Annotated in this window: 53 protein-coding genes and 2 pseudogenes (2 of these 55 running past the window's edge); 24 read left to right on the top strand and 31 right to left on the bottom strand. The window is 72.0% G+C overall.

What is annotated here, in order from left to right:
* The 4 genes from aspS to P8T65_RS22610 all read left to right on the top strand — a co-directional run.
* Positions 1-1,602: the 3' portion of an aspartate--tRNA ligase gene (aspS, locus tag P8T65_RS22625; RefSeq protein ID WP_230215445.1), read on the top strand. 162 nt of this gene lie to the left of the window's left edge; the window shows 1,602 of its 1,764 coding nt (coding positions 163-1,764); its start codon lies beyond the left edge, outside the window; its stop codon occupies positions 1,600-1,602.
* A gap of 375 nt (positions 1,603-1,977) precedes the next feature.
* On the top strand, positions 1,978-2,979 hold the full coding sequence (locus P8T65_RS22620; protein ID WP_316727113.1) for an intradiol ring-cleavage dioxygenase: 1,002 nt from the start codon (positions 1,978-1,980) through the stop codon (positions 2,977-2,979).
* Between the two features lie 280 nt (positions 2,980-3,259).
* Complete coding sequence (locus P8T65_RS22615) at positions 3,260-3,919, top strand: hypothetical protein (protein WP_316727112.1); 660 nt, start codon at positions 3,260-3,262, stop codon at positions 3,917-3,919.
* A 152-nt stretch (positions 3,920-4,071) separates the two neighbouring features.
* Complete coding sequence (locus P8T65_RS22610) at positions 4,072-4,746, top strand: GPP34 family phosphoprotein (RefSeq protein WP_316727111.1); 675 nt, start codon at positions 4,072-4,074, stop codon at positions 4,744-4,746.
* 3 nt (positions 4,747-4,749) lie between these two features.
* Here the strand turns inward: P8T65_RS22610 and P8T65_RS22605 are convergent, their stop codons facing one another.
* The 3 genes from P8T65_RS22605 to P8T65_RS22595 are packed head-to-tail and all read right to left on the bottom strand — an operon-like array spanning position 4,750 to position 6,302.
* On the bottom strand, positions 4,750-4,881 hold the full coding sequence (locus P8T65_RS22605) for a hypothetical protein (RefSeq protein WP_316727110.1): 132 nt from the start codon (positions 4,879-4,881) through the stop codon (positions 4,750-4,752).
* Positions 4,878-5,606 (bottom strand): hypothetical protein, encoded by a 729-nt coding sequence (locus tag P8T65_RS22600; RefSeq protein ID WP_316727109.1) that lies wholly within the window; start codon positions 5,604-5,606, stop codon positions 4,878-4,880. The genes P8T65_RS22605 and P8T65_RS22600 overlap by 4 nt, the downstream gene beginning before the upstream one ends.
* 36 nt (positions 5,607-5,642) lie before the next feature.
* On the bottom strand, positions 5,643-6,302 hold the full coding sequence (locus P8T65_RS22595; protein WP_316727107.1) for a pathogenesis-related family 1 protein: 660 nt from the start codon (positions 6,300-6,302) through the stop codon (positions 5,643-5,645).
* 353 nt (positions 6,303-6,655) lie between these two features.
* On the opposite strand from P8T65_RS22595, the gene P8T65_RS22590 reads away from it, so the two are divergent.
* From P8T65_RS22590 to P8T65_RS22580, 3 genes are read left to right on the top strand one after another with little or no spacing between them, the layout of a single operon-like run.
* On the top strand, positions 6,656-7,282 hold the full coding sequence (locus P8T65_RS22590) for a DUF4956 domain-containing protein (RefSeq protein WP_316727106.1): 627 nt from the start codon (positions 6,656-6,658) through the stop codon (positions 7,280-7,282).
* Positions 7,279-8,073 carry a polyphosphate polymerase domain-containing protein gene (locus tag P8T65_RS22585; protein ID WP_316727105.1) on the top strand — a complete coding sequence of 265 codons (795 nt, stop codon included), beginning with the start codon at positions 7,279-7,281 and terminating at the stop codon, positions 8,071-8,073. The genes P8T65_RS22590 and P8T65_RS22585 overlap by 4 nt, the downstream gene beginning before the upstream one ends.
* Positions 8,070-9,938, top strand: coding sequence for a carbohydrate-binding domain-containing protein (locus P8T65_RS22580; protein ID WP_316727104.1), 1,869 nt, complete (start codon positions 8,070-8,072; stop codon positions 9,936-9,938). Before P8T65_RS22585 ends, P8T65_RS22580 begins: the two co-directional genes overlap by 4 nt.
* A gap of 153 nt (positions 9,939-10,091) precedes the next feature.
* On the opposite strand, the gene P8T65_RS22575 is transcribed toward P8T65_RS22580, so the two are convergent.
* A complete protein-coding gene (locus P8T65_RS22575) occupies positions 10,092-10,403 on the bottom strand; it encodes a hypothetical protein (RefSeq protein WP_316727103.1) in 312 nt (103 codons plus the stop codon).
* 69 nt (positions 10,404-10,472) lie between these two features.
* Between P8T65_RS22575 and P8T65_RS22570 the strand changes: the two genes are divergently transcribed.
* Positions 10,473-10,673 carry a DUF397 domain-containing protein gene (locus tag P8T65_RS22570; protein ID WP_316727102.1) on the top strand — a complete coding sequence of 67 codons (201 nt, stop codon included), beginning with the start codon at positions 10,473-10,475 and terminating at the stop codon, positions 10,671-10,673.
* Here the strand turns inward: P8T65_RS22570 and P8T65_RS22565 are convergent.
* Positions 10,640-11,491 (bottom strand): CAP domain-containing protein, encoded by an 852-nt coding sequence (locus tag P8T65_RS22565; RefSeq protein WP_316727101.1) that lies wholly within the window; start codon positions 11,489-11,491, stop codon positions 10,640-10,642. The genes P8T65_RS22570 and P8T65_RS22565 overlap by 34 nt on opposite strands.
* A gap of 486 nt (positions 11,492-11,977) precedes the next feature.
* On the opposite strand from P8T65_RS22565, the gene P8T65_RS22560 reads away from it, so the two are divergent.
* Entirely contained in the window at positions 11,978-12,331 is a 354-nt protein-coding gene (locus P8T65_RS22560) for a hypothetical protein (protein WP_316727100.1), read from the top strand.
* Between the two features lie 460 nt (positions 12,332-12,791).
* Positions 12,792-13,097: pseudogene (locus P8T65_RS22555) on the top strand (pectate lyase); the annotation flags it as partial.
* 164 nt (positions 13,098-13,261) lie between these two features.
* On the opposite strand, the gene P8T65_RS22550 reads toward P8T65_RS22555, so the two are convergent.
* The 7 genes from P8T65_RS22550 to P8T65_RS22520 form a co-directional block, all read right to left on the bottom strand.
* Positions 13,262-13,519, bottom strand: coding sequence for a hypothetical protein (locus P8T65_RS22550; RefSeq protein WP_316727099.1), 258 nt, complete (start codon positions 13,517-13,519; stop codon positions 13,262-13,264).
* Positions 13,516-13,863: a hypothetical protein gene (locus tag P8T65_RS22545; RefSeq protein ID WP_316727098.1), complete on the bottom strand. Its 348-nt coding sequence runs from the start codon at positions 13,861-13,863 to the stop codon at positions 13,516-13,518. The genes P8T65_RS22550 and P8T65_RS22545 overlap by 4 nt, the downstream gene beginning before the upstream one ends.
* 119 nt (positions 13,864-13,982) lie before the next feature.
* Positions 13,983-14,930, bottom strand: a complete 948-nt coding sequence (locus P8T65_RS22540) for a helix-turn-helix domain-containing protein (RefSeq protein ID WP_316731671.1) — start codon at positions 14,928-14,930, stop codon at positions 13,983-13,985.
* Positions 14,931-15,064: 134 nt separating this feature from the next.
* On the bottom strand, positions 15,065-15,817 hold the full coding sequence (locus P8T65_RS22535; protein WP_316727097.1) for a hypothetical protein: 753 nt from the start codon (positions 15,815-15,817) through the stop codon (positions 15,065-15,067).
* A 27-nt stretch (positions 15,818-15,844) separates the two neighbouring features.
* Positions 15,845-16,210, bottom strand: a complete 366-nt coding sequence (locus P8T65_RS22530) for a PH domain-containing protein (protein WP_184906220.1) — start codon at positions 16,208-16,210, stop codon at positions 15,845-15,847.
* Between the two features lie 61 nt (positions 16,211-16,271).
* Entirely contained in the window at positions 16,272-17,204 is a 933-nt protein-coding gene (locus tag P8T65_RS22525; protein ID WP_316727096.1) for a hypothetical protein, read from the bottom strand.
* Entirely contained in the window at positions 17,201-17,785 is a 585-nt protein-coding gene (locus P8T65_RS22520) for a DUF6932 family protein (RefSeq protein WP_316727095.1), read from the bottom strand. Before P8T65_RS22520 ends, P8T65_RS22525 begins: the two co-directional genes overlap by 4 nt.
* Positions 17,786-18,017: 232 nt before the next feature.
* Here P8T65_RS22520 and P8T65_RS22515 point away from each other — a divergent pair.
* Positions 18,018-18,116, top strand: a pseudogene (locus tag P8T65_RS22515) (DUF397 domain-containing protein); the annotation flags it as partial.
* 70 nt (positions 18,117-18,186) lie between these two features.
* Here P8T65_RS22515 and metG read toward each other — a convergent pair.
* Together metG and P8T65_RS22505 are read right to left on the bottom strand one after the other, a co-directional pair.
* Positions 18,187-19,803 carry a methionine--tRNA ligase gene (gene metG / locus P8T65_RS22510; protein ID WP_316727094.1) on the bottom strand — a complete coding sequence of 539 codons (1,617 nt, stop codon included), beginning with the start codon at positions 19,801-19,803 and terminating at the stop codon, positions 18,187-18,189.
* A gap of 95 nt (positions 19,804-19,898) precedes the next feature.
* Entirely contained in the window at positions 19,899-22,178 is a 2,280-nt protein-coding gene (locus P8T65_RS22505; RefSeq protein WP_316727093.1) for a VWA domain-containing protein, read from the bottom strand.
* Between the two features lie 253 nt (positions 22,179-22,431).
* On the opposite strand from P8T65_RS22505, the gene P8T65_RS22500 reads away from it, so the two are divergent.
* A complete protein-coding gene (locus P8T65_RS22500; protein WP_316727092.1) occupies positions 22,432-24,504 on the top strand; it encodes a PhoX family protein in 2,073 nt (690 codons plus the stop codon).
* Positions 24,505-24,615: 111 nt separating this feature from the next.
* Here P8T65_RS22500 and P8T65_RS22495 read toward each other — a convergent pair whose 3' ends face one another.
* The 5 genes from P8T65_RS22495 to P8T65_RS22475 form a co-directional block, all read right to left on the bottom strand.
* Complete coding sequence (locus P8T65_RS22495) at positions 24,616-24,831, bottom strand: hypothetical protein (RefSeq protein WP_316727091.1); 216 nt, start codon at positions 24,829-24,831, stop codon at positions 24,616-24,618.
* Between the two features lie 141 nt (positions 24,832-24,972).
* The gene (locus P8T65_RS22490) at positions 24,973-26,964 is read right to left on the bottom strand and encodes an FUSC family protein (protein WP_316727090.1); all 1,992 of its coding nucleotides are present in this window, start codon (positions 26,962-26,964) and stop codon (positions 24,973-24,975) included.
* A gap of 57 nt (positions 26,965-27,021) precedes the next feature.
* Positions 27,022-28,059: an endonuclease/exonuclease/phosphatase family protein gene (locus P8T65_RS22485; protein ID WP_316727089.1), complete on the bottom strand. Its 1,038-nt coding sequence runs from the start codon at positions 28,057-28,059 to the stop codon at positions 27,022-27,024.
* A gap of 227 nt (positions 28,060-28,286) precedes the next feature.
* Entirely contained in the window at positions 28,287-28,742 is a 456-nt protein-coding gene (locus P8T65_RS22480; RefSeq protein ID WP_316727088.1) for a hypothetical protein, read from the bottom strand.
* 192 nt (positions 28,743-28,934) lie between these two features.
* Positions 28,935-29,726 carry an alpha/beta hydrolase gene (locus P8T65_RS22475; RefSeq protein WP_316727087.1) on the bottom strand — a complete coding sequence of 264 codons (792 nt, stop codon included), beginning with the start codon at positions 29,724-29,726 and terminating at the stop codon, positions 28,935-28,937.
* A 117-nt stretch (positions 29,727-29,843) separates the two neighbouring features.
* On the opposite strand from P8T65_RS22475, the gene P8T65_RS22470 reads away from it, so the two are divergent.
* Positions 29,844-31,253 carry a PLP-dependent aminotransferase family protein gene (locus tag P8T65_RS22470; RefSeq protein ID WP_316727086.1) on the top strand — a complete coding sequence of 470 codons (1,410 nt, stop codon included), beginning with the start codon at positions 29,844-29,846 and terminating at the stop codon, positions 31,251-31,253.
* Here P8T65_RS22470 and P8T65_RS22465 read toward each other — a convergent pair.
* Positions 31,168-32,106, bottom strand: a complete 939-nt coding sequence (locus P8T65_RS22465; RefSeq protein WP_316727085.1) for a hypothetical protein — start codon at positions 32,104-32,106, stop codon at positions 31,168-31,170. The genes P8T65_RS22470 and P8T65_RS22465 overlap by 86 nt on opposite strands.
* Before the next feature lie 382 nt (positions 32,107-32,488).
* Between P8T65_RS22465 and P8T65_RS22460 the strand changes: the two genes are divergently transcribed.
* Positions 32,489-32,878, top strand: a complete 390-nt coding sequence (locus P8T65_RS22460) for an SH3 domain-containing protein (protein ID WP_399099730.1) — start codon at positions 32,489-32,491, stop codon at positions 32,876-32,878.
* A gap of 49 nt (positions 32,879-32,927) precedes the next feature.
* Here P8T65_RS22460 and P8T65_RS22455 read toward each other — a convergent pair whose 3' ends face one another.
* Positions 32,928-33,422: a hypothetical protein gene (locus P8T65_RS22455; protein ID WP_316727083.1), complete on the bottom strand. Its 495-nt coding sequence runs from the start codon at positions 33,420-33,422 to the stop codon at positions 32,928-32,930.
* 295 nt (positions 33,423-33,717) lie between these two features.
* Here P8T65_RS22455 and P8T65_RS22450 point away from each other — a divergent pair, with 295 nt between their 5' ends.
* Together P8T65_RS22450 and P8T65_RS22445 are read left to right on the top strand one after the other, a co-directional pair.
* On the top strand, positions 33,718-34,944 hold the full coding sequence (locus P8T65_RS22450) for a PP2C family protein-serine/threonine phosphatase (protein ID WP_316727082.1): 1,227 nt from the start codon (positions 33,718-33,720) through the stop codon (positions 34,942-34,944).
* A gap of 119 nt (positions 34,945-35,063) precedes the next feature.
* The gene (locus P8T65_RS22445; RefSeq protein WP_316731670.1) at positions 35,064-36,290 is read left to right on the top strand and encodes a hypothetical protein; all 1,227 of its coding nucleotides are present in this window, start codon (positions 35,064-35,066) and stop codon (positions 36,288-36,290) included.
* Between the two features lie 331 nt (positions 36,291-36,621).
* Here the strand turns inward: P8T65_RS22445 and P8T65_RS22440 are convergent, their stop codons facing one another.
* The 3 genes from P8T65_RS22440 to P8T65_RS22430 all read right to left on the bottom strand — a co-directional run bounded on the left by P8T65_RS22440 (position 36,622) and on the right by P8T65_RS22430 (position 40,971).
* Positions 36,622-37,959 (bottom strand): HAMP domain-containing sensor histidine kinase, encoded by a 1,338-nt coding sequence (locus P8T65_RS22440; RefSeq protein ID WP_316727081.1) that lies wholly within the window; start codon positions 37,957-37,959, stop codon positions 36,622-36,624.
* Positions 37,960-38,002: 43 nt separating this feature from the next.
* Entirely contained in the window at positions 38,003-38,749 is a 747-nt protein-coding gene (locus P8T65_RS22435) for a response regulator transcription factor (protein WP_316727080.1), read from the bottom strand.
* A gap of 236 nt (positions 38,750-38,985) precedes the next feature.
* On the bottom strand, positions 38,986-40,971 hold the full coding sequence (locus tag P8T65_RS22430; protein ID WP_316727078.1) for an Ig-like domain repeat protein: 1,986 nt from the start codon (positions 40,969-40,971) through the stop codon (positions 38,986-38,988).
* Positions 40,972-41,302: 331 nt separating this feature from the next.
* On the opposite strand from P8T65_RS22430, the gene P8T65_RS22425 reads away from it, so the two are divergent.
* The 3 genes from P8T65_RS22425 (at position 41,303) to P8T65_RS22415 (ending at position 43,943) form a co-directional block, all read left to right on the top strand.
* Positions 41,303-42,073 carry a mechanosensitive ion channel family protein gene (locus P8T65_RS22425; RefSeq protein ID WP_316727077.1) on the top strand — a complete coding sequence of 257 codons (771 nt, stop codon included), beginning with the start codon at positions 41,303-41,305 and terminating at the stop codon, positions 42,071-42,073.
* Between the two features lie 65 nt (positions 42,074-42,138).
* Positions 42,139-42,321 (top strand): hypothetical protein, encoded by a 183-nt coding sequence (locus P8T65_RS22420; RefSeq protein WP_316727076.1) that lies wholly within the window; start codon positions 42,139-42,141, stop codon positions 42,319-42,321.
* A gap of 278 nt (positions 42,322-42,599) precedes the next feature.
* On the top strand, positions 42,600-43,943 hold the full coding sequence (locus P8T65_RS22415) for a helix-turn-helix domain-containing protein (protein ID WP_316731669.1): 1,344 nt from the start codon (positions 42,600-42,602) through the stop codon (positions 43,941-43,943).
* 197 nt (positions 43,944-44,140) lie between these two features.
* On the opposite strand, the gene P8T65_RS22410 is transcribed toward P8T65_RS22415, so the two are convergent.
* Entirely contained in the window at positions 44,141-44,512 is a 372-nt protein-coding gene (locus tag P8T65_RS22410; protein WP_316727075.1) for a hypothetical protein, read from the bottom strand.
* A 159-nt stretch (positions 44,513-44,671) separates the two neighbouring features.
* Positions 44,672-44,980 (bottom strand): Ig-like domain-containing protein, encoded by a 309-nt coding sequence (locus P8T65_RS22405; RefSeq protein ID WP_316727074.1) that lies wholly within the window; start codon positions 44,978-44,980, stop codon positions 44,672-44,674.
* A gap of 362 nt (positions 44,981-45,342) precedes the next feature.
* Between P8T65_RS22405 and P8T65_RS22400 the strand changes: the two genes are divergently transcribed.
* From P8T65_RS22400 to P8T65_RS22390, 3 genes are all read left to right on the top strand, one after another.
* Entirely contained in the window at positions 45,343-45,846 is a 504-nt protein-coding gene (locus P8T65_RS22400; protein WP_215457059.1) for a SigE family RNA polymerase sigma factor, read from the top strand.
* A complete protein-coding gene (locus P8T65_RS22395) occupies positions 45,836-46,810 on the top strand; it encodes a L,D-transpeptidase family protein (protein ID WP_316727073.1) in 975 nt (324 codons plus the stop codon). The genes P8T65_RS22400 and P8T65_RS22395 overlap by 11 nt, the downstream gene beginning before the upstream one ends.
* A 136-nt stretch (positions 46,811-46,946) precedes the next feature.
* Positions 46,947-47,897, top strand: coding sequence for a hypothetical protein (locus tag P8T65_RS22390; RefSeq protein WP_316727072.1), 951 nt, complete (start codon positions 46,947-46,949; stop codon positions 47,895-47,897).
* On the opposite strand, the gene P8T65_RS22385 is transcribed toward P8T65_RS22390, so the two are convergent.
* Complete coding sequence (locus P8T65_RS22385; RefSeq protein WP_316727071.1) at positions 47,872-48,507, bottom strand: TlpA disulfide reductase family protein; 636 nt, start codon at positions 48,505-48,507, stop codon at positions 47,872-47,874. The two genes, P8T65_RS22390 and P8T65_RS22385, sit on opposite strands and share 26 nt — an antisense overlap.
* Before the next feature lie 120 nt (positions 48,508-48,627).
* Between P8T65_RS22385 and P8T65_RS22380 the strand changes: the two genes are divergently transcribed.
* Entirely contained in the window at positions 48,628-49,086 is a 459-nt protein-coding gene (locus P8T65_RS22380) for a hypothetical protein (RefSeq protein ID WP_316727070.1), read from the top strand.
* A 20-nt stretch (positions 49,087-49,106) separates the two neighbouring features.
* Here the strand turns inward: P8T65_RS22380 and P8T65_RS22375 are convergent, their stop codons facing one another.
* Positions 49,107-49,619, bottom strand: coding sequence for a DUF3515 family protein (locus tag P8T65_RS22375; RefSeq protein WP_316727069.1), 513 nt, complete (start codon positions 49,617-49,619; stop codon positions 49,107-49,109).
* A 180-nt stretch (positions 49,620-49,799) separates the two neighbouring features.
* Between P8T65_RS22375 and P8T65_RS22370 the strand changes: the two genes are divergently transcribed.
* On the top strand, positions 49,800-49,970 hold the full coding sequence (locus P8T65_RS22370) for a hypothetical protein (RefSeq protein WP_316727068.1): 171 nt from the start codon (positions 49,800-49,802) through the stop codon (positions 49,968-49,970).
* A 25-nt stretch (positions 49,971-49,995) separates the two neighbouring features.
* Here P8T65_RS22370 and P8T65_RS22365 read toward each other — a convergent pair whose 3' ends face one another.
* From P8T65_RS22365 to P8T65_RS22355, 3 genes are all read right to left on the bottom strand, one after another.
* Complete coding sequence (locus P8T65_RS22365) at positions 49,996-50,706, bottom strand: L,D-transpeptidase family protein (RefSeq protein WP_316731668.1); 711 nt, start codon at positions 50,704-50,706, stop codon at positions 49,996-49,998.
* A gap of 170 nt (positions 50,707-50,876) precedes the next feature.
* Positions 50,877-53,537: an SdrD B-like domain-containing protein gene (locus P8T65_RS22360; RefSeq protein WP_316727067.1), complete on the bottom strand. Its 2,661-nt coding sequence runs from the start codon at positions 53,535-53,537 to the stop codon at positions 50,877-50,879.
* A 679-nt stretch (positions 53,538-54,216) separates the two neighbouring features.
* Positions 54,217-55,821, bottom strand: the 3' portion of a protein-coding gene (locus P8T65_RS22355) for a SpoIIE family protein phosphatase (RefSeq protein WP_316727066.1). The gene runs 1,380 nt beyond the window's last position; the window shows 1,605 of its 2,985 coding nt (coding positions 1,381-2,985); its start codon lies off the right edge, out of view; the stop codon is at positions 54,217-54,219.

The raw sequence follows: 55,821 nt of genomic DNA, 5'->3' as shown, positions 1-55,821 counted from the left end.
GGCACCCCGGCCTACGAGGCGCTGGACAAGATCTCCAAGGAGTCGACCGTCCGGGTCGACGGCAAGGTCGTCTCGCGCGGCACCGAGAACATCAACCCGGACCTGCCTTCCGGCGAGATCGAGGTCGAGGTCGGCGAGGTCGAGCTGCTCGGCGCTGCCGCCCCGCTCCCCTTCACCATCAACACCGAGGACGGGGTCAACGAGGAGCGGCGCCTGGAGTACCGCTTCCTCGACCTGCGCCGCGAGCGCATGCACCGCAACATCATGCTGCGTACGGCCGTGATCAGCGCCATCCGTCACAAGATGACGGCCCTCGGCTTCAACGAGATGGCGACGCCGATCCTGTCCGCCACCTCACCCGAGGGCGCCCGCGACTTCGTCGTGCCGTCGCGCCTCAACCCGGGCAAGTTCTACGCCCTCCCCCAGGCCCCGCAGCAGTTCAAGCAGCTGCTGATGATCTCGGGCTTCGACCGGTACTTCCAGATCGCGCCCTGCTTCCGCGACGAGGACGCGCGCGCGGACCGTTCTCCGGGCGAGTTCTACCAGCTCGACGTGGAGATGTCCTTCGTCGAGCAGGAGGACGTCTTCCAGCCCATCGAGAAGCTCATGACCGAGCTCTTCGAGGAGTTCGGCGGCGGCCGGCACGTCACCTCGCCCTTCCCGCGCATCCCGTTCCGTGAGGCGATGCTCAAGTACGGCTCCGACAAGCCGGACCTGCGGGCACAGCTGGAACTGGTGGACATCACCGATGTCTTCGAGGGCTCGGAGTTCAAGGCGTTCGCCGGCAAGCACGTGCGTGCCCTCGCGGTGCCGGACGTCTCGGCCCAGCCGCGCAAGTTCTTCGACCAGCTCGGCGAGTACGCGATCGAGCAGGGCGCCAAGGGTCTGGCCTGGGTGCGGGTCGCCGAGGACGGTTCGCTGTCCGGCCCGATCGCCAAGTTCCTCACCGAGGAGAACGTCGCCGAGCTGACCAAGCGGCTGTCGCTGGCCGCCGGCCACGCGGTCTTCTTCGGCGCGGGCGAGTTCGAAGAGGTCTCGAAGATCATGGGCGCGGTGCGGGTCGAGGCCGCCAAGCGCGCCGGGCACTTCGAGGAGGGCGTCTTCCGGTTCTGCTGGATCGTCGACTTCCCGATGTACGAGAAGGACGAGGACACCGGGAAGATCGACTTCTCGCACAACCCGTTCTCGATGCCGCAGGGCGGTCTGGAGGCCCTGGAGACCCAGGACCCGCTGGACATCCTCGGCTGGCAGTACGACATCGTCTGCAACGGCGTCGAGCTGTCCTCCGGCGCGATCCGGAACCACGAGCCCGACATCATGCTCAAGGCCTTCGAGATCGCGGGCTACGACCGTGACACCGTCGAGGAGCAGTTCGCCGGCATGCTGCGCGCGTTCCGCTTCGGCGCCCCGCCGCACGGCGGCATCGCGCCGGGCGTCGACCGTATCGTCATGCTCCTCGCCGACGAGCCCAACATCCGCGAGACCATCGCCTTCCCGCTCAACGGCAACGCCCAGGACCTGATGATGGGCGCGCCGACGGAGCTGGAGGAGGCGCGGCTGCGCGAGCTGCACCTGTCGGTGCGCAAGCCGCAGCCGAAGTAGGGCAAGCGAAGTAGGGCAAGCGAAGTAGGGCAAGCGAAGTAGGGCAAGCGAAGTAAGGCAAGCCTTTAGAAGCGCTTTTCCGGAGGAGCCCGGGAGAGGGGTCTGAAATCGTTCGTCGATTTCAGGCCCCTTTCGCGTGTGCGGGGAAAGCGGACTTTGCGTACGGGGTTTCCACATGGAGAGCGAAGACGGGCAACGGCCCGCGGCCATCGGGAGCCGACCGGCGAGACGCGCCGTCCACGCGGCACCTGGCGGACGGAGCGGCAGAGTGAAGGGGCGGTGGATTCCAGCCGCTTTTCCCCAGCCGGAGAAATGCGGGACAAACCACAGCCCCTTCTTATGGCCTTGACAGCCCGGCTCCCTAGTTTCCTGGCCATGACGGGAAATCAGACGGGAAACGAGAAGGCCCAGGGGCCGAGGCACAAGCGGGATCTGACGCGCCGCAAGGTCGTCGTGGCGGGCGCGGGCGCCGTGGCCGCCGTGGGTGTGGGTGGAGCGGTCGTCGCGACCGCGAGCGCGGGCACCACCACGGGCACCGCCAAGGCGAGCGGAAAGCCCCTCGCCTCCTCCGGCGCGAGCGCCGGGGAGGAGTGCTACAAGCTCACGTCGGAGACCACCGAGGGCCCGTACTACATCGACGCGGACAAGCTCCGCCAGGACATCACCGAGGACAAGGAGGGCATCTCCCTCACCCTGCGCCTCAAGGTGATCGACTCCGAGACCTGCGAGCCGATCCGCGACGCGGCCGTCGACATCTGGCACTGCGACGCGCTGGGGCTCTACTCGGGCTACGAGAGCTTCTCCGAGGGCGGCGGCACCGCCCCCACCGACGCGCCCTCGGGAACTCCGACGGACGTACCGTCCGGCACCCCGACCGGGGAGCCCCCGGCCGGCGGTGGGGGCGGGGGCGGCGGGCACGAGGAGCCGACCAGTGACACCCGCTATCTGCGCGGCACCTGGAGGACCGACAAGCAGGGCCGCGTCACCTTCACGACGATCTTCCCCGGCTGGTACCGGGGCCGGTGCGTGCACATCCACACCAAGGTGCACGTCAACGGCGAGTGGACGGACGCCGGTTACGAGGGCGGCACCACCTGCCACACCGGCCAGTTCTTCTTCGACGAGGAGTCCGTCCTCGCCTCCGCCGAGGTCGAGCCGTACGCGACCTCCACGACCGAGCGCACCACCCTCGACGACGACACCATCTACGACGGCAGCGGCACCCAGGGCGGACTGCTGAAGCTGAAGTACCGGAAGAACGACATCGCCAAGGGTGTCGTCGGCTCCCTCACGGTCGGCGTCGACCCGGAGGCCACGAACACCGGCACGGACGACTCCGTCCAGCCGGGAGCGTCGGAGTCCGCCTCGGCGAGCTGACCCCGACCCGCGTACACCGTCGCCGAGCGGCCGACGGGCGTACGGCCCGGCGCACGCGAAGGCCCGGAACCCCCTCCCCCTGGGTTCCGGGCCTTCGCCCTGCGCGCGTCCTCGCGACGGGGCACCCGCTGGGGAAGTCATCAGGGGACGCACAGGTTTCTCGACGGGCGATCACAGCGGGAAGGGGTGTGATGGGACGTACAGGGTGAGGTACCCGTACGGGACGTAGGCCCTGTACGGGACGCAGGCCGTCCACGGGTCCGCGGGACGGAACGTCGGGATGCTGGAGGAGGCCATGAAGCTGGTCGTGCTGGTGGCAGTGCTGCTGATCGTCGGGGCGGTGGTCGTGATCGTCGCGCGGCGGCGGTCCGTGGAGGATCCGAGTCCGTCGGCCGGCCTGGACGCGGAGGCCGAGGCCAACCGCTGGGTCGTCCGGCTGGGCGGCAGCCTGGCCGGTATCGACGTACGGGCCCAGGCGCGCGCGGGCGGCTGCGCGGCCGAGTCCCTGACCGACGCGACCGAACGCCTCCGCACCGCCCGTGCCCAGCTGAGGACGGCCCGGACGTCCGACGAGTACGCGCGGGTCACGCGGACGGCGGTCGAAGGGCTGCGCCATGTGCGGGAGGCCCGTGCGGCGTTGGGGATGGACGCGGGGGCGGGTGGGGGCGGGGGTGCGGGGCCTGCCGGGGGTGCGGGTGCGGGTTCGAACGCGGGGCCAGGGTCGGATCCCGGGTCAGGATCGGGGGCTGGGCCGGGGTCAGGGTCGGGCGCGGGCTCGGGGTCTGGTGGCGGTGGTCAGGGGGAGGGGGTGGGGGATGTGACGGCGGTGGCGTCGGGCCGTGCGGCGATCGGCAGGCCGCTCGACCGGGTCAGCCGGGTCGTGCGAAAGTCCGGCCGGTCCCGCAGCGCCGCGAGCAGGTCGGTCACCGCCTCCTCGTGACCTTCCGGCCGGTCGGGCACCGGCGTCAGGGCGGGTGGCGGCGAGCGTGGCGAGCAGGCCGCCGGTGCGGGGCTCGCACGACATGGTGAGTGGAGTGGGGCCTCGACTCGCTTCTTCGGAACTCCCGGTCGGCCGCACACGTCGTACCGATCATGACCATGTCGATCGACTCCACTCCCGCGCCGGCGCCCGCCCCCACGACCCTCGGGGAGGAGATCCTCCTCCTCTCGCTCGACGACACCACGGGTGAGGCCCGGCTTCCCCTGCGGACGCCCTACGCGATCGCGGCGGCGAGCCTGCTGGAGCGGACCCTGTCGGGTGCGGGCGACCCCGCGGTCGAGGGAGCCGAGGGGGCCGGTCGGCAGGGCGGGGTGGGCCTGCCGGACGACGTCGGGAAGTGGATCCACGAGCACAGCACGGCGGAGTACGAGGCCGCGCTGCGGGGTGTCCTGGACAAGGGACTGATCCGGGAGGAGAAGCGCCGGGTCCTGCTCGTCTTCCGCACGACGCGGTATCCGGAGGCCGACGGCACGGTGGAGTCGGCCCTGCGGGGGCGGCTGGCGGAGGTGGTGCTGGAGGGCGCCGAACCCGATCCCCGGACCGCAGCCCTGATCAGCTTGCTCCACCACGGTGACCTGCACACCCTCGCCTTCCCGGACGCCGACACCGAGGACTCACCGGTACGGCGGCGCATGGCCGACATCGCGGAGCGGCACTGGGCCGACCCCGCCCTGCGCCGGATGGCCGAGACCGCGGCGGCGACGGCGGCGGCGCTCACGGCGGCGACGATGGTGACGACGGTGGTGGTGATCACGGCGGTGACCTGAGGATCACGTGCGCGGGGTGTGGGTGCGTGCACGTGGGGTGGGTGCGTGCGCGGGGGCGGCCGCGCGTCCGTCGTGGTGCTCCGCGCGGATCCCCGCGCCCCTGAAGGGGCTCCGGCTCAGGAGGGTGCCCGTCATTCGGGTTCCTCCTCCGGCGGGGAGGTCAGGGCCTCTTCTTCCAGGAGGCGTTCGGCGATGTCGCCGGCCCAGCTCTGGGCCCAGCGGCGGAGTTCCAGGACGGCGTCGGAGTCGAGGCCGTGGCGAGCGAATTCCCGGTCGTCGAGCCACTCGGTGCCCTCCAGCCGGGCCTGGAGGTCGGCGAGGTCGAACGCGGTGGACGTGGCGGAGGTGTGGCGGCGGGCCAGTTCCTCCAGTTCGACGACGGTCCAGTGGGCGGTGGCCGCGTGCACGGCGATCAGGTCGCGGGCCGTGCCCCGGTCGGCCACGGCCCGGACCTTCGCGCCGACCACGTCCTCCAGGGAGAGGGCGAGGCCGAGCGGAGTCTCCACCGGCGGGTGCCAGAGGGTCTCCTTCAGGAGGTCCAGGACGCGTTCCTCCTCCGTGGTGGGGTCGGTGACGAGGAGGCGGGAGCTGAGCGGGGCCGTCTCCACCGTGCGCACCAGCCAGCCGCGTTCCGCGAGGCCCGCGTGGACCGCGGCCGCGATCTCCTCCATCGGCGCCGCGTGTTCCGTCGCCGCCTCCAGGTCCCGGCCGGGCGGCCGCGCCTCGACCAGCCCGTGCGCCTGCGCCGCGTGATCGCCGGTGAGGGCGAGCCCGTAGGGGGCGCCAACGGCCAGCACGTCGTCGAGGAGCTGCTGGAGCTGTTCGGGGAGGGGTGTGGGTGGGGGCGGGGGTGGGGCCATGGAGGGATTATCACGGCCCCCGCGGTCCTTCCCCGGTCAGTACGGCCGTCGGCCCACCCAGTTCCCCGGCGGGTCGAAGTTGGCCACCACATACGTCCAGCCGTTGCCGCACCTCGCCTTGGCCGCGCCGACCCGGGTCGAGCCACGCCAGACCAGCTGGGTGTAGTGCAGGCACTCCCGGTCGTTGACGCAGGAGTTGGAGGGGTGGTAATAGGCGGACTTCTCGTCGAGCCAGAGGCGGGCCGCGTCCGCCAGCGAGTAGCGGGGGTTCGAGCCTTTGGCCAGGTTCTCGCCGTAGCGGCTGTTCGAGTGGACGAGCGCGCAGTCGGCGACCCGCACCCTCGCCCAGGAGCGGGCCTGCGCGGCGATCGACTCGTCCCAGACCAGCGGGGGGACGCCGACGTCCGCCCGAGCCTGGTTGACGACCGTCAGGAAGCCTTTGATCTCCGGTTTCGGCGCGGTCGGGGTCGCCGCCGCCACCGACCCGGCTCCGGTCACCTCGACGCCGGTCACTCCGCACACCCCGGTCACCCCGGCCATTCCGGCACCGGTCACCCCGGCCCCCGTCGCGGTGAGCGGGGTGATCGTCTCCACGACCGGGGGCCGGGGGCCGACGGCCTGGGCCGCCCCCGGGGTGAGCGCCAGCGTCGCCGCCGCGGTCGCCGCGGCCATCGTCCGCGCCCTGTCCCGTCGCACCACTCGTGCCTCCTTCTGATCCGACTCTTCAAACTCCAACTGCCTTACCGGCGGAGCTACTTGTAGGGCAGGACGGGCGCCGGGCGGGTGCGGACCGGATCACCTGCCACCCCATCGGGGGAATCGGAGCAGGGGTGGGTTTCGGCGTCCATGGGACTCGTCGGGCCCAGGCCATTGCGCCGTGACCTCCGGACGGACGCTCGCCGAGACGGTCCGATCGGAGGGCGCGGGCGGCGACCGAGCGGGCCTCGCAGGGCGGCCGGGTTCACCCCCCGTTGGCCCGTGGAACTTCTCAAGTGCAGATAAGGCGAGGCACAGCGCGCTCAAAGGGTGACCCACGATCGTCCTTTGACATGGACCAGACCCTTCTCGTGGTCGCCGATCTGGCCGCCATCTCCGTGCTGACCTTCGCTGTCTACTTCCCGCGCCACCACCGCCGGGACCTCATCGCCGCCTTCCTCGGCGTCAACGTCGGTGTCCTCGCCGTGGCGATGACGCTCAGCTCGTCGTCGGTCGGCATCGGCCTCGGCATGGGGCTGTTCGGCGTCCTGTCGATCATCCGGCTGCGGTCCGACGAGATCGCCCAGCACGAGATCGCGTACTACTTCTCCGCGCTCGCCCTCGGCCTGCTGGCCGGCCTTCCGGAGCAGGTCAACGTCCTGTCGGCGCTGCTCATGGCGCTGATCGTCGCCACGATGTACGTCGGCGACCATCCGCGGCTGTTCGGCCGCTACCGGCAGCGCAGCCTGCGCCTCGACGCCGCCTACACCGACGAGGACGCCCTGCGCGCCCACCTCGAAGTACTGCTGGGCGGGCGGGTGGTGAACCTCTCCGTGCGGAGCGTCGACCTGGTGAACGACATGACCCTGGTCGACGTCCGGTACCTCGTCACCGGCGAGGGCCCGCGCACACCGCGTGCACCACGCGCACCGCGCGAGGTCGGCGTCCAGGCCGAGCGGGAGCAGGGGGTCCGGGCATGACGGCCCTGGACTCCGTCGCCCCCGTGGTCGGGGCGCTGCCTCCCATCGGCCTCGACGAACTCGTCGACCGCGCCGAGCTGCTGACCCGGCTGGACCGCAAGTACATGCTGCCCCTCACCGACCTGCCCCTCGTGCTCGGCGGGCTGGATGAGGACGTCCAGGTACTCGAGGTCGACGGCGAGCGGCAGTTCGCGTACCGGTCCGTGTACTTCGACACCCCGGACATGGACGGCTACCGGGGCGCCGCCCACCGCCGCCGACGCCGCTTCAAGCTGCGGATACGGACCTACCTGGCGTCCGGGCAGCACTTCCTGGAGGTCAAGACGCGCGGCCCGCGCGGCACCACCGTCAAGCAGCGCGTCCCGTACGCCGGTGAGCTGGGGCGGCTGGGCCCCGAGGCGCGGGCGTACGTCGACGGCGTGCTCCGCGTGGCGGGCATCGACTCCCACGGCTTCCGCCTGGTGCCGGCGCTCACCACCCGCTACCTCCGCACCACCCTCTTCCTGCCGGGCAGCGGCAGCCGGGTCACCGTCGACACCGACCTGACCTGGGCGCTGCCCGACGGCGCCGAGCTGCGCACCCCCGAGCGGACCATCGTCGAGACCAAGGCGGGCCGCGCCGGATCGGGCGCCGACCGGCTGCTGTGGTCGCTCAGGCACCGGCCCTGCCCGGTCTCCAAGTTCGGCACCGGGCTCGCCGCGCTGCGGCCCGACCTGCCCGCCAACCGCTGGCTGCCCGTTCTGCGGCGCCACTTCCCCACCGCACCTGCACTGAACGGGAGCCCCGCATGAACATCCGTATGAACTCGTGGAAGAGCAGGACACGGGGGTTCCGTACGAAGGCGGCCGCAGCGCTCGCCTCCGTGGTCCTCGCGACCGCCGCGCTGGCCGGGTGCTCCTCCGGGAGCGACTCCGAGGCGGCGTCGTCCGACTCGTCGTCGAGCGCGAGCGCGGCGGCGGCCGTGGACGGGACGCGGAACGCGGCGGCCGTCCTCGCCGACAACGAGGACACGCACGCCGAGGACGGTGACACGGAGTACGACGAGTCGGAGGCCGTGGGCATCGAGCTGAAGGGGGACTTGGCCTCCGCCGACGGCAAGGGAGTGGACGTCGACGGCTCCACCGTCACCATCACCTCCAGTGGGACGTACCTGCTCAGCGGGTCCCTGGACGACGGCCAGATCGTGGTCACCGCCCCCGAGGCGACCGTGACGCTGATCCTCGACGGGGTCGACATCTCCAGCTCCTCGGGGTCGGCGATCGCCGCGACCGAGGCGGAGCGGCTCGTGGTCGTCCTCGCGGACGGCAGTGAGAACAAACTGAGCGACACCGACTCCTACGCCGACGACGCCGAGGCGAACGCCGCCCTGTACAGCGCGGGCGACCTGACGATCGGCGGCAGCGGCTCGCTGACCGTGACGGGCAACGGCAACGACGCGATCGCCGGCAAGGACGGCCTGGTCGTCGAGGGCGGGAACATCACCGTCGAGGCCGCCGACGACGGCATCCGGGGCAAGGACTACCTGGTGGTGAACGGCGGCACCGTCACCGTGACGGCGAAGGGCGACGGACTCAAGTCCGACAACGCGGACGAGGAGGACGCCGGTTACATCGCCGTCGCGGGCGGCACGCTCTCCGTCAGCGCGAACGGTGACGCTGTGGACGCCGCCACGGATCTCGTCGTGACCGGCGGCAGGCTCATCGTGAAGAGCGAGGCCTCCGACGACACCTCCGCGCACGGCCTGAAGTCCGGCGTGATCACGGTGTTGGAGGGCGGCACGGTCGACGTCTCCGCCTCCGCCGACGCGCTGCACGGCGACGCGGCCGTCCACCTCAACGGAGCCGACGTCACCCTCGCGGCCGGCGACGACGGCATCCACGCCGAGGGCGACCTCATCATCAGCAAGGGCACGCTGAACATCACCCGCTCCAACGAGGGCCTGGAGGGCAAGGACATCCTCGTCCGGGGCGGCACCTCGAACGTCACCTCCGACGACGACGGCGTCAACGCGTCGGGCAGTGAGGCGACGTCCGAGGAGGAGCAGGGCGGGCAGGGCGGCTTCGGTGGCGGCGGTCCCGGCGGGGGCGGCGGTGGGGAGAACGTCGGCGATTACTCCGCGAAGGTCACCGGCGGCACGCTCGTCCTCAACTCGCAGGGCGACGGCTTCGACTCCAACGGCACCGCCGAGATCACCGGCGGCACGGTCGTCGTCAACGGTCCCGAGATGGGCGGCAACGGAGCGCTCGACGTCAACGGCAGCTTCACCGTCAGTGGCGGCACGTTGCTCGCGGCAGGCAGCGCGGGCATGGTCGTCGCACCGGACGAGGAGTCGGAGCAGGGCTGGCTGTCGGCGACGCTGGACGCGTCGGTCGAGGCGGGCACAACCCTGCACATCGTCGACGCGGACGGGAAGGTCGTGGCGTCGTACGTCACCTCGAAGACCATCCAGAACGTCGTGTACTCGGGCGCCGGGATCGAGAGCGGTGAGGAGTACACCGTCTACTCCGGCGGCTCCACCTCCGGCTCCGACACCGGCGGCCTCGCCGAATCCGGCAAGCTCGGCTCGGCAAAGAAGATCGCCACGGTCACGGCGGGCGAGGCCCCGGAGGGCGGCGGCTTCGGGGGCGGTCCGGGCGGGGGTGGGAACCGGGGCTGAGGGCTGAACGGAGAGGGGAGCCGGAAGTCCGCCATCGCCGCCGGGCCCTGTCGGCCTGGCGGCTACAGCGGTGCTGCCACACGTGACCGCCACTCAGCCGCTCGATGCCGCGATCGCGAGGGCCCGATCACCTCGCAGGGGGCGGACCGGGGCTCAAACGAGGCCCTCACCGGACGGGGCATCGGCGGCCCCTGAGTTCTCCGGGTCCTCCGCGAAGCGTTCCTCCGCGTGAGTGACCGTGCCGGCCCGGTCGAGCCAGGCGCTGACTCGGGTGGGGTCGGAGCATGTGGTGATGCGTTCGCGGACGTCGTCGGTGACGGGAATGCCACGCACCTCCAGGACGCGCAGGACTCCCTTGGCCTCGCCCTCCAGGTAAGCCGTCTCGCGGACTGTCCCACGACCGGGGAAGTAGCTGACGAAGCTCATGATGTCCCGGGCGTGTGCGAGAGCGGAGAAGGCGGCCATGGCGAGGTTGTTCGCCGCGGTCCTCGGGGCGATGATCGCCGGAGCTCGCGCCAGACGAACTTGCCGTCCGTGCGGTGGGGTTCGGCGGTGTGGATCGCCGGCGGCTCGGACGGCGCTTCATGCGTCGAACTCGCCCTGTCCCCTTCCCGCATACTCCTCCGCGAGAGCGACGACCTCGCCCGCATACTCCCCGTCACCCGTCACGGCGTCGCCGCCCTCATACGGCACCTCGGCGGCTACGCCTCTGAGCCGAAGTTCTGGGTCCAGTAGTTGCCCGGTCCCGCCAGGCCGATACCGATCTCCTTGAAGGCGCAGTTGAGGATGTTCGCCTTGTGGCCGGGGCTGTTCATCCAGCCGTCCATGACGCTGTCGGCGGTGCCGTAGCCGGCGGCGACGTTCTCGCCCGCCGTGCTGAAGCGGTAGCCGACGCGGGCGAGGCGGTCGCTCATGGACGAGCCGTCGGAGCCGGTGTGGGACATGTTCTGGTGGTCGGCCATGTCCTGGCTGTGGTCCTGGGCCGCCTTGGTGAGCTTGGCGTCCACGGTCACCGGCGAGCAACCCGCCTTCTCGCGTTCGGCGTTGACCAGGTTCAGCACCTGGGCCGTGGGCCCGGAAGCCGTGTTGCCGGAGGAGGTGGCGGGAGCACGGTCGGCCTGAGTGGCCTTCGGGGCCGGCGGCGGCGTGGTCCTGGCCGGGGTCTTGGCGGCCTCGGGGGTGGACTTGGGCTTCGGGCTCGCGGACTTGGAGGGAGACGCGCTCGCCTTGGCCTTGGAACGGGACGGACTCGGGGAGCTCTCCGGGGTGTCCGGGGTGCTCTCGGTGGAGGGCGTCGCGGACGCGGAGGGGGTGCGCGAGGGCTCGGGAAGATCAGCGTCCGCCTTGTGCCCTCCCCACCACGAGGAGGCCACACTGCTCCAGTCGCCAGGCCCGACACCGCCGACCCAGGCGGCCGCCGGAATGCCCACGGCGCCCGCGGCCACCACGAGAGCGGTGGCGACGGCTATCTTCCGGCGCGTCGACCTGGGCTGCCGCGCCGCCGACCGTTTCGTCTTGCGGCGGTGACTGTTCGTTCGTCTCGTGCGTGACATGCGTGGCCTCACTGAATGGTCCGACTTCGACGCAATCGACCCCTTGGCAGGCCGTGGCCTCTGGTGAGCCCGGTCATTATGGAGACCCCTCACCGCACCGGGCAACGAACACGTGTGCTGGCCTCGGGGTGCGTCGACGACACCCTCGGAGGGGGTGAGGGCGCACCCGTCCCGTGGGTCGCCATGGTGCTCCCCGTGCCCGAACCCGCCCTGGTACCAGGCGGAAAGCCGTTTCTTCCGACAGGATCGGCGCGGGCGTCTTCGGGCCGGACGACCAGGGGGATTCGCCGTCTGTGCGTCAAATGCCGGATGGGGCTTCGAGGGTCGGCATTTGTCGCTTTACTGAAACGGATCGATCGGTTCCATCGTGGGCAATTCGGTCGTGACGCATGTCACCCCGGTTCGAGGCGTGTGCGGGACGGGCGCAGACCGGATGGAGAAGCGGAGATCACACAGACCCCGCAGTGATCCGGTCGTGGAGGAATCATGACGGCAGTCACGCGGACGGGAACGCCCGTGCTGATCGAGAGCGACGGTCTTGAGGTACGCGTCCAGGAGATCGGCGGCGGCATGACCGTCGCCTTCATCAAGCTCCCCAAGGGCACCGACATGGCCCCGGCGCTCAAGGGACTCCCCGGCGACCTGTGCCAGTGCCCCCACTGGGGCCACCTCGTCAGCGGACGGCTGAGGATGCGCACCAAGGACGGCGAAGACTTCTACGAGGCGGGAGAGGCCTACTACTGGGCCCCCGGCCACTCGCCGGAAGCCCTGGAGGACGTCGAGGTCGTCGAGTTCTCCCCGACGAAGGAGTTCATGGAGGTGATGGCGCACATCAAGTAGCGGGTTCTCGACGCCCCGCACGCGCCGCAGGCCTGCACGCCCCGCGCAGGCAGACGTACGGCGGCACCGACACCGCAACCTCGCCTCCCGAGGGGCTCGGCCCCGGATGTCCGGGCGGTGGGGCCATGCGGCATCTGAAGCCTCATCCGTTCTCCACGGCGCGTTGCCCGGCGGCATGGCCGGCAGCTTCCCCACAACGGCCTGTTCCATCTCCATCTCGGCCCAGGGCAACGATGCCTGGGGCAAGGTGGTGACCACGGCCGACACCCGTAGAGCCGCAGGAGACGTAGAGACCCAGGATCCGTATAGCCGTACAACCACGGGGACTTGGCCCCCAACCGGCGGCCGCCGCTCTCCACGGTGGCCGCCAACTCCCCTCCTGATTTCCGAAATCAGGGCGGCGACCTTTCAAGAGGGGGGCTCCACACGAACCACGTGCTCTCCCGGTCCCAGGTCGGGCCCCAAGTACAGCATCGACTCGCGCGCCAAGGCCCAGGTCGTCGCCGAGCGCAACGTCTGGAAGATCCCCGCCGACGCGAAGGTCACAAGGCGGCTGAGCGGCGACGGCACGGGCTCGCTCGCGGGCACCGGCAACATCGTCAACGGCAAGGCCACGGACGTCGTCGCCGCGTACAACGCCGCGAACTCCACGAAGCTCAAGACGACCGTCAACTGGCCCCCGCCCTCACGGCCGGCCTCCAGAACCGCCGTCACCGGCCTCCTGACCGACCTGACGGGCACGACGGGCGCGGGCGTGCTCGCCTAGACAGCCCTCTGTACGTGACGCCGCCCGGTCGCCCTTCTCCGACGGCCGGGCGGCGTCACCGTGCCCGCAGTACGGGGGGACCCTTCGAGCCGACGTACGGATGCGGGACGTAGAGGAGTTCGTGGTCGGGCCGCAGTGGAACCCGCCTGCCGAGCCGCCGTGTCTCAGAACCCCAGATGGGTGATCTGGACGACGTAGACCCGCTCGCTGCGCACGACGACCTGGTACGTGAACATGCCGCCAGGAACGATGATGTCCCCGCCCTTCGGGTCTATCCCGTCGTGCGCCCGGCCGTGGACGTGGAACGCCTCCGCAGCCCTGACCAACTCGTCTGCCCTTTTCTCCACACCTGCGAGGAAGCCGGAAGGCGCCGTGCGGGCTGCTTCCTCGGCGCCGAAGGCGTACTCCCACTTCCAGCTCACGCGCGGACTGCCTTCATGGCCTCGTCCAGGACGACGGTCAGTTCCCGCAGAGCCTCCTGCGCAACGACGGGATCCTCGTGTTCCAGGTCACTCGTCGCACGGGCGTGGCGGGTGGCCAGATCGGGGCGGCGGGCGATCTCGATGTCTCGGGCCCAGACGAGGACCCAGCTTCGTACCGGGCTCAGTGACTGCCACTCGACGGCCTTGGCGAAGGCTTCGTCCTTGGTGCTCTGCATCTCGTCCAGGCGGCCGGGGGCGACGACGGCGAGGGCCGCGCGCAGGGCGTCAGCAGTCTGCTCGGGACGGGGGATCAGCTCGTGCCCATGGTCCGTCTGAGTGCTCATGGTGTCCTCCAGAGGGTGCCCTGGCCAGAGTATCCGCCCGGGAACACGGCGGAGCCGGGTCGCGAACCGGACGGGGTACGAGCACGGTGCGTCTCCCGCGCACGGCAGTCTGCCGCCGTTCACGGCTGAGCCTGGTCGCTGCGGGGCATCGCGCCGGTAGGGATGTCGGGGCTCTCGCCGGGGGTGGCGGAAACCGCGTGCCGGGCCGCGCACCCCTGGCAGAGTTTCGGATCCGGGCCGCGGTAGCCGAGGTCGCAGTCCGTGCAGACGCGGACGCGGTACCGGACCGGCGGTGGTGTCTCGGGGGCCCGGAACGGTGGGAGGGGCGGCAGCCCGTTGGTGAGGCGGTGGGCCAGGAGGGCGGCGGGGCGGCGCAGGGGCTCGTTCGACAGGTCGTCGGTCAGGGCGTGGCGTACGGCGGTGGGCGTGAGGTCGCGCTCCAGCCAGGCGACGACACCGGGGGCGAGGTGTTCGGCGTCGGTGGCGGAGAGGAGCAGGCGGGGATCGTGGCGGCGGAGGCCGGCCAGCACCTCGGTGGCGGTCCGGAGGAGGGTGGGTGAGGTGTACGCGGGCTGCGGTACGGCGGGGAGGGCGCGGCGCGGGGGCTGCTTCCGCTGTCCGGCCGCTCGCCGGGCCGAGGACTCGGCCGGACGTGCGCGTGCGTCGTCGGGCGCGTCCCCTTGGCGACCCGGCTGGTTGCAGGAGACGGTGCGGGTGACGATCCGGCCGTTCTCGGTGCGTTCGCGGGTGCGGCGCAGGTAGCCGTGGGTCTCCAGTTCGCGCAGGGCGGCGGCGATCCGGGCCGGGCTCTCCGGAAAGCGGTCGGCGAGCGTCCTGATGTCGATGCGGGCGCCGGTGGGGAGCGGCTGGATGTGAACGGCGAGTCCGATGGCCAGCGCGGACAGCTCCGGGTGCTGGGCGAGGTGGTTGCCGACCACTGTGAAGCGGGTGGTGTGGCGGGAGTTGTCGTGGATGACGCCACCCGCGTGGGCATTCCGGCGGGGGTGGTTTTTGCCCGTGGTTCGGGTCCGGGCGTGCGGACGCACGCTAGGGTTCTGCGTATCCATCAGGAAGTTGTTGCCTTCCTCGGTGGTCAGGCCCTCGCACTGGGATTGCCGTCCCGGCGGGGGCCGTTGCATGTCTGCGGTTGTGTGGCTGCCGCGATTGTGCGGTGCCGCGATTGTGCGGTGCCGCGCTGAGCCTAGAGCAGGCAACCCGTCCCGAAGCCAGCTGAGTTGGTGATGTTCACTCGCCCGAGTGAGCGTGCGCCGTGGGCGGGAGGGGTGGGGCTTGGTGAGGTTTCTTTTCCCCCTCGTGTTTCTTTGGGAAGAGCGTCGGTGGCACCGGAGTTCAGGCTTCTGGGCTCCGGTGGGAGCGCAGGATGTCGCGTTCCCGGCCGGTCCGGGTGTTGAGAGAGTCTTCGTTGGTCGATGACGATCGTGTCGTCGGCGTCCTGGGCCCGGAGGTGGGCCCCGTAGGCGTCGGTCGCCCGCACCAGAAGAGCGTCCTGGTGGGCCGCGGGCCAGATCTGGAGGAGATAGGACTCCACGACCCCATCCACCACTGTCCGGTCGACAGCCGTGTCCCTGCCCCGGGCATGGACGCGCAACCGGTAGCGGCCCGGCCCTCGCGAGGCCAGTGAGGGCAGGTCCACGGGGTCGTCCATGAGGGGAGCCACCAGCGCTTCTCCGGACAGGGATCGCCAGGAGATCTCGGCGATCTCCTCCCAGTCCGCGGCGGGCTCGGGCTGTACGGCATGCAGTTCGACGCTCACCCGGACGTTGCCGGTGTGGATCCCGGTCGACACCTCGATGGCTCCGCCGACGGCCGACACGAGACCGTTGTGAGACACGTCGAGGTCATCGGCCACGGGCCCCGCCGGATCCGAGATCTGGAAGAGGTGATACTCGGCGTGCACCAGAGCGGTTCGGGCGCCCCGCGCAAGCTGCTCCACTTGTTCCGCTCACTCCTTCCGGTGGTCCTAGCGGGCCACGAACTGCGTGAGGATCGCCTGTACCTCGTAGATGTCCACGCCCTTGGTAAATGTCTTCTCGATCGGTTCGTGGGTGCCGGAGAGCCAGATCTTCAGCTCGGCGTCCAGGTCGAAGTGACCGGCCGTCTCGACCGCGAAGTGCGTGATGCTGCGGTACGGGATCGAGTGGTATTCCACCTTCTTGCCGGTGATCCCCTGCTTGTCGATCAGGATCAGCCGGCGGTCGGTGAACAGGATGGTGTCGCGGATCAGCAGGAACGCGGCGTGAACCTGCTCCCCGTGACCCAGTAGACGTCCGTAGTCCTGCTGGGCCTTGCCGGGATTGACGGTGTGCGCGTTTCCGAACAGTGCCATGCACACAGAGACGCACACCTGGACATACGGGTTGCTTCTTCCCGACGTGTGTAGCCGTTGCCTATGGCTCGAAGGGCAGCGATGTCTGTTCGGCGGCCTGGCCGAGATACGTGTACTCGGCGGATCGAGCGATGCCCAGGGAGTCCAGCTGCTGGCGGAAGCGGACCAGGAAGTGGACGTTGTCTCCGAGGCCGGGCCGCATGCGCAGCAGTTCCTCGGGTTCCTCGAATCGGACCTCGAAGGCGGGTGCGTTCTTGGCTGTGCCCGTCTTGACCTTCACGATGCCGCTTTCGCGCAACTCCGTGATGCGGCCGGAGATGGTGATCTCCTGGTCGAGGTCATTGGTCTCCCGGAGTCGTTTCACATAGCGCCTGCCCCGCTCCGTCAGCCGCGCGCGGCTCATCTGCCCTTCGGCGTCGTACCAGGTCACGCCCAGGTCCAGCTCGTATCGGCCCAGCGCACGTGACACCGCTTCGACCGCGTCGAAGAGCCGCGCCCATGCGCGGATGTCGTGCTCGGCCTCCAAGGCGTCGAGCAGTGTGGTCAGCGTGCCGAGCCCCGTCGAGGCGGCGGATGTGGCGGGGACGTCGATGGCATCGGGATCCGCCGACTCGGTGCGGGAGGTGACGGGACGGGCGTGCACGATGGTGCTGCCGGTGGAGATCCCGGTGAGTTCCAGCTGCACGGGAGTACCCGCCGCGACGGAGACCATGTGCTCCACGGGTTCGAGCAGTGCGTCCCCCCACTGGAAGCGGAGCGCACCACCGTCGGTTTCCGGTCCGGTCAGCCGGAGCTGGAGTTCTTCGTCCAGCCGGGCGTCGGGCGCGTACTCGCGTGCTGCGGCCAGACGGCTCGCCCGGTGCTCCGCCTCGATCTCCTCGTCGTCCCGGTCGTCGGTGCCCAGTTCGTCGAGAAGTCGTGCGGCGCGCTCGGCCTCGGCCGGGTCGTCTCCCAGGAGCGCGCGCCTGCGTTCACGCCAGCTGTCGCCGGTCACAGTCGCACCTCCAGATAGCCGCGTGCCGGGGTGGCACTCTCTTCGGACGGTGAGCGGTTGTCCTGGTCAGGCAGTCGGCAGCGCTGCCACCAGTCGTCCCACACGCCCCGTTGGGTGAAGTATGTCCGTTCCTCCGGGGTGAAGCGTTCCGGCTCGAAGATATGCGCAACGGGCTGGTACCCGATGCGGAGCGGTGAGACGCCGAACTTCTCTCTCATCCTGGCGCGGCTCTGAAATGCGGTTGTCAGCCACTTCGCCCCCCGTTTCCCGCGTACGGCCCGCTCGGCGCGTGTGTCGATCAGGAGCGTGGCGTCGATGTTCCCGGGATCGAGCTTGGTGCTCACGAAGCTGCCGCCGAGCCACAGCCTGTGGATGAGCGAAAGGCCACCGAGCGCAACTGCGTAGGTGTCCTCCAGGGTGAGGAAGGGATCGAGATAGTTGCGGAGGCCGCCCCACAGCTCTGTGCGGGTCGAGGAGTCCTCGAACTCCGGGGCGCTGACCAGCATCGCCTCCGCCTCGTCGAAGGAGACGGAGTACCGGCCCAGTGGAAGAAATCCGTTCGCGGCGAAAGAGGGCGGCACAGGAGGTCCTGTCGGGTGAAAGGGGATTCATCCTGCCGGATCGGCTTCGGGTCTGTTGGTGACTTCGGGAAGTCGGCCCGTTGCCGGGTCCGCCCTGCCGCTGGTCGCGCATTCGTCGCAGCGGAGGGGATCAGGGCCGCGGTAGCCGCGGTCGCAGGCGCGGCAGTTCCGGACCGGGTACAGGACCGCTGGTGGTGACTGCGGGGCGCGGAACGGTGGCAGGGGTGGGAGCACGATCCACGTCCGCGACTCCAAGAACACCGAGGGCCCCCGCCTGGGCTTCGCCCCGGAAGCTTGGACGGACTTCGTGACGTACGCGTCGGGGAGCTGACCCCTCATGGCAGAGCGGGGGCCCGGGAACGGCTGTCGTTCCCGGGCCCCCGCTGTGTGGTGGCTGTGCGCTACGCGGTCGGCTTCTCCTCCAGGCGCGGGAAGAGGATCGCGCCCTTCGTGATCGTGGAGCCGGACGGGAGGATGCCCCACTCGCCCGCGTCCTGGACCTTCTGGTCCGCGAGGGCGCCGAGGGTGGGCTCCGCGCCCAGGGAGTCCCAGAGCTGGGCGGAGGTGTCCGGCATGATCGGGTTGAGCAGGACGGCGACGGCGCGGAGCGACTCGGCGGCCGTGTAGAGGATCGTCGCGAGGCGGGCCTTGCCCTCGTCGCTCGTGTCCTTGGCGACCTTCCACGGCTCCTGCTCCGTGATGTAGCCGTTGACCTGCTTGACGAAGTCGAAGACGGCGAGGATGCCGCCCTGGAAGTCCAGCTCGTCGCCGATCTTCCGGTCGGCCTCGGTGACGGCCTTGGCCAGGCCCTCGTGCAGCGCCCTCTCGGCCTCGCCGTCGGCCGTGGCCTCCGGCAGGGTGCCGCCGAAGTACTTGCCGACCATGGCCGCGACCCGGGAGGCGAGGTTGCCGTAGTCGTTCGCCAGCTCGCTCGTGTAGCGGGCGGAGAAGTCCTCCCAGGAGAACGAGCCGTCCTGGCCGAAGGCGATCGCGCGCAGGAAGTACCAGCGGTAGGCGTCGACACCGAAGTGCGAGGTGAGGTCCTGCGGCTTGATGCCGGTCAGGTTCGACTTCGACATCTTCTCGCCGCCGACCATCAGCCAGCCGTTCGCCGCGATCTTGCCGGGGAGGGGGAGGCCCTGCGCCATCAGCATCGCCGGCCAGATCACCGCGTGGAAGCGGAGGATGTCCTTGCCGACGAGATGGACGTCCGCCGGGAAGGTGGCCTCGAACTTCTCCGGGTTCTCGTTGTAGCCGACCGCCGTCGCGTAGTTGAGCAGCGCGTCGACCCACACGTAGATCACGTGCTTCTCGTCCCACGGGATCGGGATGCCCCAGTCGAAGGTCGAGCGGGAGACCGACAGGTCCTGCAGGCCCTGGCGGACGAAGTTCACGACCTCGTTGCGCGCGGACTCGGGCTGGATGAAGCCGGGGTTCGCCTCGTAGTGGGCGAGGAGTTTGTCGCCGTACTCGCTCAGCTTGAAGAAGTAGTTCTCCTCGCTGAGGATCTCCACGGGCTTCTTGTGGATCGGGCAGAGCTTCTGGCCCGCGAAGTCGCCTTCGCCGTCGAGCAGCTCGCTGGGGAGCTTGTACTCCTCGCAGCCGACGCAGTACGGGCCCTCGTAGCCGCCCTTGTAGATCTCGCCCTTGTCGTACAGGTCCTGCACGAACTCCTGGACGCGGTCGGTGTGCCGCTGCTGCGTGGTGCGGATGAAGTCGTCGTTCGCGATCTCCAGGTGCTCCCAGAGGGGCTTCCACGCCTCCTCGACGAGCTTGTCGCACCACTCCTGCGGAGTCACTCCGTTGGCATCGGCGGTACGCATGATCTTCTGACCGTGCTCGTCCGTGCCGGTGAGGTACCACACCTTCTCGCCACGCTGACGGTGCCAGCGGGTGAGCACGTCGCCTGCGACGGTCGTATAGGCGTGGCCCAGGTGAGGAGCGTCGTTGACGTAATAGATGGGGGTGGAGACGTAGAACGCCTTGCCACCCTGCTTCTCGGTTCCAGTGGCCGCCATGCCGAAATCCTACTGGCCCGGTGAAGATCGACTCACACGCGTTTCGGGTGGCGGACGGGCCCCGGATCGCCCGGGGCCCGTCCGCTTGCCGGTGACTACGGGCGCCAGGTGGACAGGATGCCCTCGTAGACCTCGGCGTCCGTCAGCTCGCGGGGGGTCTCGCCGGCCAGGAAGTGGGACGTGTTGGGCGTCTTCAGCTTCCGGAGGTAGTCGAAGGCCTTGTTCTCCGGGTCGCCGAACGCGACGAACGCGAAGTGGACGGAGGGGTGGCTCTTCGCGGCGTCCGCGAGCGCCTGGTTCGCCGGGGTCTTGGCGTCCGGGGCGCCGTCGGTCTGGAAGACGACGAGGGCGGGGGTGCCGGGGGCCGCCTTCTGGTGCTGGGCGAGGACCTCCTCGACGGCCACGTGGTAGCTGGTACGGCCCATGCGGCCGAGGCCGGCGTGCAGGTCGTCGACCTTGTTGTCGAACGCGTCGAGGGTGAGCTCGCCGGTGCCGTCCAGTTCCGTGGAGAAGAAGACGACGGGGACGGTGGGGGGCTGCTCGGGGTCGAGGTGGGCGGCGAGGGCGAGGGTCTGCTCGCCGAGGGCCTGGGCTGAGCCGTCCTTGTAGTAGCCGCGCATGGAGGCGGACCTGTCGAGGACGAGGTAGACCTTGGCGCGGGTGGTGGTGAGGTTCTGCTTGGCGAGGGCTTCGTGGGCGGCGGTGTAGGCGGTGCGGAGGCCTGCCGGCACGGTGTCGGTCGGCACGGTGTCGGCTTCGCCGTCGGCCGTGCCCGTCTTCCCACCCGCACCACCCGTGCCGCTTTCGTCGTCGGCCGCGGGTGCCGCCTGTGGGGCGACCGCGCCGTCGGTGTCCGCGGCTTCAGGGGTGGCTTCATCGGCCACGACGACGAGGTCAGCGGCCTCGGGGGACTCGGCGGCGACCGGTTCGGGGGTGACTTCCGGTTCCGGGGTCACGGCCGGTTCGTCGGCGATCGGGTCGGGGGTGGTGGCTTCGGGCTCCGGGGTGACTTCCGGCTCAGGGGCCACGGTCGGCTCGGCTGCGGCTTCGGGCTCGGGGGTTGCGGTCGGCTCCGGAGCGGCTTCCGGCTCGGCGGTGGCCGCCGGGGCCGAGGTGGCCTCGGGTTCAGGAGAAGCCTCGGGCTCCGGCGCGGCCTCGGCGGCGGCCTTCGGCTCCGCTGCGGCCTCGGGCTCCTCCGTGGTCTCCGGCTCCGGGGTGGACGCGGGCTCCGCCTCCGCCACGGGCGCGTCCGCAGCCACCTCGGCGGCCTCGGGCGCCGCCGCCGCAGCAGCAGCGGCCTCGGCCTCGGCGGCAGGCTCCGCCTCCGCTTCCTTCGCTGCCACCGGCTCGACGTCGACATCGACATCCGCAGCGGCCTCGGGCTCCGCGTCGGCGGACGCGGCCACGGTCTCGGCGTCCGCCTTCGGCTCCGGGGCGGTGTCCGCCGCCACGGGCTCGGCCTCGACCACCGGTTCGGGCGCGGCTTCGGCGACCGCCTCCGGCGCGGCGGGCTCCTCGTCGGCGGCCTTCGCGTCAGCCGCGGCCGACGCCTCGGGCTCGGCCTCGTCGGCAGTCCCCACCTCGGCCTCGGCGGCAGCGGCGGGCTCCGCGTCAGCGACCGGCGCGACAGCCTCCGCCTCCGCCGCCGCATCCGCTTCATCGGCGGTCTCGGTGACCGGCTTCGGCTCGTCCTCGTCGGCGGCGCCCGCCTCAGCGACAGGCTCCGCCTCGACCACCGACGACGTCTCCGTCTCGGCCTCCACCGCAGCCTCGGCAGGCGCCTCGGTCGCAGCCTCGGCGGGCACCCCGGCCTCGGTCTTCTCCTTGGCGACCGGCTCCGGCTCCGGCTCGGCCACCGTGGGCTCCGCCTTCGTCTCGGCCCGCACCTCAGCCTCGGTCTCAGGCGTGACCTCGGCGGACGCCTCGGCCCGCACCTCAGCCTCAGTCTTCGCCGTGACCTCGACCGGCGTCTCAGCCGACGCCTCAACCTCCGGCGCGACCTCGGCGGACGCCGCAGCCCCCGTCTCCTGAGCCGCTGCCTCGGCACCCGCGCCCGAAGCCTCGGCATCCGCCCCCGCCTCCGGCCTTCTCTCCGCCGGCTCCGTGGTTCGCGGCTGCGGGACCGTCACGTTGTCGAAGGCCGCGGAGACGAGTTCGTCGGCGACTGAGGAGGATGAGGATGAGGTCGGGGTCGCGGGCTCCGTCGCCGGGGCCGGGACCCTCGGCTCGGCGGCCTGCCGCGTCGCGGCCCCCTCGGCCGCCGCCGCGGAGGTGTCCTCCGGGGCGGAATCCCGCTCCGCCTCCTGCGAAGGAACCGTGTCGCGCCCCTTGCGTGAGCGGCTGAACGCATTCCGCAGGAGAGAGAGAATGCCCATGTGCGCAACCCTTCGGGTGAGTTGAAGCCCGTCAATCCCTGGCCAGGACGGACACGTAAGGTTAGCGGCCGGGCGGGGCGATCTTGGGGTGGGGCAGGGGCCTTTCACTATCCCCGCCACCCCGCGCTGTCAACACCGCCTCAACTGCCGCAGGTTCACCCTCTGTTCACCCTGCGTCCCCGTTCTCGAACACACGCCCCCCTAGCGTCGCGCTCACACCAAAAAGGCACATAAGAGCATCGAGGAGCGCGCTGTGCGCAAGCTGCTGCCCATGATCGGCTCGCATCCCGGCGGCCGTTCCGCCCTGACCTGTCGTTTCCGCTGTGGGGATGCCTGCTTCCACGAGGTGCCGAACACCAGCACCAACGAGTACGTGGGCGACGTCATCGCGAGCGCGCTCAGCCGACGCTCGGTGATGAGGGCCGCCGCCGTCGTCTCCGTGGCCGGCGCGGCCGGTACGGCCGTCTCGCTCGGCACCGCCCACCCCGCCACCGCGGCCACCTCGGCGGGCACCGCCGGAGCCGCCGGGGCCAAGACTCGGCCCAAGGCCGCCCGCGGTCTGCGCTACACCTCCGTCGCGCCCAACACCACCGACGCCGTGACCGTCCCGGACGGGTACAAGCAGAACGTCGTCATCCGCTGGGGCGAGCCGATCCTGCGCGGCGCCCCCGCCTTCGACCCGGAGAACCAGACAGGCAAGGCCCAGGCCGGTCAGTTCGGGTACAACTGCGACTTCCTGGCCCTGCTCCCGCTCCCCGGTGAGCGCGGCCGCCAGCTGCTCGTCGCGAACCACGAGTACACCGACGAGGTCCTGATGTTCCGCGGCTACGACGCCGCCAACCCGACACGTAACCAGGTCGAGGTCGCCTGGGCAGCCCACGGGCTGTCCGCCGTCGTGGTCGAGGAGGACCGGCGCACCGGCAGGCTCACCGCCGTGCCCCGCCACCACCTCAACCGCCGGGTCACCGCGACGACCGAGTTCCGGCTCACCGGCCCCGCCGCCGGCTCCGATCTGCTGAAGACCTCCGCCGACCCGACCGGCCGCAAGGTCCTCGGCACCCTCAACAACTGCTCCGGCGGCACCACCCCCTGGGGCACCACGCTGCACGGCGAGGAGAACTTCAACCAGTACTTCGCCAACAGCAGCCGGACGACCGACAAGCGCTACGGCATCGGCACCGGCGCCAGCGAGCGCAAGTGGGAGCGGTTCGACAAGCGGTTCGACGTCGCCCAGGAGCCGAACGAGGTGCACCGTTTCGGGTACGTCGTCGAGTTCGACCCGTACGACCCGTCCTCCACGCCGCGCAAGCACACCGCGCTCGGGCGGTTCAAGCACGAGGCCGCCACCATCCGGCTGACCGCGGACGGTCGTCCCGTCGTCTACTCCGGCGACGACGAGCGCTTCGACTACTTCTACAAGTTCGTCAGCAGCAAGCGCATGCGGAAGGGGTCGAGCCGTGCCGTCCGCGAGCACAACCTCTCGCTGCTGGACGAGGGCACGCTCTACGTCGCCAAGCTGACCGGCGACTCCCCGGCGGTCGAGATCGACGGCACGGGCAAGCTGCCGGGCGACGGTGAGTTCGACGGCTCCGGCGAGTGGATCCCGCTGGCCACCGCCACCGCCGAGGGCGCCGTCTCGCACGTGGACGGCATGACCGCCGACGAGGTCTTCGTCTTCACCCGGCTCGCCGGTGACAAGGTCGGCGCCACCAAGATGGACCGCCCCGAGGACATCGAGCCCAACCCGGTCACCGGCAAGGTCTACGTCGCCCTCACCAACAACTCCAACCGCGGCAAGGCCGGCTTCGCCGCCGCCGACGAGGCCAACCCGCGCAACGCCAACAAGCACGGCCAGGTGCTGGAGCTCACCGAGCGCTGGAACCGGCCCGAGAGCACCAGGTTCGCCTGGCTGCTCTTCCTCGTCGCGGGCGACCCGGACGACCCGGCGACCTACTTCGCCGGTTTCCCGAAGGACGACGTCTCCCCGATCTCCTGCCCGGACAACGTCGCCTTCGACCGGTACGGCAACCTGTGGATCTCCACCGACGGCGCCCAGCTCGGCTCGCACGACGGCCTCTTCGGCGTCGCGACCCGAGGTGAGCGGCGCGGTGAGCTGAAGCAGTTCCTCACGGTGCCGAGCGGTGCCGAGACCTGCGGACCGATCATCCAGGACCGCCGCGTCCTGGTCGCCGTGCAGCACCCGGGCGAGCTGGACGGCGCCACCGTCGAGAACCCGAAGAGCACCTGGCCCGACGGACCCGGCAAGCACGTCCGCCCGGCGGTCGTCGCCGTGTGGCGCGCGGACGGCTGCGACATCGGCGTCTGAGAAACACCGGCGCACACGCGCACACGCGCACACGCGCACACGCGCACATATGGATGCGGGCCGCCCTCCTGTCGGAGAGGGCGGCCCGCACGTCCTCGCGCGGAGCGGGGCTCAGGGAGCCAGGCAGCTGACGCCGGGGGCGGCGGCCGGGTCCAGCAGGGCGGCGGGTTCGAGGAGCGCGGCCGGGTCGGCCAGCTCCGCCATGGCGGCCGGGGTCTCGGTGACGCAGGTGACGGTGGCAACCGGGTCCGGGATCGCGTGGGCGGCCGGGGCCATGGCGCCGGCTAGGGCGAGGGTTCCGAGCAGGACGGTCGCGGTGCGACGCATGAAAAATCCCCTTATAGGTAGGGCGTTTGAACAGGATTGATCATGACTGCTTTCCGGCTGCGCATTCGCCCTCCGTCACTCGTGCGGGGATGACGTAACGATTCGGCGTCCTGCGCCGGGTTGACCTGGAAAGACCGTGGCTCAGCGGGGCGAGGCGATCGTCCGGGCCGCCGCCACCTCCTGGCGGAGCGGCTCCAGCACGCTGTCCGGCGGTCCGCCGAGCTCGGAGCGCACCGCGTAGAGGGTCTCGGTCCTCCGTAGGCCGTCCGCCAACTCCCTTAGCTGAAGGGCGACTTGGTCGACCTCGGCGGCGGACGGCGGTGCGGCGCCCTGCTTGGTCCGGACCCGGGCGGCCGTCGTCGCGTCCACGATCCGCTCCACCGCCACGACCAGCGGCCACCAGGCGGCGGCCCGCCGACCGACGGGCGGCGGTTCGGTCAGGGCCCGCTGGAACTCCGTACGGATCGTGGAGAGGTTGCGGTAGAGGCGGCGGCGGGTCCGGGCCCGGTCGGTGGGGTCCGCCGGGGACTGACCGAAGGCGCGTTCGACGTACGCGGCCGTGTCGGCGACGGCGTCCGCGAGCCGGTCGCCCACCCGGGCGTGCCAGCTCTCCGGCCAGAGCAGATAGCCGGCGACGAGGGCGATCGCGCAGCCCATGAGAGAGTCGACGAGACGCGGGACGAGCAGATCGGTGCCCTGGTGGTTGAGGGTGTCGGAGAGCAGCAGGATCACCGGGGTGATGGCCGCCGTCTGGTAGCCGTAGCCCCGGGGCGTGAAGACCGGGATGAGTGGTGCGAGGAGCAGCATCACCGGCACGTCCCACCAGCCCCGCGGCACCTGGGTGAGGACCCCGGCCGCGACCACCAGCCCGACGACCGTGCCGAGCGCCCGCAGCAGCGCCCGGGAGAACACCGACCCGAAGTCCGGCTTCAGGACGAACGTGATGGTCAGCGCCACCCAGTACGAGCGTGGCACGGGCACCAGCGAGACCAGGGCCTGGGCGATGCCGATGCACAGCGCGAGACGCAGCCCGTAGCGCCAGGAAGTGCCGGACAGGGCGACGTTCCGGGCGACCCGGACGGCGCGCACGCCCAGCGGCGCGGGGCGGCCCGCCCGGTCGCCGGCCTTTCGCAGCGCGTCCGGCGACTTCTCGGCGGCGACGTCGGCGGCGTGCCGCAGCGCCTGGTCGACCGCCCGTCCCGTCGCACTGCCGGGCTCCGGCAGCCGCAACCCGAGCGGCCCCGAGTACCCCGTCCCGACGGCCTCGGCGAGGTGCCGTACGGCCACCGGGATCTCGGCGGGCAGCGGTCGACCGGACAGCCGTACCGCCGGGGCGGCCTCCACCAGCGGGGTGATCGCGTTCAACTGGGCCAGCAGACGCACGAGTTCGGGACTGCGGCCGTGGTGCCGGGCGCGGCGGGCGAGGACCAGGTCGTAGGACTGGTTGAGGGACTGGGTGACCAGGACCCGCGCGTCGTCGTAGGAGTTTTTGTCGGCGCCCGGGGGGCCCGCCGAACCCGGGGTGGCGTCGGCGGCGTCCGGTGTCATGGTGGCGAGGAGGTCCGCGACCTTGCGGTAGGTGTCGGCGACGGCGGTCCGTTCCGGCACGCCCGCCCGGAGGGGCCAGGCGAGCAGGGCCAGCGCGAGGACCAGGAAGCCGCCGCCGGTCATCAGCAGCGGGGCCAGCCACCACTGGCCCGGCATCGGCAGCCCCGCCCCGATCACCGAGTTGAGCAGCAGCAGGAGCCCCGACACGGAGGCCACGGCGCCGATCGACGAGATCATCCCGGAGACGAGCGCGACCCCGGTGAGGACCCCTACGGTCACCCAGCCCTGCCCGAACACCAGCGACCCGAGCGTGATGCCCACGGCGGCGAACAGCTGCGGGACCGCGATGTTCAGCAGCCGCATCCGGTACGCGGCCGCCGTGTCGCTGATGACGCCCGAGAGGGCGCCCATCGAGGCGAGCGCGCCGTACTCGGGCCGGCCCGCGGCGAGGCCGAGCGCCAGCGGGAGCGTCAGCGCGATCGCCGCGCGCGCGACGGCCGGCCGGTTGACCGGCGCGGGCTGCGGCCGGAGGTTCCGCACCAGCCAGTCGGGCGGCGTGAGGCCGATGGGGAGCGTGCGGGCCATGCGCCCATTATGGCCGGGGTGATCGGGGGTTTCCGGGTGTGTTCGTGCCCCTTCGGCTCACCCGCGCCGGTGCAGCGAGAGGTCCACGACGACGGCGTTGTGGTCGGTGCCGGACAGCTTCCGGAAGCGGACCTCACGGGCGGAGAAGTCCTCCTCGGAGACGAGGACGTGGTCGATCTGCGCGCCGAACCTCGGGGTCGTCCGGGAGGGCCACGTCGCCTGGCGGTCCTGTCCGGTCAGCCGGGCGGCGTCGTTCATCCCCGTGTCGAGGATCGCGCGGAAGGCCGCGTGGTCCTGGGAGGCGTTGAAGTCCCCGGCCACGATGGTGGGCGTCCGGGGGTCCTTCGCCGCGTACGCGCGCAGCGCGCCGAGCTCCCGCCGCCAGGTGTCCAGCTGTCCCGGCAGCGGCGGCATCGGGTGCGCCAGCTGAAGCCGGACGGGGCGGCCGTCGACGTCGGCGACGGCACCCGGCATGCCCATCGAGCCGGGGATCGCGTCGGCGGACTTCAGGGGGTACCGGCTGAGGATGACGGAGCCGGTGGAGCCGTAGCCCTCGACGGACTGCCGGTGCGGGTAGTCGGGGGTCCGGCCGCTGAGGTCGCCGAGCTTGTCGCGCAGCTCGGCCGAACAGGTGAGCTCGCACTCCTCGACGAAGACGATGTCGGGGCGCTCGCGGCGTACGGCCCTGACGAGGGCGTCGGTGCCACGGCCGAACTGCACGTTCGACGCCATCACCCGCACCTCGGCGAGCACCGGCCCGGTCGGCTCGCTCGCCTTGCCGTACGGCTCGATGTACCAGGCCAGCGCGCCGAGGAGCACCACGCCCCAGGTCAGGCCGATCCAGCGGCGGGCGAGGAGGGCGAGGAGGAGGGCGAGGCCGGTGGGGGCGAGCAGCCAGGGCAGGAACGCGAGGAGTTGGGGGACCGGGGTGAAGGCGTCGATGTCGGCGGCGCGGGAGCCGACGACGAGGGTGACGCCCAGGAGCAGCAGGGTGGCGAGGAAGGCCTTGCCGCCGTGCCGCTTGCGCGGGCGCGGCCCGGCCGGCGGCGCGGGTTCCGGGGCGGGGTCCGGCCGTTCGATGGTCGCGCTCTCCACGGCCGGTGCCTTTCGCTGTTCTTGGCGGGTCCTTTTAAGGACGGGTGGGGTGGGGGGAAGGTTGCGCCGGGGGTGGGATCGGGGTGCGGTGCGTGGGCGGGTGCGGGTGGGTGGGTGGGGCTTCTCGCGCAGTTCCCCGCGCCCCTGAAGGGCGAAGCCGGGGCTGCGCCCGGCTTCGCCCTTCAGCCGTAAGTCGTTGTCCTCCCGAGCTCTCAGGCACCCGGCGTTCAGCCTGAGTGCGTGAAGTCCGGCGACGTCGCCAGGGACCAGATCACGAAGACCGCGATGCCGATGCAGACGACCGACCAGACGGGCGCGTACGGCAGGAACATGAAGTACTCGATGGCGAACAGCGAGGTCAGGGCGATCCCTGCCGCGCGGGCCCAGTCGTGGCCCTGGACCACGCCCCACCCGGTGCCCAGGACGCAGAGTCCGATCACCAGATGGATCCAGCCCCAGGTGGTGAGGCTGAACTCGAAGACGTAGCTGCCGATGTTCGCGTAGACGTCGTCCGTGGCGATCCCGGCGATGCCGTTGAGGATGCCCATGACGCCGATGACCATCATCAGGACACCGGCGAAGACCATCCCGCCGTGGGCCCACTCCGAGCGGGCGCCCCGGTGGGACATCGTCGTTTCCTGCGTCGTGGCGTTCGAGCGAGGTGCGGTGCTGTGCTGGGCCATGAGGGCCTCCTCCGACGGATGGACAGCTCACCCGCATGCTCACGCGGCAGGGAGGGGGCCGCACGTGGTGTAGGCCGAATGGGTGAAAGGGGGCGATGGGGGTGTGGGAGGGCCGGGACAGGGAACCCGGCGCGGCTCGGTCCAGGCGGGTCAGCCCGGGAGGGGCGGCCCGGGAGGGGCGGCCCGGGAGGGTCAGTCCAGGCGGGCCAGGAAAGCCCCCAGTGCCTTGTTGAACTCCTCGGGGCGTTCCAGGTTCGGCAGGTGGGCGGCGCCCTCGACGACGTGGAGGGTGGAGTCGGGGAGGGCGGCGTGCATGGCCTCGGCGTCGGAGACCGGGGTGTAGTCGTCGTCGGCGCCCACGACGACCAGCGCCGGGACGGTGACGCGGGTCAGCAGCTCGCGGTAGTCGGGGCGCTCGGCCCGCCCGCGCAGGGCCGCCGCGGCGCCCTCGGGATCGGTGGCCGTCATCATGCGGCGCACCTGGGCCGCGACCTCCGCGTCGGCGTACGGCGCGACCATCCTGAACAGCACCTCGTCGGCGTACCCCGCCATGCCCTCGCGCAGCAGCCGGTCGGCCATGGTGTTCCGGGTCCGTCTGCCCTCCTCGGTCTCGGCGGCCGGGAAGGTGTCGGCGAGGAGCAGGCCGCGGACCCGGTGCGGGAACAGGCGGTAGCACTCCATCGCGATCTGGCCGCCCATGGAGAGGCCCCCGAGGACGAACTCCGGGACCCCGAGTTCGTCCAGGAGTGCCGCGATGTCCTCGGCGAAGGTGGAGAGCGGGGTGACGCCCGGGACGACGGGGGACCGGCCGTAGCCGCGCAGATCGGGGGCGATGACGCGGCGCGAGGTGGAGAACTCGCTGATCTGCGGGTGCCACATCGTGCGGTCGAAGGGGTGGCCGTGGATGAGGACGAGGGGGAGGCGGGCAGGCCGACCCGCGAGAGCGGGTTCCCCTTTGTCCTCGTATGCGAGGAAGGTGGTCATGGCATCGACCCTAGGACGCCCCAACTCCTCGGTGCAATAAGATCTTTGCCCTCGGTGCAATGTGATGGCCGAGGCCCGCGGCGGGACGTAGGGGCAGGCGAGGGGGAGGGGTGGACCGTGGTCGACTACCGGCGTATCGCCGATCGCATCGCGGACGACATCGCCACCGGGCGGCTGCAGCCCGGTGACCGGCTGCCGCCGCAGCGGGTGTTCGCGCGGCGGCGGGGGATCGCCGGGTCGACCGCCGGGCGGGTGTACGCGGAACTGGTGCGCCGCGGGCTGGTGGTGGGGGAGGTCGGGCGCGGGACGTTCGTGCGGGCGGCTCCTACGGCACCGGACGGGCGGGCGCTGGCGGAGTCGGCGGGCTCGGCACCGGTGAACCTGGAGCTCAACTACCCCTCCGCGCCCGGCCAGTCGGAGCTGCTGGCCACCGGGCTGGCGCCGCTGCTGCGGCCGGACGTGCTGACGGACGCGCTGGGCACCGCCCCCGCGACCGGTACGGCCGCCGCGCGCGAGGCGGCGGCCGGGTTGCTCGCCACGGCCGGCTGGCGCCCGGACCCGGGCCGGTTCCTCTTCGCCGGGAACGCCCGCCAGGCCATCGCCGCGGCCCTCGCCCACCTCGTACGGCCCGGGAGGCGCGTCGGCGTCGAGTCCCTCACGTATCCGCTGGTCAAGGAGATCGCCGGGCGGCTGGGGATCACCCTGGTGCCGCTCGCGACGGACGGGGAGGGGCTCCGGCCGGAGGCCGTGGCCGCCGCGCACCGGGCGGCGCCGCTGTCGGCGGTGTACGTCCAGCCGACGCTGCACAACCCGACGTCCGTGACGATGGGGGCGGGGCGCCGGGCCGAACTCGCGGGTGTGGTGCGGGAGTTGGACCTGCCGGTGATCGAGGACCGGATCTGGTCGTTCCTGGCGAGCGGGGCGCCGGGTGGGGAACTGGGTGAGGTGGCCGTCGGCGATGTGGGCGGGCTGCCGCCGTTGGCCGCGTACGCGCCGGAGCGGGTGTTCGTCGTGGACGGGCTGTCCAAGCGGGTGGCGCCGGGGCTGACGGTCGGGTTCCTGGTGGTGCCGGAGGGCCGGGTCGCGGGCGCGGCGGACGCGCTGCGGTCGGGCGGCTGGACGGCGGGGCGGTTCGCGTTGGAGGCGGCGGTGCGCTGGATCGGGGACGGCACGGTCGCGCGGCTGGTCGCGGCGAAGCGGGCCGACGCGGCGGCACGGCAGCGCCTGGTCGCCGAGCACCTCGCGGGGTTCGCCGTACGGGGGGACGCGCGGGCCTACTACGCGTGGTGGGAGCTGCCCGAGCCCTGGCGGGCGGACACGTTCCGCGCGGCGGCGGCCGCACGGGGCGTGGCGGTCACCCCGGGGCCGGCGTTCCGTGTCGCGGGGGTGCGGCGCGGGTCGGGGGTGCTCGCGGGCCAGGCCGCGGCCGCCGCCGACTGCGTCAGGCTCGGGCTCGCGTCGGTTCCTCCGCCGGTACTGGCGGGGGCGCTGCGGACGCTCGGCGATGTCGCACGAGGTGGCCCGTGAGCCAGGCGGCGGCGGCCACGGTCGTGCCGAGCAGCACCAGCCCCCAGGTCACCGTGCGCAGGGTGGCCGTGAGCGCGTCGTAGACGGCACCCGCGGCCGCCGGGGAGACGTCCGGCGGCAGGTCGGCGAGCGTGAGGTGGCGGCCGAGGGCCACGGCCACACCGAGCAGCGCGCCGCCGAGCGCCGCGCCGAGACCCGTCGCACAGACGGCCCGACGGCGCTGCGTGGCGACGAGCACGCCACCGGCGGCCAGTGCGAGCGCACCGACCGGAAGCCAGAACGCGGCGATTTCCAGCACGCGATACCCCTTTCGAAGCTGGACCAGTTCGGTGGCCGACAGGACCTCGACCTCGGTGCGCGCGACCGGGATGCGATGGGCGAACGGCACGTGGTCGCGCACGAGTTGACGTTTGACCCGCTCGCCGACCGGCGCGAGGTCGAGCGTCACCCCCCGCGGCCCGCCGACGCCGGGCCCGCCCGCGCCCGCGCCGTCCGCGTCCTCGGCGCGCACCGCCTTCAGGATCGCGTCGTGCGCCGCCCGGTTCAACATGTGCCAGGCCGTGCGGAACGCCTCGGTCTGGGTGAAGGAGTGCGCCGCGTCGTGGGTGAACTCCCGTACCGGCTGCCGCAGCGGCGGCCCGACCCGGACCTCGCGCAGGATCCCGGCGGCGACCGCGTCCGCCAGCGCCTCCCGTACGGCCGGGTCGGTCGCCAGCGGTGCCATGACCGCCTCGTAGCGCGTCCGGTCCGCGAGCTCGTACGTCGCCCACGCGGACAGCGCGCCCACCGGCGTGAGCAGGCAGGCGAGCGCGGTCAGTACGGCCGACAGGGCGCCGCGGACTCGGTGGGACACCCCTCCAGGCAAGACCCCCGCCCACGACCTCGCGAGCGCTCCCGACGGACGTGACTGCGAATGGCCCCGCAGGACAAGCCGAACGGGGTGAGGAATGGGGAGCCGACCGAGGCGGGAACGGGGAGGGGTGGCCCCGATGGCGGCATGGGTGGGGCGGGTGCCTCTCCGGTGGAGCGCTCACTCGAACGGGTGTTACCTGGAGGAAGAGTGACAGGGGGTGGCGAAGGGGGTGTCGAGGAGGCCAGGCATGCGTAGTGATCCGCGTACTCCGAATTCGTCCGCTTCCCCCTGTTCCCCGAGTTCCCCGAGTTCCCCGAGTTCCCCGGGCACTTCGGCCCTGCGGGCGCTCGTCGCGGCCGGTGTCACCGGTGGTGTGCTCGCGGTGACGGCACTCGGGACCACGGCGGCGGCCGCGTCCGACGGCTCCGTCCGTGGCACGGTCGTCTCGGGCGGTGACCTCAACCTCCGCGCACAGCCGACCACGGACTCCCGGGTCGTCGGCTCCCTCGCGCCCGGCAGCCGGGCCGTCGTCGACTGCGAGGTCCGGGGCCAGAAGGTGTTCGGCGACCCGCACTGGTACTGGCTCGGGGACGTCCGCGGCTGGGCGAGCGCGGTGTACGTCGACACGCACGGCCGCTCGGTGCCGAACTGCACGGATCCGTGCCCGAGCTGGAAGGACTGCGATCCCTGCCAGGACGGGCACGGTTCCGGGTCCGTCTCGTTCACGTGGGCGTTCACTGCCTCCGGCACCTGGGAGTGGGAGGAGGAGTGAGCGGGCCGACGCATCGCTCGCGCCGACCGGACCGGTCAGCGCCGGCGGGTCAGCGCAGGCGGTGGCCGGTCGCGTCCTCGTGGGTGTAGTAGCGGTAGAAGGTCACCGCGAAGACCGCCGCCGCGATACCGAGGGACATGAGCGTCGAGCGCACCACGGTGTGCTGGGTGGCCTGGCTGTAGAGGAAGCCGAAGGCGCAGCCCGCGAAGGCGGCCCAGAGGAGGGCGTGCGGTTCGCGGCGCAGCCGGGGTGCCACGGTCTGTACGGCGATGTAGAGCGCCGCGAACACGAACGCGGCCACGAAGCCGAAGAGGACGTTCCAGCCGGTGATGGGGCCGGCGTCACGGTTCATCGCCGCGGCCCAGTAGCCGTAGACGAGGCCGAGGACCACGGGCAGGATCAGGTTCGTGAGCCGGTGCGTGCGCTCACTGAAGACATCGGGCGAGGCCGGCGCCGCCGACCTGGCCGGTGCCGGGGGGCCGCCCTGGGCCGAGGGTCCGCCCGGGATCCCCGGGCGTCCCGGAGTGGGTGCCGTCTGAGCCATGGGAGCACTCCTCTCTCGCCTCCCCCGTCAGTCTCCGCCCCGTCTTCCAGAGCACACCTGGGGAGGGGCGCTGGCAAGTCGGGGGTGGGGGTTTTGTTACGGGGGGTGGGGAGACCTGGGCAGGGGCGCTGTGGGGGCGCCTGACAGCTCGGGGGAGCTCGTGGGCGGGCGGCTGCGGCTTCGTGGGGGCTGATCGCGCAGTTCCCCGTACCCCTGGACGGCCTGCGGCCGTCATGGGGCACGGCCGTGGTGGGCCGGGATGCGGGGGGCGGGGGGGCGTGTTTCGCTGTGGGGCATGCGGATGCGGATGCCGGTGCCGCTCGGGCGCCGGGAGCCGGACCCCGTCGCGCGGCAGCAGCCGCTGCGGATCCACGGGCGGAACGTCGCCTGGCTGCCGCCGCTGGTCGTGCTGCTCGCCGTACCGGTGGTCGACTGGTTCACCAGCGGCGACTTCCGGGTCATCTCCTGGCTGGTGCTCGTGCCGGGCACGGCCGCCGCGGTCTGCCGGGTGTGGACGACCGCGCTGTTCGCGGCGCTCGCGACGCTCATGTACATCGTGGGCGACAGCTCCTGGTCCCACCAGGAGCCCACCGGTCTGCCGGACTTCGTCCTCGTCACCCTGGGCGGCATCCTGTCCGTGCTGGTCTGCGCGGTGCGGCTGCGCGGACAGGAGCGGATGCTGCACATGCGGGCCGTCGTCGACACCACCCGCCGTATCCTGCTGCGCCAGCTCCCGCCGGACGTCGGCGGCCTCGACCACGCCGAGATCTACCTCGCCGCCGACAGCGAGGCCCGGGTCGGCGGCGACTTCTACGACATCCAGCCCAGCCCCCACGGCACGCGCGTCGTCATCGGCGACGTCCAGGGCAAGGGGCTCGCGGCGGTCGAGGCGGCCTCCGTGCTGCTCGGCACGTTCCGCGAGGCCGCGTACCACGAGGCCGAGCCGGTCACCGTGGCCGAGCGGTTGGAGACCCGGATGGTCCGCCATGTGCGCTACTGCGCGCACGTCGGCCGCGACGACGCCGAGCGCTTCGCCACCGCCGTCCTGCTGGACTTCCCCGAACTGCGCAGCGAGCGCACCGACTGGGGCCCGGACCTCACGGGGCTCGACGCGCTCACCGTGGACGTCGTCAACTTCGGCCACGAACCGCCGCTGCTGCTCTCCCCCCACGGCGTGCGCTTCCTTCCGCTGCCGGACGGACTTCCGCTGGGGCTGGGCGAGTTGGCCCCGCCGGAGACCCGGACGGCCACGGTGCGGCTCGCCGCCGACGAGACGTTGCTCCTGGTCACGGACGGGGTGACGGAGGCGCGCGACGGGCGCGGGGTCTTCTTCCCGCTCCGCGAGTACCTCTCCCGTGCCCTCGCCGCCGGGGCGCCCGTGCTTCCCCCGGAATCCCTGGTCCGCCTCGTCCGGGACGGTGTCCTCGCCCACACCGGCGGCTTCCTCGACGACGACACGACGATCTTCGCGGTGCGGCGGGCGTCGGCGCCGGTGCGGCGGGCGCCGGGCGCACCGAAGTGAGCGATGCTCCGCCGGTTCACGCGGGGCTCCCGCCTCCGCTTTCGTCCCGCTCCTTTCCCCCTTTGCACGCGCAGCGGTTACCGTGCTGGCTGGTGCACGTGATCGACGGGGAGGGAACGATGCCGGGAACGGTGCTGCTGCTCGCGGCCTCGCCCATGGGCAAGGGGTGCCTGGTGGACGCGGCCTCCGTGCTCCCCGTACTGGCGGCCGTCACACCCGAGGTGCTGTCCGGCACGGCCACGGCGAACGTAGTGGAGCTGGCCGATCCGCTGGAGCCCCAGGCCGTTCTGACACGGTTGCGCGCGGCGGCCACCGCGCCCGGCCCGCTCACCGTGTACCTCGCAGGGCAGCTGCAACTCGACCGCAAGCAGCGGCTCGTGCATCTGGCGCTGGCGCGAACGACTCCGGCGACGGTGCGGTACACCGCGTTCCCCTGGCACTGGATCGTGGAGGAGCTGCGACTGCGGACGCCCGGGTCCACCACGCTGTTCGTCGATCTGCACGCCGACGCGGAGGTGTGGCAGCGGCTGGCCGGGCGGCCGTTGGCGCTCGGGCCGGGGGTGAGCGTGTACGGGCGGGTCGCGCCGCCGGTCGGTGGGGTGCGGCGGGGGGTGGCCGTGCCGGCGTACATGAGGGCGTTGGCGACGATACTGCGGAGCGGGCAGCGGCCGGAGCCGGCGGTCCTGCACGAGCAGGTGCTCGCCAGGACGGGGGGGTACGGCGACCTGGTGCTCTCCTACGACGCGACGGGCGCCCGGGCGGGCGGCGCGTTCGGCGCTGCCGCACCCGCCGCCCCCGCACCCGCCGCCCCTGCCCGTCCCCAGGGGGCTGTGCCCCCGGTCCCGGCCGGCCGCCCCGAGCTCTCGCCCGCGCCCGTGACCCCGGCGGCCGGGGAGGCTGCGGACGTCGGGGAGGCCGGCGTCGATCCGCACGATGCCATCAGCGCGGCCGTCGGGGCGGGACGGCACGGTGAGGCCGACGCTCTCGCCGCTCGGTGGGAGCAGGGGGCCCTGCGGGAGTTCGGGGACGGGTCGGAGGAGGTGCTGCACTGGCGGGAGGTGCGGGCCGATCTCGCCATGTTCGCGGGGGACCCGGCGGGCAGCTGCGCCGCCTGGATGGGGGTCGCCCGGGCGCGGCTCGCTGCGGGTCGGGCGGCCCAGGACCCGGTGGTGGAGTCCGCGGTCGACCGCGCGCACCATCAGTGGAGCCTGATCACGGACACCGCGCGTGCCCACCAACTCGGCGTCGAGTTCGTGGAGTTGCGCGGCAGGGTCCCCGGACGCCGCGCCGGGGCCGTGGAGCACGCCCGGCAGCACCTGGCCGAACTGCGGCGGCAGCCCGCGTAGGTGGGGGCCCGAGGGTGGGGTCCAAGTGAGGTCGGCCCAGCACGTACCCGGTTGAGCCGAGCCGGTCGATGAGCCGTCGTTCCGTTCGTCGTAGATCGATGAGCCGTCGATCAGGGCGCATACCGAGCCGACCTCGGAGGGGGAGTTGTACGAGGTCGCACCGTGCGTACACGGTGCGGCACCGCACGCCGATCACTTAAGCGCTCGTCGCTCCGAAACGGATCGGAGCCACATCAGAGATCGATCATAAACTCCCCAGCCGTTGGCAAAGTCCACCGCCGGCCACCACCCTTGGGTGAGAGCCCGTCGGAGGGGCCCCGGGCCGGGCGCCTCACGACGGCGCCGGGATGCGGACCCTGAACCAGGCGCCCCGGTGCGAGGGTTCGGACGGTTCCAGGGTGACCACGCCCCCGTGGGCCGCCGCGATCGCCGCCACGATGCTGAGGCCGAGTCCGCTGCCCGCGGCCCGGGTCTCCTCGCCGCGTACGAAGGGGTCGAAGAGCCGGGCGCGGAGTTCGTCGGGGATGCCCGGGCCGTCGTCCAGCACCTCGATGACCCGGTGGCCGTCCTCCGTCCCGAGCCCCAGAGTGGTCGTCGTCCCCGGTGGCGTGTGCACGCGGGCGTTGGCCAGGAGGTTGGCGACCAGTTGGTGCAGTCGCAAGGGGTCGCCGGTGACCGTGTGGTCGCCGGGGGCCAGCAGCAGCCGTACGGGACGGTCGGGGTGGCAGTCGCGGGCGGCGCAGACCGCGTCGCGGCACAGCTGGGCCAGATCCACGCAGGTCAGCCGGAGCGGCTGGCCGAAGTCCAGGCGGGTCAGCAGCACCAGCTCGTCGATGAGCGTGCTCATGCGGCCGACCTCGGTGGTGATCCGGCCGAGTGCCTCCTGCCGCATCGCTTCGTGCCCGGCGTCGCCGAGCCGGGCGAGTTCGGCGTAACCGGAGATCGTGGTCAGGGGGTTGCGCAGTTCGTGCCCGGCGGCCGCCATGAACTCGCGCAGCCGCCGCTCGGTGTCCTGCCGTTCCCTGACCTCGCGGCGACCGAGGCGGCGGGCGCCGATCAGGACGGTGGCCAGGAGGGGGAGGGCGGCGGCCGTCTCGACCTGGAGCAGGCGCTCGACGGCCCGGCGGTCGGCGGCGGTGGATCTCGCGGTGACGACGTACCCGCCCTGGTGGTCCCGGCCCACCTCCGCCGTGCGCACCACCTTCGCCCGATAACTCTCCCCGAACGCGGAGGGCGCCGACCGGGTGGCGTACGCCTTCAGCCGGTCGGCGGTGAGCACCGGAAACGCGGGCAGATCGTCGCCCCCGGGGTGACGCGCGACGACCCGCCCGCGCATATCGAGCACGAGCACGAGCCCGTTCTTGTCGAGGGCCGGGGTCGGACTCGGGGCGATCGCGCCGTCGAAGGCGCTGGCTCTTGCTATTTCCTGGTCGGTGCGGGCCGTGAGGTGCTGGGCGAGGGTGTGGGCGGAGAGGGCGGCGACGGCGCCCAGGGTCGCGATCGTGGCGATCAGCCAGAAGCCGACGGTGCGTCGGCCGGTGCGGTGGGGGCGGATCGGCTGCTCGACGGGCGGGAGCGGGCGGCCGGGGAGGGGCCGGGAGCATGCGTCACCCGGCGCGAGCAGCCCGACCGCCCGGATGCTCTCCCCCAGCCCGGTGAACCCACTCATGGCCACAACCCGCCCGTGGCCGGCCCGGAAACGGTGGTCTCGTTCAGTTGGCGCACAGTTGGTAGCCCACTCCTCTGACCGTTCGTATGAGGGACTGACCCGGCTCGCCCAGTTTGCGGCGCAGGTAGTAGATGTACGTGTCGACGACGCCGGACCCCTCGTCACGGTGGTTCCAGACCCGTTCCTGGATCTGGCGCCGGGACAGGACGCGCCCGGGGTTCTCCATGAGGTAGCGCAGCAGGGCGAACTCGGTGGTGGTGAGGTCGACGGGGTGGCCGTCGGCCCAGACCTGGTGGGCGTCGGCGTCCAGTTGGACCGCGCCGGCGCGAAGGCGGTTGCGGTTGCCGTCGGGCGCGGAGTGGCCGCCGCCGGCCCGGCGCAACAGGGCGCGGACCCGGGCGGCGATCTCCTTCAGTTCGAACGGCTTGGTGACGAAGTCGTCCCCGCCCATGTCCAGCCCGCGCACCCGGTCGTCGACCCCGCCGAGCCCGGTGAGGAACAGCACAGGGACCGCGTTGCCCCGGTCGCGCAGGTTCCGGCACACGTCGAAACCGCTCAGGTCGGGCAGGTTGACGTCGAGGAGGATCAGATCGGGGTCGTAACGGGTGACGGCCTGCAGGGCCTGGCGGCCGGTGGCCGCGGAGGTCACCTGATAGCCGAGGAACTCCAGCGCCATCGTCAGCATGGAGCGGATCCCCTCCTCGTCGTCGACGAGGAGGAGCCGCGCGGTCGGGGCGGCCGAAGCCGCTGGTGAGGGTGTGGAGGGAGCGGAGGGCACAGGCGTGGTCATGTCCTGTTCCTTTGTGACCGTGGCCTCGATCGAGGTCTCAAGATTCGAACAGGGCCGTATCGTCACACGTACCGGCAGGTAAGGGAGACCGCTTTGGCCATCATTCGGAACGGCTCGTTCCTGGCGGACGGTCCGCCGTCGCGAGGCCGTCGAGGCGTGACACACCTGTGGCCCGCGACGTCCGACGTCACGGGCCACAGGTGCGAAGGGCGCCCGGGCGGGGGCGCCCCCGTGGGCTAGCTCGTGTAGATGAAGTACTTCCAGGCCCCGTACGTCGTGGTGTTGACGTTGTCGCCGGACGTCGTGTCGTGGTACTCCGAGCGGAAGCGCAGGCGGACGTTCGTGGTCGGCGTGCCGGTGAGGGTCACGTCGGACTTGCCCGCGGTGCCGAGGGGGAAGTACTCGCTGCCCCAGTCCCGCCAGGCGCCGTCGTAGTGGAACTGCAGCTGGAGGCGCTGCTTGCGGTCCGGGTAGTACGACATCGTGGTCTTCAGGACCGGGTCCTTGGACTTGCGGATGTAGTGGTACTTCTGGCCCCAGGCCGTCCGGGTCGTGTAGTGGCCCGAGATCGACGACGAGATGGCGACCTTGGTGTAGACGGTGTTGGTGACCGTCCTCGCCTTGTAGCGCGCGTCGCCCGCGAACTTCACCGAGAGCTTGGTGTCCCGCTTGAGGTCGACGGTGACCGACAGGTTGCCGCTGGAGTTCACCGTCCCCGACTTCACCAGCTTGTTCGGCTTGTCCGAGCCGTACGGGTCGGCCCAGATCTCGACCTTGCGGTTCTTGTAGGTCGTGCCGAGGTGCGCCGTGAACTTCACGTCCGCGCCGTAGGCGTAGGTCTTGCGGTTCTTGTCCAGCGTCAGCGCGGGCGTCGCCCGGGAGACCTCGACGGAGCGGGAGGCGGATGCGGCGGTGTGCTGCGCGTCGCCCGCGTACGACACCTTGTAGGTGACCTTGCCTCCGGCCGGCGGGGTGTCCGTGAAGGAGAACTTGCCGCCCGTGCCCAGCGTCTTGGTGCCGAGCGACTTGCCCTTCGGGGACTCGATGTCGGTCCGGGTGACCGTGAGCGGGGTGCCGGCGGGCAGCGGCAGCGTGGCCGTCAGGGTGCCGGAGACCGTGAGCGGCTTGGCACGGGTGGCCGTCGCCGGGGCGCTGACCGTCAGGGTCGGCTTGGACTTGGTGGGGTCGTCGTAGACGCGGAGGCTGTACTCGCCGTCGTAGTTCCCCGTCAGCGCGAACAGCCTGCTGCCGCCCGGCTCCCAGGCGAGCCCGCCGTCGGCGAGGTCGTCGGAGCCGCTGATCGTGTCGGTGTCCGGCAGCTCGTACTCCCGCACGGGCGTCGTCGTACCCGGCGTGAACACGTAGATGTCCGGGTCGTACGGGGAGCTGGTCCCGGCGGCGAGGGTCCCGTCCGGGGCGATCGCCACCGAGTTCGGGTGGTGCTCCGTCGTGTACGAGCCGACCTGCGCGAGGTCGGACGTCTGCCACACCTTGTGCTGGTTGCCGGCCTCGGCGGTGATCAGTCGGCTGCCGTCGGGCGTGAAGGCGAGGTCGTTGGTCTTGCCGGACTCGCCCGGACCGCCGACGCGCGCGGTACGCACGGCCGTGGTGCCGGAGACGTCGAACACGGCGAGGTTGAACCAGTAGACCTCTGGGGAGGCCGCGGCCACCACGTCCGGGTCGGCCGGGGACACGGCGAGGCGGGGCGCGCCCGTCCAGTCCGTGTCGGCGTCCTGGCCGAGCGCCACCACGGGCTGCTCACCGGAGACGTCCAGCGAACCGATGTCCCCGTGCTCCTTGTCGCCGTACCCGAACCAGACCTTGCCCCCCGCGACGGCGAGGTGGGTCGGCTTGGTGCCGTCGCCGGTCGCGTACCGCCCGGCCTCGGTCATGCCGACGGCGTCGATGGCCACGATCGCGTCGGCGCCGGGCACGGCCGCGTAGAGGGTGCCCGAGTCGGCGGACAGAGCCAGGCCCGTCACCCCGGGCAGGGAGGCGACGGTGCCGAGGACGGTGCCCGAGTAGGTTGTGGCGACGACCTTGCCGCTGTACGGGTCGCTGACGAAGACCCGCTGGTGGGCGCCGTCCACGAGGAAGTCGCCCGCCGACTTGACCGGCACGATCTTGCTGCTGTCGGCCGCTGCGGGCGCGCCCGTGCCGACCGTGAGCGCGGCCGAACTGAACAGGACTGCCAGCGCGGTGGCAGCCGGAAGAGTGCGCATACGCACAGGTTTCGAACCCCCCGGAACGAAAGAAATGGGCGCGTCGCCGGAGGCCTTCGCGCGGGGCCGGTGTGTTCGACCTGTGCCGCGCGTGTGAATCCTGTGACGCGTGAGCGAAGAGTAAGTCATGCCACTGACAAGAGCGTCACAGGGGGTGGCCGGGAACTCAATGGATTTACGGGGCGGACCTCCACTCCGGCGCACGCGCCCTCCACGCACCCCGCGCGCGGTCACCCGAACGGCCCTGAGGTGCGCCGTCACCCGGTCGGCCCACTGCTATCCACAAGGGGAGGGGACGTATCCGACGTACCCGCGAAGGGAAGAACCACCCATGGTCAGCCTGTCCGTCGACCTGTCCGTCGACTTCGCCCGGGGCTTGAACGACGCCTGGTCCAAGGTCGCGCAGTTCGTACCGCAACTCGTCGCCTTCCTCGTCATCCTGATCGTCGGCTGGTTCGTCGCGAAACTGGTCTCCCGCGCCGTCGACCGCCTCCTGCGCAAGGTCGGCTCCGAGCGCCTCTCCGAACGTGCCGGAACGTCACGGCTGCTGCGGGACTCCTCGTACGACCTGACCGGCATCCTCCGCCGGATCGTGTACTACGCGCTGATGCTGATGACCCTGCAGTTCGCGCTGGGTGTCTTCGGCCCCAACCCGGTGAGCGCGCTGATCGACGACATCGTGGGCTGGCTGCCGCGCGCGGTCGTCGCCGTGGTCCTCGTGGTCGTCGCGATGGCCGTCGCCGGCGCGGTGCGCGGGATCGTCGGGGGCGCGCTCGCCTCCCTCTCCTACGGCCGCGCCCTCGCGACCGCCGTCTGGGCCTGCGTCGTCGGCCTCGGCGTCATCGCGGCGCTCGGCCAGGCCGGTATCGCCCAGGACGTCACCCGGCCGGTTCTCTACGCCGCGCTCGGCACGGTCGCCGGCATCCTCGTCGTCGGTGTCGGCGGCGGCCTGATCGGGCCGATGCGGCAGCGCTGGGAGCGGATGCTGACGACGGTGGAGCGGGAGACCGTGCAGGCGCGGGGCAGTGTGGCGGCGTACCGGGCGGGCCGCGAGAGCGTCCCGGCGAGCCGCGAGGGCGAGCCGGCCACCGTCGACAGGTGACGGGCGGGGAGACCGCCGGCGGGTGAGCTGCAGGTGACCGCCGGTGTGTCGCCGTACGCACGCGGGTGCCCGCGCCCCTGGAGGGGCGCGGGCACCCGTGCGTCCGCGCGGGAGCAGCCCGCGGCGTTCGGGTCGAAGGCCCGGAGCCCTCTGCGGACAGGTACGCGAAGGCGGTGAAGTGCAAGCTGGGCATGGTCGTCCCCCTGCCCAGCCCCCTCGGCTTCGACCTGGACACCGCCGAGTTCTGAGCCGACGGGCAGGTGGTGCGCGCCGTCAGCGGGGGAGAGCGTTGGCCGCTGTCATCAGGGCGGTGATCGCGAGCAGCGCGGCCGCGGCGGCGCGGGCATGGCGGGTGAGCAGGTCTCGGATCACGGCGACCTCCCTGCGGCTGACCGGGTGGGTTAAGCACGCTTAACGCGTCGCTTAACGTAAGGCTTTGGCCTACCGACGGCAAGAGGCTGTTCGGGAGTTGGGTGAAGCGGCCGATGTAAGCGGAGTTACTGGCATGCTTTACGTCATGGCAGGTATGGCCGAGCGTGACGACCCCGAGGTCATCGGGCGCAGAGTGCAACAACTGCGGACGGAACGCGGCCTCACACAGCGGCAGTTGGCGGAACCGGCGTACACCCCGGCATACATCTCGACCCTGGAGGCCGGCCGGGTACGCGCCTCGGAACCCGCGCTGCGGCATATCGCCGAACGGCTCGGCGTCGGCTACGACGAACTGGCCACCGGCCGCCCCGCGGGCTTCGCCACCGAGCTGCGGCTCCGGCTGACCGGCGCCCAGCGCACGCTCGCCAGCGGTGCCGGGGAGGCCGCCGCCGAGGGTTTCACGGCCGTCCTCGCCGAGGCGGAGGAGTACGGCCTGGTCACCGAGCAGGCCGACGCGCTGCTCGGCCTCGGTGAATGCGCCCTGGAGACCGGTGACCTGGAGACCGCCCAGCTGCGGTTCGAGCAGGTCGAGCAGCGGCTCGGCGACGCCCCGCTGCCGGCCCGGGTCCCCGCCCTGCGCGGCCGCGCGACCGCCCACTACCTCGCCGGTGAACTGCGCTACGCCTGCTACCTGTACGAGTCCACGCTCGACGAGCTGAACCGCAACGGCATGCACGACCCCGACGCCCTGCTCCTCCTCTACACCGGCGTCATCGCCCCCTACATGGACATGGGCGCCCACGCCCGCGCGGCCCAGGCCGCCGAGCTGGCCCTCGCGCTCGCCCCGCAGTCCGGCGACCCGGCCCTCGTCGCCCGTATGCACCGCTCGGTCGCCCGGACGATGATCGCCGAAGGGCGGATCGCCGAGGCCGACGCCTCCCTCGCCAAGGCCTCCGAGCTCTACCGGCAACTCCAGATCCGCACCGAGCTGGCCAACTGCCACTGGATGCGCGGTTACCTCCACGCGCAGAACGGCGACTACGTCCGCGCCGAGGAGGAACTGCGCGAGGCCCGCCGGATGCTCTCCGCCAAGCGCGCCGCGCTCTACACCAGCCAGGTCGCCGTCGAACTCGCCGACGTCCTGCACCGCAGGGGCAAGTCCGAGGAGGCCGCGGAACTGCTCCATGAGGTCCTCAGCGACCTCAGCTCCGAGCGCGGCGCCCTGCACTCCGCCGCCGCGCACCGTCTCCTCGGCATCATCGCCGAGGACGGGCGGGACGCGGACGCCGCCGAGGAGCACTACGTACGGGCGCTGAGCCTGCTGGAGCGGGCCGGTGCCGCCGGTGACCTGGCCGACCTGTGCCGATTGCTGGGCGACCTGTACCGCCGCACCGGCCGCGTGGAGGCCGCCCTCGACGCCTACCGCACGGGCCTCGGCCACCGCACGGCCCCCGGTACCACGACACTCGGCCCCGCGCCCGCACAGCCGCCTCTTTGACGAATCCGGTCCAGACGGCGACGGCACGTACAAGGGGCCTGGCCCCGGTCCTGGACGCCGGGTCGGTGCGGCGGGTGGCCGAGCCGGTCCCGGAGATCGGGTGGTTCATGAATCGGGATCGGTATGGGGATCGGGAACGGGAACGGGGGGGGAGCGTGTCGTGCGGAGGGGCGGTCGCCCCCCTCCGCACGGTCGGGTCAGCGCAGGTGCAGCTGGGAGTAGACGCCGCCCTTGGTGTCGAGGACGGTCACACCGCGCAGGAACTCCCGCCCGGCGTCCACCGTGGGCAGGTCGGAGATGGCGTACCAGACTCCCCAGCCCGGCATGCCGGGCAGCTCGTCCTCCTCCGTGATCCAGAACTCGAATCCCGGCGCGACGACGAGGTGTTCACCGGGCTGGAGGATGCGCGGAGTCGGTGCCTTCCTGGCCGCCGCGGTGGCGGCGGCCTCCGCCTCCGCGGCCGCCGTGCCGACGCCGTGCGCCGCCTCCCCCCGCGAGGCGGCGTACGACGTCGTCGACGCCCCCGCCGGCAGCGTGGTCAGCGCTGCGACGGCGACGAGTGTGTGCATCCGTGTCATGGTCATGAACGGACGCCCCCCAAAGGTGTGTTGGTCCAGGTGCTTGGTCTGACACTCCTGAAACCCGTGAGGCGCACGGGACGGATGACACCGACGGAACACTTTTTCTCCGGCCCCTCCGACTTCTCTCCGACTTCTCTCCGACCTCGCTCAGCGGTCGGGCGCGCTCGCGGCGATCTGCGAGCGGCCGACGGTGAAGTGCCGGGTGAGGGCCGTGCCGACCTTGACGGTGACCTTGGTGCCGGGCTGCCAGGAGGCGCGCGGACGGAAGTCGACGCGCTGCCCGTCGGCGAGGGCCGGGTCCTCGGCCCACTTCCAGGAGCCCTCGGCGCCGTCGCCCAGGACGGTGACCTTCAACTGGCCTTCCACGGCCGCGCGTTCGGTCGAGGGGACCGGGCGGGCGAAGGTGACCGCTATCGGTATGCCGACGCCCAGGGGCTGCCCCTCCGCGATGTTCACCCGCACACCGTCGAAGGCCGGCGGGCTGGCGCGAACCTCCGCGTCCGCCCGGGCAAGGGCTCTGGGTATCTCGCTCGGCCCCTCGACCCGTACTCCCTCCCCGCTCCCCGAACAACCCGTGAGTGTGACGGCGCACGCGACCGCGCACGCGGCCGTCGTGACGATCATGCGCACCGGACGCCGGCGCGGTCCCGTCCCGACGCCCCGGCTCCCCCTGGCACTGCTCCCCGTGGTCATGGTCTCCCCCAGTCGCTGACGGCGATGTGTTTCGATGGGCTGCGGCGTACGTTCGAGACCTGTACGCACGACGGGGGCGACCGGGTTGCATGGCGATGCACGGGACTTCGGACAACGGCGGGGGCATGACCGAGGAAGAGTTCGACGCGTTCTACGCCACCGCGTTCCCCCGACTGACCGGCCAGCTCTACGCCTTCACCGGGGACCACGGCGAGGCGCAGGACGTGGTGCAGGAGGCCTTCGTACGGGCCTGGGACCGACGGCGGGACTTCCTCGCCGAGGGGGCGCCCGAGGCGTGGATCAGGACCGTGGCGATGCGGCTCGCGGTGAGCCGGTGGCGCCGGGCGCGCCGCTGGCTGGAGCTGGTGCGCCGCGAGCCGCCCCCGGAGCACGCGCCGGGCCCCGATCCCGAGCGGGCGGTGCTGGTCGAGGCGTTGCGCAGGATTCCGGAGGCCCAGCGGATGGCAGTGGTTCTGCACCATCTGTGCGACTTGAGTGTCGAGGAGGTAGCCTCCGAGACCGGCGCCCCGGTGGGCACGGTCAAGGCCCGGCTGTCCCGTGGCCGGGCGGCGCTGGCGCGCGAACTGGCCCCCGGCGAGGGTGCGAAGGAGGACGGCCGTGTCCGATGAACTCACCGTCCGACTGCGCGAGTTGGCCGAGTCCGCCGAGCACCTGCCGCCGGGGTCCGGCGCCGAGGTACGCGCCACCGCCGGACGGCGTCGTCGACGGCGCCGTACGACCGCAGCGGTCGCGGGCGGTTGTGCGGCGGCGGGCCTGGCCGCCGTCCTCATCCTGAACGCCGTCTCGCACGGCACCGAGCAGCGCCCGTCGGCCACCGCGAGCATCCCGCCGAGCGCGACGGCCGAGGTGGCCGAGGTGGCCGAGGCGGCCGACGCCACGGTGGACCTCTCCCGCCGCGTCATCACCGTCGACGGCCGCGAACTGCCCATCTCGGCGGGCAGACCGGCGACACCGACCCCGACCGGCCTGATGACCGTCACCGCCAAGGCCGACATCAAGGTCGTGAGCTACTCGACGCCCGGCCCCGGCGACGAGTCCGGCGAGAAGCTGGCGTGGGTCCTGGAACTGTCCCCGGTGGCGACGGGTGCCACGGGCGAGTCGAACGGCGGTGAAACGACCGATGGGCCCGCCGCCGGCGTCACACCGGACGTGACCGACGTGACCCCCGGGACCGATGGGACTGACGGGACAGACAGAGCCGCTGGGACCGACGCGACCGACGGGACCGACGAGGCCGCCACGGCAGACCCGACCGACCGGACCGACCCGAGCGGACCGACCGACCCGAGCGAACCCGCCGCCGGAACCGGCGCCGAGAAGCGGACGAGCGACGCTCCCACACGGGGCCCGGCCACCGGCGTGCTCTGGATCGCCGCCCTCTCCGCCGACGAGAAGGCCCCCGGCAACCAGGACACCAACCCCGGCTGGATCGGCCTGCGCACCACGGACGCCCGTTGGCTGTACGGCCGCCTCACCGAGGGCGCGATCGTGGAGATCCGGGGCACGACCTCGCCCCCGCCCTCGATGGCTCCCACTCCCTCCGCCTCTCCCACGTTCACGTCCCTCGGGTGACCGGGCGGCCCCGTACCTGAGGGGCCCCTGCCGCTGTCCGGGGGACCACCTCACCCGTACGGCCGCGAGCGCTGGTGGGCGGGCCCGAGCGGTGTTGGCGTGGAACGGCAACGTCGTGCTCTCGGGAGGCTCCGCCATGCGTCGTCCGTTCCGTGTTCTCGCCCGGGTCATGGCCCTCGGGATGCTCGCTGGGACGACGGCCTGTGTCGTGGACGACCCCGGGCACCCCCGCGGCTTCCCCGAGGCCGCCTCCGTCGAGGAGACCACCACCTCCGCCTCGCCCACCGCCCCGGCGGCCCCCGCTCTCACCGACGCACGGGCCCGCAGCGCCCTGCTGCGCCAGGACGATCTCGGTGACACCTGGTCCGGCACCCAGGGCGCGGCGACCTGGCGGGACGGCCTCCTCAAGGGCCGCACCGACCGCCCCGAGTGCCAGGCACTCCTCGACGCGGTCTACGCCGAGGACGTCCTCGGCGAGCCCAGGGGCGGCACGGCCGTCACCGGCTTCGACGACTACGAGTACGGCGCCCAACTGCGCTACCAGGTCGGCGCGTACGACAAGGCCGACGTCGACGCTCGCCTCCGCCGCCTGGGCCAACTCGTCGGCAGCTGCCAGGAGTTCGCCATCGCCGGTGTCCAGGGCCGGGAGTACGGCGCCGAGGTCAGCCCCGTCGACCTGCCGGGCGACCTCGGTGACGCCCGCCAGGGCCTGCGGCTGATCGTCAGCGGTGACCTGGAGGGCGAGGAGACCGCGCTCACCCTCGACCTCGCGACCGTACGCGTCGGCGACACCGCCGCCCTGCTCACCCACGGCGGCCTCTACGGCATCGACGACACCGCCACCACCGAGGCGGCGCAGGCCGGCATCAAACGCCTCCAGAGCCTCCTGAACGAACATGCGGCGAAGAAGGACGAGAAGAAGGCAGAGAAGAAGGGGAAGAAGGACCCGAAGCCGAAGAAGGACACCGAGCAGCGGGAGCAGTCCACGGACGCCGAACAGGGCTCCTCGGACGAGGCCCGGGGCCGGTCCACCGCCCGCACCGAAGTCCTCGCCGCCTCCCCTACCCCTCCTCCAGCATCGGCGTGACCACGCTCCGCACGTCCTCCTCCGTCACCGTGCTCTGCACCGCCCCGGCGATCCGGCCCGCGCGGTCGACGAAGAGGGTGAAGGGGAGGATCCGCGGGTTCACGAGACCGTTCGGCAGCTTCAGGAACTGCTTGCCGCCGGGGTCGTGCAGGCTCGGGTAGGACAGGGCGAGGTCCCGCTGGAAGGCGAGCGCGTTCGGCCGGGACACGTCCATGCTGACGCCCAGAACCTGGACGTCCCGCCCCTTCAACTCCCGCTGCGCACGGTCGAGATCGGGTGACTCGACCCGGCAGGGCCCGCAGGTGGAGGCCCAGGCGTTCACGACGACGACCTGACCCCGGTAGTCGGAGAGCCGGACGGATCCGCCGTCGACGCTGTCGCCGGCGAAGTCGGGCGCGGCGGGCCGCTCGCCGACGGGGATGCTCTTGAACAGCCCGCCCCCACCTGCCAGTCGGGCGTTCCCCGACTGCCCTGACCGCCCCGACTGCCCGGCACCTCCGGCCCGTTCGCCCTGTTCCACGTCGGTCGGCAGCGGCTTCGGCGTGGCACAGCCCGTCATCGCGAGCCCGGCCACGACCACGCACAGGACCGCACGGGGTTTCGTCTTCATCGCCGTACAGCTTAGGCAACTCCCCCGGGGAGCCTGCCGATCGGCCCCGCGGAGGCGGCTGGGACACTGCTGTGGTCACCGGTTGACCGCCGGTGACGTACGGGGATGCGAGGAGCGCAGATGATCACGCCTTGGCGCAGAGCGGTGGAGTACGCGGCCGTGGTGACCCTTCCCTCATGGCTGTGGGGGCTGGTCGTGCTGAACGTGGGGACCGGAGGGGACACATCGCCCGACGACGCCGCTCTCGGGCTGGTCGACGGCGGGGGACTGCTCTTCCCGCTGGTGGCGGTGCCCGTGCTGACGGTGGTCCGCAAGACGCTTCCCGCCCTGTCGCGCTGGCGCACCGCGACGATCGACACGTCGGTCTACGCGGTCCTGTATCTGCTGACCCTGGTGGCGACCGGGTTGTGGGCGGGCTCCGGACCGGCCGACGCGGTGGACTGGGCCTTCGTGATGATGACTGTCGCCCTCCTCGACCTGCAGTTTCTGATGACGCTTGGCCTGTGCGCCTGGCGCTACGACCGCCTGGTGCCGACGGCCCCCTCGGGCAGCCTGAGCGGTGGCCCCCGCGTGGTCTGACGACGGCCGCGCCGGAGCCGTCAGCGCGGTGCGGCGTCGGCGGCGGCCACGCACTCGTCGTCCGGCGCCCGCTCGATCGGTCTCACCACGTCGCTGAGGTCCACCAGGACGCCGTCGATCGCCGTGATCCGGTCGTCGACGAAGGCCTGGACGGCCGGGTCACGGCCGTAGGTGATGAGGACGCGATAGCCGGAGCCGGTGGAGCGGTCCTCCCGGAACACCCAGTCGACGCCGTCGACCTCGACGCACGGGTCGACGGTCTCGGCCGGCGGTTCCAGGCCGCAGCGCAGCACCACGCCCCCGTTGCCCCAGGACGTCACACCGGTGACGGAGACGGGGTCGCGGGACTCGCCCGCGACCCGGTCGGGGTAGTGGTCGGCGATCCGGGTGCAGGCCGGGTCCCCGGCGCGGGCGGCCGGCCGTAGGTCCAGGGCCGGTGAGGAGACCTCCCGGGCCACGAGCAGTCCGGCGACCACCGCCGCGCCCACGGCCGCCCCGATCGCGATCCGGGCACGCCGGGAAGGGCGTCTCATCCGTCAACTCCTGCGGAGGTCATGTACTGCGGTGCGTCGTGGTGCGGGCGGGGAAGAGGCCCGCGGTCGGGTCCCTCCGCCCATTTCACTGGTCGGCCCTTCCCGATGCCGCTTTCCCGACAGAGCCCCGTGCCCCGGGTGCGGCGGCGATCTACCCCCAACTTAGCGCCCGCTACTGACATGAAGCACCCCCGTAATGACACGGGCACGTCACAGCGGTGGGCCCCGGGGGAGCGACGGCCCCTCGCGGTCCCGGCCCCGGCGGAGTCGGCGGACGACGCCGGCGCGTCGAAGCTGCCGGCGAAGCTGACGGCCAAGAGAACCTGGACCGCCTCGATCATCCACGGCTGATCCCGGCCGGGGGTGCCGCGCGGGCTCAGCCCTGTGCGGGTTCGGGTGCGGGCGCCTCGGGCGGCGGGCCCAGTGAGCGCCAGGTGCCCGGCTTGGCGCCCCAGATGTAGACGGCGTCGTCCTCGTGCATGATGCGCCACAGGCGTTCGGCGTCGGCGTAGCGGAGGTTCACGCAGCCGTGGGAGCCGCCCCGGAAGAGGTCGTCGAGGACGCCGTGGAAGGCCTGCCCGTCGTTGAAGAACTGGGCGAACGGCATCGGGGCGTTGTTGTACAGGTCGGAGAAATGGTCGCGGTGCTTCCAGTAGACCGTGTGCCAGCCGGTGCGGGTCTCCTCGCCGTCCTTGCCGGTGCGCGCGGGCACCGGCGGGTAGATCACCTGCTTACCCTGCTGCACCCACACCAGCTGGCGGTCGAGGTCCACGCACGTCACCTGGTACGTGCGCACCGGACACTTCCCGGCCGCGTTGGGGTCGGCGCGGGCCTGCACCACCAGCATCGTGCGGTAGGTGGCGAGGCCCGCGTAGCCGTCGGCCGGCTGCACGCCCGTGCGCTGCTGGAAGGCACGGATCGCCACGCAGTCGGCGGTGGACTGCCGGCCGTCCGCCGGGAGCCTGAGGTGACGTTCCAGGTCCCACTGGTAGGGCCCGGTCCGCGCCGTGCACTCCGGCGCGGGCACCGCCTCGGCAGCGGGTGCCGCCGTCCAGCCCACCAGGGCGGACGACAGCACCGCGACCACACGTACCCGGCGTATCCGGCTCTTCTGCGTCCTGCGGGCCTTCCGTGTCCTTCGTCTGGTCAACGCGGCCTCCGGTACTGGCTCACTCGCTCACTCGCCGAACCCCTTCCCAGAGATACGGCATCCGGTGCGCCCCGGAGACGTCCTGCTGGGCCGAACGGGCACCGGCGTCAGCACTTCTTGCCCTTGCAGGCCTCGCCCCGCGCGTTGGACAGCTTCACCAACAGCCCCTGCCCCTGGGAGGCGTTCCGCGGGGTGAGGACGTACGGCCCGGTGACCGGTCGCCTCGGCTTGAGGTAGCCCTCGGGGACGTCCGTCTCCACCAGGTGGTACGTGCCGGGCAGCAGCGAGCCGAAGGAGCAGCGGCCGGTGCGGGCGGTGGCGCAGTCGTAGACGAACCGGTCCTTCTTCGGGCCGCTGCGCTGCAGGCCGCGGACCCCGTTGGTGTCCTGCCACAGCTCGAACACCGCACCGGGCAGCGGCTTGCCGCTCTTCTTGTCGAGCTTCAGGAGCGTCAGCCGCACCGACTGGGTGATCCCGGCGTCGACCGTGTGGTTCACATGGCCGGGGTCGCCGACGCGGACCGTGGTCCGGCCGAAGGGGGCGACGTCGGAGTCGATCGCACGGCTCGAACCGGCGCCCTTGACCGCCCATTTGAGCAAGGCACGGCTCGGCCGCCCCGGCAGCGTGCTGGTGTCGACGCCGCTGTGGTCGAAGGAGACCCGGTAGGTGGTGTTCGGCCGCAGCCCGCCCCGGTCCAGGCTGCCGACGTAGTACTCGCCGTTCGCGTCGGTGCGCGTGACGAGGTCGGGGCCGGGTGACGACGTCGGGCGGAGCGTCACCTTCACACCCTTGACCGGCGGCTCGGACGGGTCCTGGACGCCGTCGCCGTCGGTGTCGAACCAGACGCGGTTGCCGACCTGGACGGGTGCCCGGTCGCAGATCAGCTCCAGGTCGGCGAGGCCGTTGCCCTCGCCGAACAGCATGGCGCGTTGCGCGGCGTCGGCGCTCCAGGTCCGCTGCACCAGCAGGTTGCCCTCGGTCTTGCCCTTGGTGGCGTTCCAGCGGCGTACGCCCTGCTCCCAGGGGTGCTCGTCGAACGGGGAGTGGACCGTGCTCCACAGCTTGTTCCGGTACGGCAGGAGGGCCGTGCCGCCCTGGGTGACCTGGTCCTCGTGGGCGTCCGCGAGCATGGTCGAGTCGGCGTAGAACTCGCCGTGACCCGGCCCCTCGTCGTTGTTGGGGAGCGCGCCGTGGAGCGCGTCGCAGCGGGCGTTGTTCTCCAGCGTGTACGTCGTACCGGTCGCGCACACCCGCAGCACGTCACCGGCGGCGACGGCCCTGACCTTGGCGCTTACCCGGGGGGCGTTGAAGGGGTACGTCGCCGTGCCCTGCATGTCGGCGAACCGGTCCCGGAAGCCGAGGATCAGGTCGCCGTCGTCCGCGATCTCGATGTCGGACAGGATCGGCTGCGGCGCGGAGACGAAGGAGAGGCGGCCGGGGGTGGGGACGCGCTGGTTCCACGCCTCCCACATGGCGCTCAGCGGGGTGCCGACGCCGGAGGGCTTCGAGCAGCGGGGGGCGGTCGCGGGCGTACCGGTGAAGCGGAACGCGCAGCCGCGCGGGTAGTTCATCGCCGTTCGGAACAGCTCGCGGAACGAACCCCGGGTGAACTCGTAGACGTGCGAGGTGACCTGGGAGGGGTCGCCCCACGGGGCGGTCCTGGTGACGGTCTTCTCCGCGCCGCACACCCCGCCGACGAGCACCCGGCCGCCGCGCACGCCGATGCCGTACGGGTGCCAGTGGCCGGCGCACTCCTTGGGCCGGGGGATGACGTGCGAGCGGTAGGTGCCCGGGTAGACCCCGTCGCCGGTGCCGCGGATCGGCACCGCGTACAGCCGGGAGTCGTTGAGGCTGACCGCGTAGAGGGTCCGGCCGTCACCGGAGACGTCGACGTCGCCGATGCCCTCGCGGCCGACCCTGCTGTAGACCGGGTTGTCGCGCAGCCAGTCGTCGGCCTCGTCGTGCTCGGTCAGCAGGCCCGGCAGGGTGACGAAGGTGCTCACCCCGGAGGCGCTGTTGCGGCGGTAGATCGTGTTGGTCGCGCCCGCCGGTCCGTACGCGGCGTGGCGCTTGACCAGCGTGCCCATGTACGTGTTGCCGGTCCGGTCGTTGCCGATGCCGAACACGGCGCCCTGCTGCTGGTTGTTGGTGAGCCGGGTGACCGTGCCGCCGGGGTGGGTGTCGGAGAAGTTCCCCGCGAACCGCACCAGGCCGTTGTGGGTGTCGGGGGCGTCGCCCTTCGTCAGGTTGCAGGTCACCAGGTCCGGGTTCTCCTGGCAGTAGACCCCCGGCTCCCAGAAGCCGGTCGTGTACGTCGTGTGCCGGCCCCCGGAGACATCCACGAAACCGATGCTGCTGCGCATGACGCCCGGTCCGTCGCCGAGGCCCGCGATCGCCGGCTGGAGGGTGCGGGAGTCGGGGTTGTCGGCCTGGACGCGGTACTTGCCGCCACGCAGCGGGGTGGCCGACGGCTGGAACCAGGCGACGCCGTACGCGTTGGTGGTGCGGGTCTCCACGGTGCCGTGGTCGTCGGTGAGCGTGACCCGCACACCGGCCCGGCCCTTCTCCTGACCGTGGTCGTACTTCCCGTCGGCGTCCAACTCGTTGACGACCCGAACGGTCACGTTGCCGTCGCCGGGCGCCCTGCGGTCCGCGGTGCCACTGATGCCGGGGGCGGCGGGGACCGCCTCACCGGCCAGTCCGACCACCAGCGCCGCCGTGACGGCCAGGGCCAGACCCACACCCCCCGGTGTTCTTCGCTTCACCACGTCCCTCTTCTCCCTGAAGTCCTGCCGAGGCGACGGAGCCCGGTGCCCGAAGCCGACGCCTGCATTCATATGAAGTGCCAACCGCCACCAATCAGGCTGAACGGGGCATGAGAGGGGGTGGGCCGTCGGCCGCGATATCGGAAATGTGGAGATTCTGGGGAGGGGGAGGGGTTGAGGGAGGTGTCCCCGGACAGCCCGTGCGACCGCCGCCGCCCAGGGCTTTCACCCGAACAGCACACCCGAGGGGGCCTCACATGGCGTACTCACCGAATTACCGCTAGACGCTGTCGCTGTCGCTGGCCGACTGGTGCCGCTCTGTCTGTGTGTGGGGGACCGTGGCTGATGTTTCGGTGGCCGACCGCTCGGCTGCTGCGGCCCGCTGCTGCCTGCCGCCGTCCTGCCCGCCGCCCCGGTCGTCGGTTCTCCCGCCGCGGCGCAGCCGCCGCGCACCGCCCTGCCTGCGTGGCGTCGGCCGGTCCACCCGCGAGCCGGTCGCTGTCGACTCTCCTGCCGTGTATGGGTCCGGGTCCGCTGCGGAAAGACGGACGCCCCACCGGTGGACGGCCGAGGGGTGGGCCCTCGATGGATCCACCGCCGGTCGGTCGGCGGCCGGCAGCGACCCGGTCGGCTCTCTCCCGTCAGGGGTGGACGGATGCGCCTGCGATCGTTTCTCCGCCGGCTATTCCCCGGCCGGCTCCGTGACCGTCGGCTCCGTGACCGTCGTCGGCTCCGTGATCGTTGGCTCTGCGGCTGTCGGGTCCCCTGCCGTCAGGGCATCGGGTGGCAGGTTCGGCAGGGCCTGTTCCGCCCAGATGACCTTGCCCTGGGGGAGGAAGCGGGTGCCCCAGCGTTGGGTGAACTGGGAGATGAGGAACAGGCCGCGGCCGCCCTCGTCGGTGGTGCGCGGGTGGCGCAGGTGGGGCGCGGTGGCGCCGCCGTCGAACACCTCGCAGGTCAGGGTGCGTTCGAGGACGAGCCGCAACCGGATGGGCCCGGCGGCGTGCCGGATCGCGTTGGTGACCAGCTCGCTGACGATCAGTTCGGTGGTGAACGCCAGCTCGTCCAGCCCCCACGTCCCGAGCTGCCGCGAGGTGGTCTTGCGGGCCTCCGCGACCAGCGCCGGGTCGGCAGGCAGCTCCCACGACGCCACCCGGTGCGCGGGCAGCCGCCGGGTGCGGGCCAGGAGGAGGGCGACGTCGTCGGTCGGGCGGGCCGGGGCCAGAGTGTCCAGGACGCGCTGGGCGTGTCGCTCGAGGGAGGATTCCGGCCGGGCCAGGGCGCGGCACAGCGCCTCCCGGGAGGCCCCGGCGAGCAACCCGTCGGTGTGCAGGGCGATGACCGTGCCCTCGGGAAGGTCCAGCTCCAGCGCCTCGAAGGGCTGCTGGCCGACGCCGAGCGCGGGCCCCTCGGGAAGCTCGGGGAAGGTGACCGTGCCGTCGGGGTCGAGCAGGGCCGGGGCGAACGGCCCGGCGGCGGCCATGGCGCACCTGCCGGACACCGGGTCGTGGACGACGTACAGACAGCGCGCCCCGACCGTCTGACCGCTGCCCCCGCCCGGCTCGGCCCCTTCCTGACGAGCCGACTTCGCCACCATGTCGTCGAGATGGGCGAGCACCTCGTCCGGCGGCAGGTCGAGGTCGGCGAGGGTGCGTACGGCCGTACGGAGGCGGCCCATGGCGGCGGCGCCGTCGATGCCGTGGCCCGCGACCTCACCGACGACCAGGGCGACCCGCGCGCCGGAGAGCGGGATGACGTCGTACCAGTCGCCGCCGAGGCCGGTCAGCTCGTCGGCGGGCCGGTAGCGGACGGCGACCTCGGCCGCGTCCTGCTCGGGCAGTCGGCGCGGCAGCAGACTGCGCTGGAGCACGAGGGCGGCGTCGCGCTCGCGCGTGTACCGGCGCGCGTTGTCGACGCAGACGGCGGCCCGGCCGACCAGTTCCTCGGCGAGGCCCAGGTCGACCGCGTCGAAGGGGTCCAGCCGGTCGCGCCGGAAGAACGTGGTGATGCCGAGTGTGATGCCACGCGCCCGCACCGGGACGATCATCGCACTGTGCAGGCCGAGCGCCTTTACGGGCACCGCCCGGCCCTCCGGGTCCGCCCTCGCCCACTCCGCCGACAAGGGGTCCAGCCGCGGCTCGGACCACGAACGGCCGTCGACCAGGGCCCGCACCGGGGGCGATCCGGCGGCGTAGGAGGCGACCGCGCCGATCTCCAGGACGGCCTCCGGCACCCCGTCGTGCACGGACTGCTGGGCGATCCGCCGCAGCGGCACGGAACCGTCGCC

This window comes from Streptomyces sp. 11x1, from assembly GCF_032598905.1.
GTDB lineage: Bacteria > Actinomycetota > Actinomycetes > Streptomycetales > Streptomycetaceae > Streptomyces.
The sequence above is the reverse complement of the archived record's forward strand: the minus strand, read 5'-3'. Positions and strand labels throughout refer to the sequence as shown.

Bases quoted from the DNA above. Each gene is read 5' to 3' on its own strand.
- P8T65_RS22620 (WP_316727113.1), top strand. From the start codon at position 1,978: ATGACGGGAAATCAGACGGGAAACGAGAAGGCCCAGGGGCCGAGGCAC.
- P8T65_RS22615 (WP_316727112.1), top strand. From the start codon at position 3,260: ATGCTGGAGGAGGCCATGAAGCTGGTCGTGCTGGTGGCAGTGCTGCTG.
- P8T65_RS22610 (WP_316727111.1), top strand. From the start codon at position 4,072: ATGACCATGTCGATCGACTCCACTCCCGCGCCGGCGCCCGCCCCCACG.
- P8T65_RS22605 (WP_316727110.1), bottom strand. From the start codon at position 4,881: ATGACGGGCACCCTCCTGAGCCGGAGCCCCTTCAGGGGCGCGGGGATC.
- P8T65_RS22600 (WP_316727109.1), bottom strand. From the start codon at position 5,606: ATGGCCCCACCCCCGCCCCCACCCACACCCCTCCCCGAACAGCTCCAG.
- P8T65_RS22590 (WP_316727106.1), top strand. From the start codon at position 6,656: ATGGACCAGACCCTTCTCGTGGTCGCCGATCTGGCCGCCATCTCCGTG.
- P8T65_RS22585 (WP_316727105.1), top strand. From the start codon at position 7,279: ATGACGGCCCTGGACTCCGTCGCCCCCGTGGTCGGGGCGCTGCCTCCC.
- P8T65_RS22580 (WP_316727104.1), top strand. From the start codon at position 8,070: ATGAACATCCGTATGAACTCGTGGAAGAGCAGGACACGGGGGTTCCGT.
- P8T65_RS22575 (WP_316727103.1), bottom strand. From the start codon at position 10,403: ATGGCCGCCTTCTCCGCTCTCGCACACGCCCGGGACATCATGAGCTTC.
- P8T65_RS22565 (WP_316727101.1), bottom strand. From the start codon at position 11,491: ATGTCACGCACGAGACGAACGAACAGTCACCGCCGCAAGACGAAACGG.
- P8T65_RS22560 (WP_316727100.1), top strand. From the start codon at position 11,978: ATGACGGCAGTCACGCGGACGGGAACGCCCGTGCTGATCGAGAGCGAC.
- P8T65_RS22545 (WP_316727098.1), bottom strand. From the start codon at position 13,863: ATGAGCACTCAGACGGACCATGGGCACGAGCTGATCCCCCGTCCCGAG.
- P8T65_RS22540 (WP_316731671.1), bottom strand. From the start codon at position 14,930: ATGGATACGCAGAACCCTAGCGTGCGTCCGCACGCCCGGACCCGAACC.
- P8T65_RS22530 (WP_184906220.1), bottom strand. From the start codon at position 16,210: ATGGCACTGTTCGGAAACGCGCACACCGTCAATCCCGGCAAGGCCCAG.
- metG (WP_316727094.1), bottom strand. From the start codon at position 19,803: ATGGCGGCCACTGGAACCGAGAAGCAGGGTGGCAAGGCGTTCTACGTC.
- P8T65_RS22505 (WP_316727093.1), bottom strand. From the start codon at position 22,178: ATGGGCATTCTCTCTCTCCTGCGGAATGCGTTCAGCCGCTCACGCAAG.
- P8T65_RS22495 (WP_316727091.1), bottom strand. From the start codon at position 24,831: ATGCGTCGCACCGCGACCGTCCTGCTCGGAACCCTCGCCCTAGCCGGC.
- P8T65_RS22490 (WP_316727090.1), bottom strand. From the start codon at position 26,964: ATGGCCCGCACGCTCCCCATCGGCCTCACGCCGCCCGACTGGCTGGTG.
- P8T65_RS22480 (WP_316727088.1), bottom strand. From the start codon at position 28,742: ATGGCCCAGCACAGCACCGCACCTCGCTCGAACGCCACGACGCAGGAA.
- P8T65_RS22475 (WP_316727087.1), bottom strand. From the start codon at position 29,726: ATGACCACCTTCCTCGCATACGAGGACAAAGGGGAACCCGCTCTCGCG.
- P8T65_RS22455 (WP_316727083.1), bottom strand. From the start codon at position 33,422: ATGGCTCAGACGGCACCCACTCCGGGACGCCCGGGGATCCCGGGCGGA.
- P8T65_RS22450 (WP_316727082.1), top strand. From the start codon at position 33,718: ATGCGGATGCGGATGCCGGTGCCGCTCGGGCGCCGGGAGCCGGACCCC.
- P8T65_RS22445 (WP_316731670.1), top strand. From the start codon at position 35,064: ATGCCGGGAACGGTGCTGCTGCTCGCGGCCTCGCCCATGGGCAAGGGG.
- P8T65_RS22440 (WP_316727081.1), bottom strand. From the start codon at position 37,959: ATGAGTGGGTTCACCGGGCTGGGGGAGAGCATCCGGGCGGTCGGGCTG.
- P8T65_RS22435 (WP_316727080.1), bottom strand. From the start codon at position 38,749: ATGACCACGCCTGTGCCCTCCGCTCCCTCCACACCCTCACCAGCGGCT.
- P8T65_RS22430 (WP_316727078.1), bottom strand. From the start codon at position 40,971: ATGCGCACTCTTCCGGCTGCCACCGCGCTGGCAGTCCTGTTCAGTTCG.
- P8T65_RS22425 (WP_316727077.1), top strand. From the start codon at position 41,303: ATGGTCAGCCTGTCCGTCGACCTGTCCGTCGACTTCGCCCGGGGCTTG.
- P8T65_RS22415 (WP_316731669.1), top strand. From the start codon at position 42,600: ATGGCCGAGCGTGACGACCCCGAGGTCATCGGGCGCAGAGTGCAACAA.
- P8T65_RS22410 (WP_316727075.1), bottom strand. From the start codon at position 44,512: ATGCACACACTCGTCGCCGTCGCAGCGCTGACCACGCTGCCGGCGGGG.
- P8T65_RS22400 (WP_215457059.1), top strand. From the start codon at position 45,343: ATGACCGAGGAAGAGTTCGACGCGTTCTACGCCACCGCGTTCCCCCGA.
- P8T65_RS22390 (WP_316727072.1), top strand. From the start codon at position 46,947: ATGCGTCGTCCGTTCCGTGTTCTCGCCCGGGTCATGGCCCTCGGGATG.
- P8T65_RS22385 (WP_316727071.1), bottom strand. From the start codon at position 48,507: ATGAAGACGAAACCCCGTGCGGTCCTGTGCGTGGTCGTGGCCGGGCTC.
- P8T65_RS22380 (WP_316727070.1), top strand. From the start codon at position 48,628: ATGATCACGCCTTGGCGCAGAGCGGTGGAGTACGCGGCCGTGGTGACC.
- P8T65_RS22375 (WP_316727069.1), bottom strand. From the start codon at position 49,619: ATGAGACGCCCTTCCCGGCGTGCCCGGATCGCGATCGGGGCGGCCGTG.
- P8T65_RS22370 (WP_316727068.1), top strand. From the start codon at position 49,800: ATGAAGCACCCCCGTAATGACACGGGCACGTCACAGCGGTGGGCCCCG.